The 57671-nt window shown below is 62.6% G+C and carries 51 protein-coding genes (2 of these 51 cut by a window edge); 24 read left to right on the top strand and 27 right to left on the bottom strand.

The annotated features are described in order from the left end of the window. Positions 1-1120 carry the 5' portion of a dicarboxylate/amino acid:cation symporter gene (locus tag RB548_RS25505; protein WP_331376551.1) on the bottom strand. It extends 209 nt beyond the left edge of the window, so only the first 1120 of its 1329 coding nucleotides appear in the window; the start codon lies at positions 1118-1120; its stop codon lies off the left edge, out of view. Positions 1121-1348: 228 nt separating this feature from the next. Between RB548_RS25505 and RB548_RS25500 the strand changes: the two genes are divergently transcribed. From RB548_RS25500 to RB548_RS25480, 5 genes are all read left to right on the top strand, one after another. Further along, positions 1349-3217: a sensor histidine kinase gene (locus tag RB548_RS25500; protein ID WP_331376550.1), complete on the top strand. Its 1869-nt coding sequence runs from the start codon at positions 1349-1351 to the stop codon at positions 3215-3217. Beyond that, positions 3214-4584 (top strand): sigma-54-dependent transcriptional regulator, encoded by a 1371-nt coding sequence (locus RB548_RS25495; protein WP_331376549.1) that lies wholly within the window; start codon positions 3214-3216, stop codon positions 4582-4584. The genes RB548_RS25500 and RB548_RS25495 overlap by 4 nt, the downstream gene beginning before the upstream one ends. A gap of 166 nt (positions 4585-4750) precedes the next feature. Further along, positions 4751-5692, top strand: coding sequence for an AraC family transcriptional regulator (locus RB548_RS25490; protein ID WP_331376548.1), 942 nt, complete (start codon positions 4751-4753; stop codon positions 5690-5692). A 333-nt stretch (positions 5693-6025) separates the two neighbouring features. Further along, a complete protein-coding gene (locus tag RB548_RS25485) occupies positions 6026-6484 on the top strand; it encodes a (2Fe-2S)-binding protein (protein WP_331376547.1) in 459 nt (152 codons plus the stop codon). A gap of 3 nt (positions 6485-6487) precedes the next feature. Next, positions 6488-8704 carry a xanthine dehydrogenase family protein molybdopterin-binding subunit gene (locus tag RB548_RS25480; protein WP_331376546.1) on the top strand — a complete coding sequence of 739 codons (2217 nt, stop codon included), beginning with the start codon at positions 6488-6490 and terminating at the stop codon, positions 8702-8704. 267 nt (positions 8705-8971) lie between these two features. On the opposite strand, the gene RB548_RS25475 is transcribed toward RB548_RS25480, so the two are convergent. Beyond that, positions 8972-9631 carry a methyltransferase family protein gene (locus RB548_RS25475; protein WP_331376545.1) on the bottom strand — a complete coding sequence of 220 codons (660 nt, stop codon included), beginning with the start codon at positions 9629-9631 and terminating at the stop codon, positions 8972-8974. A gap of 144 nt (positions 9632-9775) precedes the next feature. On the opposite strand from RB548_RS25475, the gene RB548_RS25470 reads away from it, so the two are divergent. Then, positions 9776-10530, top strand: a protein-coding gene (locus RB548_RS25470; RefSeq protein WP_331376544.1) for an IS5 family transposase whose coding sequence is annotated in 2 segments (ribosomal slippage) — positions 9776-10109 and positions 10109-10530 — 756 coding nt in all. Because the reading frame shifts where the segments join, the coding sequence is not laid out codon by codon here. Positions 10531-10615: 85 nt separating this feature from the next. Here the strand turns inward: RB548_RS25470 and RB548_RS25465 are convergent. Beyond that, positions 10616-11518: a hydrogen peroxide-inducible genes activator gene (locus tag RB548_RS25465; protein WP_331376543.1), complete on the bottom strand. Its 903-nt coding sequence runs from the start codon at positions 11516-11518 to the stop codon at positions 10616-10618. A gap of 282 nt (positions 11519-11800) precedes the next feature. Between RB548_RS25465 and katG the strand changes: the two genes are divergently transcribed. Both katG and RB548_RS25455 read left to right on the top strand, forming a co-directional pair. Beyond that, on the top strand, positions 11801-13981 hold the full coding sequence (gene katG / locus RB548_RS25460; RefSeq protein ID WP_331376542.1) for a catalase/peroxidase HPI: 2181 nt from the start codon (positions 11801-11803) through the stop codon (positions 13979-13981). A 260-nt stretch (positions 13982-14241) separates the two neighbouring features. Then, a complete protein-coding gene (locus tag RB548_RS25455) occupies positions 14242-14418 on the top strand; it encodes a hypothetical protein (protein WP_331376541.1) in 177 nt (58 codons plus the stop codon). A 154-nt stretch (positions 14419-14572) separates the two neighbouring features. Here the strand turns inward: RB548_RS25455 and RB548_RS25450 are convergent, their stop codons facing one another. Continuing rightward, entirely contained in the window at positions 14573-14974 is a 402-nt protein-coding gene (locus RB548_RS25450) for a hypothetical protein (RefSeq protein WP_331376540.1), read from the bottom strand. 69 nt (positions 14975-15043) lie between these two features. Between RB548_RS25450 and RB548_RS25445 the strand changes: the two genes are divergently transcribed. Further along, positions 15044-17104: an ATP-dependent helicase gene (locus tag RB548_RS25445; protein WP_331376539.1), complete on the top strand. Its 2061-nt coding sequence runs from the start codon at positions 15044-15046 to the stop codon at positions 17102-17104. 90 nt (positions 17105-17194) lie between these two features. Here RB548_RS25445 and RB548_RS25440 read toward each other — a convergent pair whose 3' ends face one another. Beyond that, positions 17195-17599, bottom strand: a complete 405-nt coding sequence (locus RB548_RS25440) for an EF-hand domain-containing protein (RefSeq protein ID WP_331376538.1) — start codon at positions 17597-17599, stop codon at positions 17195-17197. A gap of 361 nt (positions 17600-17960) precedes the next feature. Here RB548_RS25440 and nuoH point away from each other — a divergent pair, with 361 nt between their 5' ends. The 3 genes from nuoH to RB548_RS25425 all read left to right on the top strand — a co-directional run bounded on the left by nuoH (position 17961) and on the right by RB548_RS25425 (position 20219). Beyond that, positions 17961-18947 (top strand): NADH-quinone oxidoreductase subunit NuoH, encoded by a 987-nt coding sequence (nuoH, locus tag RB548_RS25435; protein WP_331376537.1) that lies wholly within the window; start codon positions 17961-17963, stop codon positions 18945-18947. Positions 18948-19064: 117 nt separating this feature from the next. Continuing rightward, the gene (locus RB548_RS25430) at positions 19065-19631 is read left to right on the top strand and encodes an NADH-quinone oxidoreductase subunit I (protein ID WP_331376536.1); all 567 of its coding nucleotides are present in this window, start codon (positions 19065-19067) and stop codon (positions 19629-19631) included. A 147-nt stretch (positions 19632-19778) separates the two neighbouring features. Continuing rightward, positions 19779-20219 (top strand): CBS domain-containing protein, encoded by a 441-nt coding sequence (locus tag RB548_RS25425; protein WP_331376535.1) that lies wholly within the window; start codon positions 19779-19781, stop codon positions 20217-20219. An 87-nt stretch (positions 20220-20306) separates the two neighbouring features. Here RB548_RS25425 and nuoG read toward each other — a convergent pair whose 3' ends face one another. The 14 genes from nuoG to RB548_RS25355 form a co-directional block, all read right to left on the bottom strand. Then, positions 20307-22877: an NADH-quinone oxidoreductase subunit NuoG gene (gene nuoG / locus RB548_RS25420; protein ID WP_331376534.1), complete on the bottom strand. Its 2571-nt coding sequence runs from the start codon at positions 22875-22877 to the stop codon at positions 20307-20309. A 21-nt stretch (positions 22878-22898) separates the two neighbouring features. Then, positions 22899-24164, bottom strand: coding sequence for an NADH-quinone oxidoreductase subunit NuoF (nuoF, locus tag RB548_RS25415; RefSeq protein ID WP_331376533.1), 1266 nt, complete (start codon positions 24162-24164; stop codon positions 22899-22901). A 4-nt stretch (positions 24165-24168) separates the two neighbouring features. Beyond that, on the bottom strand, positions 24169-24681 hold the full coding sequence (gene nuoE, locus RB548_RS25410) for an NADH-quinone oxidoreductase subunit NuoE (RefSeq protein ID WP_331376532.1): 513 nt from the start codon (positions 24679-24681) through the stop codon (positions 24169-24171). A gap of 14 nt (positions 24682-24695) precedes the next feature. Beyond that, positions 24696-25889, bottom strand: a complete 1194-nt coding sequence (gene nuoD / locus RB548_RS25405) for an NADH dehydrogenase (quinone) subunit D (RefSeq protein WP_408642490.1) — start codon at positions 25887-25889, stop codon at positions 24696-24698. A gap of 106 nt (positions 25890-25995) precedes the next feature. After that, complete coding sequence (locus tag RB548_RS25400; RefSeq protein ID WP_331376530.1) at positions 25996-26532, bottom strand: NADH-quinone oxidoreductase subunit C; 537 nt, start codon at positions 26530-26532, stop codon at positions 25996-25998. After that, a complete protein-coding gene (locus tag RB548_RS25395; protein WP_331376529.1) occupies positions 26529-27032 on the bottom strand; it encodes a NuoB/complex I 20 kDa subunit family protein in 504 nt (167 codons plus the stop codon). Before RB548_RS25395 ends, RB548_RS25400 begins: the two co-directional genes overlap by 4 nt. Beyond that, positions 27020-27385, bottom strand: coding sequence for an NADH-quinone oxidoreductase subunit A (locus RB548_RS25390; RefSeq protein ID WP_331376528.1), 366 nt, complete (start codon positions 27383-27385; stop codon positions 27020-27022). The genes RB548_RS25395 and RB548_RS25390 overlap by 13 nt, the downstream gene beginning before the upstream one ends. Positions 27386-27682: 297 nt before the next feature. Next, the gene (locus RB548_RS25385; protein WP_331376527.1) at positions 27683-29122 is read right to left on the bottom strand and encodes an NADH-quinone oxidoreductase subunit N; all 1440 of its coding nucleotides are present in this window, start codon (positions 29120-29122) and stop codon (positions 27683-27685) included. Further along, complete coding sequence (locus RB548_RS25380; RefSeq protein ID WP_331376526.1) at positions 29119-30594, bottom strand: NADH-quinone oxidoreductase subunit M; 1476 nt, start codon at positions 30592-30594, stop codon at positions 29119-29121. The genes RB548_RS25385 and RB548_RS25380 overlap by 4 nt, the downstream gene beginning before the upstream one ends. Positions 30595-30602: 8 nt before the next feature. After that, positions 30603-32378: a Na(+)/H(+) antiporter subunit D gene (locus tag RB548_RS25375; RefSeq protein ID WP_331376525.1), complete on the bottom strand. Its 1776-nt coding sequence runs from the start codon at positions 32376-32378 to the stop codon at positions 30603-30605. Then, complete coding sequence (locus RB548_RS25370) at positions 32371-32625, bottom strand: hypothetical protein (protein WP_331376524.1); 255 nt, start codon at positions 32623-32625, stop codon at positions 32371-32373. The genes RB548_RS25375 and RB548_RS25370 overlap by 8 nt, the downstream gene beginning before the upstream one ends. After that, on the bottom strand, positions 32622-34085 hold the full coding sequence (locus tag RB548_RS25365) for a monovalent cation/H+ antiporter subunit D family protein (RefSeq protein ID WP_331376523.1): 1464 nt from the start codon (positions 34083-34085) through the stop codon (positions 32622-32624). Before RB548_RS25365 ends, RB548_RS25370 begins: the two co-directional genes overlap by 4 nt. 4 nt (positions 34086-34089) lie before the next feature. Further along, entirely contained in the window at positions 34090-34392 is a 303-nt protein-coding gene (gene nuoK / locus RB548_RS25360) for an NADH-quinone oxidoreductase subunit NuoK (protein ID WP_331376522.1), read from the bottom strand. Then, a complete protein-coding gene (locus RB548_RS25355) occupies positions 34392-34892 on the bottom strand; it encodes an NADH-quinone oxidoreductase subunit J (RefSeq protein WP_331376521.1) in 501 nt (166 codons plus the stop codon). Before RB548_RS25355 ends, nuoK begins: the two co-directional genes overlap by 1 nt. A 562-nt stretch (positions 34893-35454) precedes the next feature. Here RB548_RS25355 and RB548_RS25350 point away from each other — a divergent pair. Then, positions 35455-37722, top strand: coding sequence for a PBP1A family penicillin-binding protein (locus tag RB548_RS25350; protein ID WP_331376520.1), 2268 nt, complete (start codon positions 35455-35457; stop codon positions 37720-37722). A 213-nt stretch (positions 37723-37935) separates the two neighbouring features. Here RB548_RS25350 and RB548_RS25345 read toward each other — a convergent pair whose 3' ends face one another. Next, a complete protein-coding gene (locus RB548_RS25345; RefSeq protein ID WP_331376519.1) occupies positions 37936-38151 on the bottom strand; it encodes a hypothetical protein in 216 nt (71 codons plus the stop codon). Positions 38152-38777: 626 nt separating this feature from the next. Between RB548_RS25345 and RB548_RS25340 the strand changes: the two genes are divergently transcribed. Then, positions 38778-39185 carry a DUF1236 domain-containing protein gene (locus RB548_RS25340; RefSeq protein WP_331376518.1) on the top strand — a complete coding sequence of 136 codons (408 nt, stop codon included), beginning with the start codon at positions 38778-38780 and terminating at the stop codon, positions 39183-39185. 94 nt (positions 39186-39279) lie between these two features. Here the strand turns inward: RB548_RS25340 and RB548_RS25335 are convergent, their stop codons facing one another. Beyond that, positions 39280-41223: a DUF5054 domain-containing protein gene (locus RB548_RS25335; protein WP_331376517.1), complete on the bottom strand. Its 1944-nt coding sequence runs from the start codon at positions 41221-41223 to the stop codon at positions 39280-39282. A 103-nt stretch (positions 41224-41326) separates the two neighbouring features. After that, complete coding sequence (locus tag RB548_RS25330) at positions 41327-42379, bottom strand: LacI family DNA-binding transcriptional regulator (protein ID WP_331376516.1); 1053 nt, start codon at positions 42377-42379, stop codon at positions 41327-41329. A 297-nt stretch (positions 42380-42676) separates the two neighbouring features. Here RB548_RS25330 and RB548_RS25325 point away from each other — a divergent pair, with 297 nt between their 5' ends. The 8 genes from RB548_RS25325 (at position 42677) to RB548_RS25290 (ending at position 51338) form a co-directional block, all read left to right on the top strand. Then, positions 42677-44029 carry an extracellular solute-binding protein gene (locus tag RB548_RS25325; protein WP_331376515.1) on the top strand — a complete coding sequence of 451 codons (1353 nt, stop codon included), beginning with the start codon at positions 42677-42679 and terminating at the stop codon, positions 44027-44029. Positions 44030-44125: 96 nt separating this feature from the next. Beyond that, positions 44126-45037, top strand: a complete 912-nt coding sequence (locus RB548_RS25320) for a carbohydrate ABC transporter permease (RefSeq protein WP_331376514.1) — start codon at positions 44126-44128, stop codon at positions 45035-45037. Continuing rightward, positions 45034-45864, top strand: a complete 831-nt coding sequence (locus RB548_RS25315; RefSeq protein ID WP_331376513.1) for a carbohydrate ABC transporter permease — start codon at positions 45034-45036, stop codon at positions 45862-45864. Before RB548_RS25320 ends, RB548_RS25315 begins: the two co-directional genes overlap by 4 nt. A 6-nt stretch (positions 45865-45870) precedes the next feature. Further along, complete coding sequence (locus RB548_RS25310; RefSeq protein WP_331376512.1) at positions 45871-46980, top strand: ABC transporter ATP-binding protein; 1110 nt, start codon at positions 45871-45873, stop codon at positions 46978-46980. 1 nt (position 46981) lies between these two features. Then, positions 46982-48391, top strand: coding sequence for a CehA/McbA family metallohydrolase (locus RB548_RS25305; RefSeq protein ID WP_331376511.1), 1410 nt, complete (start codon positions 46982-46984; stop codon positions 48389-48391). A gap of 10 nt (positions 48392-48401) precedes the next feature. Next, complete coding sequence (locus RB548_RS25300) at positions 48402-49253, top strand: sugar phosphate isomerase/epimerase family protein (protein WP_331376510.1); 852 nt, start codon at positions 48402-48404, stop codon at positions 49251-49253. Positions 49254-49265: 12 nt separating this feature from the next. Further along, on the top strand, positions 49266-50324 hold the full coding sequence (locus RB548_RS25295; RefSeq protein ID WP_331376509.1) for a Gfo/Idh/MocA family protein: 1059 nt from the start codon (positions 49266-49268) through the stop codon (positions 50322-50324). A 105-nt stretch (positions 50325-50429) separates the two neighbouring features. Beyond that, the gene (locus RB548_RS25290) at positions 50430-51338 is read left to right on the top strand and encodes an arginase family protein (protein ID WP_331376508.1); all 909 of its coding nucleotides are present in this window, start codon (positions 50430-50432) and stop codon (positions 51336-51338) included. A 323-nt stretch (positions 51339-51661) separates the two neighbouring features. Here the strand turns inward: RB548_RS25290 and RB548_RS25285 are convergent, their stop codons facing one another. From RB548_RS25285 to RB548_RS25270, 4 genes are all read right to left on the bottom strand, one after another. Continuing rightward, complete coding sequence (locus RB548_RS25285) at positions 51662-52537, bottom strand: LysR family transcriptional regulator (RefSeq protein ID WP_331376507.1); 876 nt, start codon at positions 52535-52537, stop codon at positions 51662-51664. A 486-nt stretch (positions 52538-53023) separates the two neighbouring features. Beyond that, entirely contained in the window at positions 53024-53998 is a 975-nt protein-coding gene (locus tag RB548_RS25280) for a DUF3618 domain-containing protein (RefSeq protein WP_331376506.1), read from the bottom strand. Then, the gene (locus RB548_RS25275; protein ID WP_331376505.1) at positions 53995-54414 is read right to left on the bottom strand and encodes a phage holin family protein; all 420 of its coding nucleotides are present in this window, start codon (positions 54412-54414) and stop codon (positions 53995-53997) included. The genes RB548_RS25280 and RB548_RS25275 overlap by 4 nt, the downstream gene beginning before the upstream one ends. Further along, positions 54407-55000, bottom strand: a complete 594-nt coding sequence (locus tag RB548_RS25270) for a nutrient deprivation-induced protein (protein WP_331376504.1) — start codon at positions 54998-55000, stop codon at positions 54407-54409. The genes RB548_RS25275 and RB548_RS25270 overlap by 8 nt, the downstream gene beginning before the upstream one ends. A 286-nt stretch (positions 55001-55286) precedes the next feature. Here RB548_RS25270 and RB548_RS25265 point away from each other — a divergent pair, with 286 nt between their 5' ends. Further along, entirely contained in the window at positions 55287-55715 is a 429-nt protein-coding gene (locus tag RB548_RS25265) for an FKBP-type peptidyl-prolyl cis-trans isomerase (RefSeq protein ID WP_331376503.1), read from the top strand. A gap of 118 nt (positions 55716-55833) precedes the next feature. Here the strand turns inward: RB548_RS25265 and RB548_RS25260 are convergent, their stop codons facing one another. Further along, on the bottom strand, positions 55834-56826 hold the full coding sequence (locus RB548_RS25260; protein WP_331376502.1) for a YihY/virulence factor BrkB family protein: 993 nt from the start codon (positions 56824-56826) through the stop codon (positions 55834-55836). A gap of 380 nt (positions 56827-57206) precedes the next feature. On the opposite strand from RB548_RS25260, the gene RB548_RS25255 reads away from it, so the two are divergent. After that, on the top strand, positions 57207-57671 hold the 5' portion of the coding sequence (locus tag RB548_RS25255; RefSeq protein WP_331376501.1) for a Tll0287-like domain-containing protein. 294 nt of this gene lie beyond the right edge of the window; the window shows 465 of its 759 coding nt (coding positions 1-465); the start codon lies at positions 57207-57209; its stop codon lies off the right edge, out of view.

The following is a 57671-nucleotide window of genomic DNA, read 5'->3' as shown; positions in this document are numbered from 1 at the left end:
CGGAGGGCACGACCGAGAGCGTCGCGGCAAGGGTGATGAAGCCCGCGCCGGTGATGCCGGCGGCCCCCTTCGAACTCAGCATGGCGACAAGCAGCAGCAGGATCTGGTCACCGAAGGAGAGCGGGATATCCGTCGCCTGCGCGATGAAGAGCGCGGCGAGCGTCATGTAGATGTTGGTGCCGTCGAGGTTGAAGGAATAGCCGGTCGGGATGACGAGGCCGACGACCGAGCGCTTGCAGCCTGCCTTCTCCATCTTGTTCATCAGGCCCGGCAGTGCCGCCTCCGACGAGGAGGTGCCGAGCACGAGCAGCAGCTCTTCCTTGATGTAGCGGATCAGCGCGACGATCGAGAAGCCGTTGTAGCGTGCGACCGCGCCAAGCACGATGAAGACGAAGAGGAAGGAGGTGAGATAGAAGGTGCCGATCAGCATGGCGAGGTTGGCGATCGACGCCACACCGTACTTGCCGATGGTGAAGGCCATCGCACCGAAGGCGCCGATCGGGGCGGCCTTCATCAGGATCGCCACCAGGCGGAAAATCGGCAGCGTCAACGCATGCAGGAAGTCGACCACCGGCTGGCCTTTTTCGCCGACCATGGCAAGCGCAATGCCGAACAGAACCGAGATGAACAGCACCTGCAGGATGTCGCCCTCGGCGAAAGCGCTGACCAGCGTCGTCGGAATGATGTTCATGAGAAAGCCGGTGACCGACTGCTCATGCGCCTTTTCGGTATAGGTGGTCACCGCCTTCATATCGAGCGAGGCCGGATCGATATGCATGCCGGAGCCAGGCTGGACCACATTCGCGACAATGAGACCGACGATGAGCGCGAGCGTCGAGAAGGTCAGGAAGTAAATCATCGCCTTGCCGGCGACGCGCCCGACCTTGGCGAGATCGGTCATGCCGGCAATGCCGGTCGCGACCGTCAGGAAGATGACCGGCGCGATGATCATCTTGACGAGCCTGATGAAGGCGTCGCCCAGCGGTTTGAGCTCGGTGCCGACATCCGGATAGAAATGCCCAAGCAGGATGCCCGCAGCGATCGCCGCGAGCACCTGGACATAGAGATGGCGGTAAAGGGGTGTCTTGCCGCGGACCTCCGCGGAATGTTCTGCGATCATGATAATCCTCCACGCGGGCCTAGTCCGGCAATGGGCCGGGCCTCCCAGGCCACTTTTCCGAAGAACGACAGCACCCGCTGTCATGCGGAAGAAATTGCAACAGCCGTGCCAGATTAGAGACGCGCAAACAACCCGTTGATTCTTAATCGCTTTAATTTTCAGCGCTCGATAATCTGTGCCGGAGTGGGCGGAAATCCGCACAGTTCAATTGGCACGCTGGGCGAAAAGATGCACAATATCGCCATGACCATTCCCCTCAAAAATGATCTCGGCGATCTTCAGCGTCGCGCCCGGCGGTCGTGGTCGATCTTCGCGCTCGTTGCGGTCGCGCTGCTTGCGTCCGGCTTTTTCGCCGCCGGCGAATATGGGCGGACGAATGCGCTCCGCACACTGACAGACCAGAGCCGCATCGACGCCAGCCTCAAGGCGTCGTTGTTGCGCGCCGTCGTCGAAAAACAACGCGCGCTGCCGCTGGTGCTCGCCGACGACACGGCGATCCGCCAGTCGCTTCTCGCGCCGGACGCGCCTGCGCTCGACCAGATCAACCGCAAGCTCGAGGCGCTTGCCGCAAGCGCCGGCGCAGCGGTCGTTTACCTGATTGGAAGGGATGGCGTCGCCGTCGCCGCCAGCAACTGGCGGGAGCCGACGAGCTTCGTCGGCAGCAATTATGGTTTTCGCGACTATTTCCGGCTGGCGATCCGCGACGGCCAGGCCGAGCATTTCGCCATGGGTACGGTCAGCAAGCGGCCGGGCCTCTACATTTCCCGCCGGATCGATGGGCCGGCAGGACCGATCGGCGTCATCGTCGCCAAGGTCGAGTTCGACGGTGTCGAAACGGACTGGGCGAGCGCGGGCAAGCCGACCTATGTCACCGATCGCCGTGGCATCGTCCTCATTACCAGCCTGCCGTCCTGGCGCTTCATGACGACCAAGCAGATTCCCGCGGAACGGCTGGCGTCGATCCGTGAAAGCCTGCAATTCGGCGACGCACCCCTGCTGCCGCTGCCCTTCAGCCAAATCGAGGTAGAGGCCGATGGTTCCTCCACCCTCAATGCCCTGCTCCCGGGCAGCCACGCCGAGACGTTCCTGCGCGTCGAAACGCTGGTGCCGTCGACAAACTGGCGCCTGGAGCAATTGTCTCCGCTTGCCACGGCGCTGTCGGCAGGCGCACGCGAAGCAAGGCTGCAGATGCTCGCGATCCTGGTGCCGGTCCTCGCGCTCGCGGCCTTGCTCGTGCGCCGGCGCCAGATGGTCGCCTTTCGTTCGGCGGCCGAACGCGCGGCCCGTAACGAGCTCGAGGCGCGCGTCGAGGAGCGGACGCGTGACCTCACCATGGCCCGCGATCGCCTCGAGACGGAAATCGCCGACCATCGGCAGACGACCGAAAAGCTGCAGGCCGTTCAACAGGACCTCGTGCAGGCCAACCGGCTGGCGATCCTCGGGCAGGTCGCCGCCGGCGTCGCGCATGAAATCAACCAGCCCGTCGCGACGATCCGCGCCTATGCGGACAATGCGCGCATTTTCCTCGATCGCGGCCAAAGCGCGCCCGCCACAAAAAACCTCACCAGCATCGCCGAGCTTACCGAGCGCGTCGGGACAATCACCGACGAGTTGCGCCGGTTTGCCCGCAAGGGAAACTTCGTCGCCGAGCCGACCGAGATGTGGGAGGTGATCGAAGGGGCGATGCTCCTGCTTCGCAGCCGCTTTGCCGGCCGCATGGATACGATCAGGATCTCTTTTCCTCCGAACGGCCTCAAAGCCATGGGCAATCGAATCCGCCTGGAACAGGTGCTGATCAACCTTCTCCAGAACGCGCTGGAAGCCCTCGGTGACGCAGAGAACGGCGAGATCAGGGTGCGCTGTGCCGAAACCGAGCGCGGTATCGAACTGACGGTTGCCGACAACGGTCCGGGCATTCCGGAGGATGTTCGCGATGAACTCTTCACGCCCTTCAACACGTCTAAGAAAGACGGGCTCGGCCTTGGACTGGCGATCTCCAAGGAGATCGTCGCCGACTATGGCGGCGATATCGCGGTCGAGACGAGCGCGTCCGGAACGACATTCACAGTTCATTTGAAAAAGGCTCAAGCGCGATGAGCGATGCCGCTTCCGTTTTCCTGATCGACGACGACCGCGACCTGCGCAAGGCGATGCAGCAGACCCTTGAGCTCGCCGGTTTTGCGGTCTCGCCCTTCGCCAGCGCGCTCGAAGCGCTTGAAGTCCTAAGCCCCGAATTCGACGGGGTTGTCATCAGCGACATCCGCATGCCGGGCCTCGATGGGCTCGCCTTCTTCCAGAAGGTGGCCGCCCTCGATCCGGATCTTCCCGTCATTCTGGTCACCGGACATGGCGACATCCCGATGGCCGTGCAGGCCATGCAGGACGGGGTCTACGATTTCATTGCCAAGCCCTTTGCTGCCGATCGGCTCGTCCAGAGCGCACGGCGCGCCGAGGAGAAGCGCCGCCTGGTGATGGAAAACCGCGCGCTGCGCCGCGTGGCGGAAGCCGCCTCCGACAGCCTGCCGCTGATCGGCCAGACGCCGGTGATGGAACGGCTGCGGCAGACGCTGAAGCACATTGCCGACACCGACGTCGACGTTCTGGTCGCCGGCGAGACCGGCAGCGGCAAGGAAGTGGTTGCCACTCTGCTGCACCAGTGGAGCCGGCGCAGGAACGGCAATTTCGTCGCGCTCAACTGCGGCGCGCTGCCGGAAACGGTGATCGAGAGCGAGCTCTTCGGCCACGAACCGGGCGCCTTCACCGGAGCCGTGAAAAAGAGGATCGGCCGGATCGAGCATGCAAGCGGCGGCACGCTGTTTCTCGACGAGATCGAGGCAATGCCGCCGGCAACCCAGGTCAAGATGCTGCGCGTGCTCGAAGCGCGCGAGATCACCCCGCTCGGCACCAACGCGACGCGCCCGGTCGACATCCGGGTCGTCGCCGCCGCCAAGGTCGACCTCGGCGATCCGGCGGAACGCGGCGACTTTCGTGAGGACCTCTACTACCGGCTGAATGTCGTGACGCTTTCGATCCCGCCGCTGCGCGAACGGCGCGAGGATATCCCGCTGCTCTTCTCGCATTTCCTGACCCGGGCGGCGGAACGTTTTCAGCGCGACGTTCCCGCGGTTTCTCCGGCTGTGCAGCACCACCTGATGTCGCATTCCTGGCCTGGCAACGTGCGCGAGCTGTCGCATTTCGCCGAACGTGTGGCGCTTGGCGTTGAAGGAAACCTCGGCAAGCCGCTCCCCCCGGCGGCGGAGGCCGGGGCCTCGCTCCCGGAACGGCTGGAGCGCTACGAGGCCGAGATCCTGAAAGAAGCCCTGACGGCGCATCGCGGCGACGTCAAGGAAACGCTGGAAGCGCTCGGCATTCCGCGCAAGACCTTCTACGACAAGCTGCAACGCCATGGCATCAACCGGGCCGACTATGTCGAGCGGCCCGCCCCGGCGAACAACCGAGACTGACGTGGGTTGGTCGCCAAGCCGGCGGCCGGAAGCGATACGGCCGTGACGCTTGCCTAATCGTGTCGAGATCAAAATATTGTGATAAGATTAGCGGTCGACAACCAATGAAGATACGGCCCAATAAGGACACGGCCCAATGAGAATACGGCGATCGAGTGAGGCAACCATGCACAAACGCGACCTGCGTGAGGAAACGGCGCCCCTTCGCGCCCAGATTCTCGACAGGCTCTCGCAACTGCCGTGGGATGGGGTTCGCTACAGCCACTCAATCCCGGGGCTTTCCCTCTACCGCATCACCGAGCCAGCCGGCCCGTTTTCCAGTGTCTCGGAGCCCAGCCTGTCGCTGATCCTCAAGGGAAGCAAGCGCGTCAAGGTCGGCAACGAAACGCTCCTCTACGACGAGTCCTGCTTCTTCGTGACCGCCATCGGCCTGCCCATGACCGGCCAGATCTGCGAGGCGAGCAAGGGCGAACCCTATGTGGCCGCCACCCTGCGCCTTGATCTTGAGAAACTCCGCCGGATCATCACCGATTACGACATACAGCCGACGGACATGCCCGAGCGCGACCTCGGCGTCGTCGTCGGCGCCGCGACACCGGAACTGTTCGACGCCCTGTTGCGGCTGATTTCACTCATAAACTCGCCGGAGGACATCCCCTTCCTGGCCAACCATGTTCAAAACGAGATCCTCTATCGGCTGCTTACCGGCGAGCAAGGGGCGCGGCTTCGGCGCTTCGCACTCACCGGCACCAACAGCAACCGCGTGGCAAAGGCGGTGGCATGGCTGAAGGAAAATTATGCCCGGCCGTTGCGCATCGAAGACTTGGCGGAAGTCGCGAACATGGGCGTATCGACGCTCCATCACCATTTCCGCGCTATGACCGCAATGAGCCCGTTGCAGTTCCAGAAGCATCTGCGGCTGCACCACGCCCGGGAACTGATGCTTTCGCAGTCGCTCGATGCGGCAACGGCCGCCGCGCGCGTCGGATACGAGAGCCCGACGCAGTTCAGCCGGGAGTATCGACGCGCGTTCGGCCACCCACCAATGAGAGACATCAGGGAAATCCTGAACTCCAGCGAACCGAGCAGGCGCGACTCGATCGACTAGAGCATCCCGCTTTCAAGCGGAATCACTGAAAGCGGATAAGATGCTCTAGAATCAAAGTGCTAGAGCGTCCTTTGTGCGTTCACTTGAACGCACGGCGCTCTAGAAAACGGCGCGGCGCGGCGCCTAAATCGATTGTCCAGACGCGACACGGCGGCCTCACCCATGATCACAATTGCGTCAGGTCGAGAGTATTAGGCAATAATCCGACAGGATCGACCCTACCGCCTCGGGGGATCGTCTCCTAAGCTTTGGCCGCAGCCTGGCGAATGGCTGCGGCGCGGAAAGCGGCATGTCCGAAATGCCGGGGACCGCGCCTAACGCGAGGAGACCATCATGGCAATTGTGACGATCAACGGCGTCGAACATTCGGTCGAGGCCGAGGCGGATATGCCGCTTCTTTGGGTGATCCGCGATCTTGTGGGACTGACAGGTACGAAGTTCGGCTGCGGCATGGCGCAATGCGGTGCCTGCACCGTCTATGTCGACGGTGCGCCGGTCCGGTCCTGCCAGACGCCCATCGGCGACATCGAAGGCGCCGAGATAACCACCATCGAAGGGCTCAAGGGCAAGGTCGCGGAAGCGGTCCAGGCCGTCTGGGCCGATCTCGACGTCCCTCAGTGCGGCTACTGTCAGTCGGGACAGATCATGTCGGCGACAGATCTTCTGACCAGCAATCCGAAGCCCAGCGACGAGGACATCGACGCTGCGATGGCGGGCAATCTCTGTCGTTGCGCCACCTATCATCGAATTCGTGCCGGCATCCATGAAGCCGCAAAGCGCCTGGAGGGCTGAGCCATGATCCCGAGACTGATGCAATCGGTTACCCTCCCCGCAGCAGGGGTCCACGCGTCGCGGCGGCAGTTCCTCATCGGCGCGCTCGCTGCCGGCACCGGTGTCGCCGTCGGCTTCCACCTCCTGCGTGCATCGCCAGCGGCGGCAAGCGAGACGACGTCGGCAGACGGCGCGCACTCCTTTTCCCCCTATCTGACAATCGACGGGGACGGAAAGGTGACCGTACTCTCGTCGCAGTTCGAGATGGGGCAAGGCTCCTATAACGGCATTGCCACGCTGGTAGCGGAAGAGCTCGACGCCGACTGGTCGACGATCGAGGTGAAGGGAGCCGCCGGCAATATCAAGGCCTACGGCAATCTCGCCTTCGGCGGCGCAATACAGGCAACCGGCGGCTCGACCTCCATGGCGTCCTCCTGGGAGCGCTATCGCAAGGCAGGTGCCGCGGCCCGCGCGATGCTTGTCGCTGCAGCGGCCTCCGAGTGGGGCGTCGATGCGGCGGAAATCACCGTCGAGAACGGCATTCTTGCCCATCCCTCCGGCAAGAGCAGCGGCTTCGGCGCCTTTGCCGCCAAGGCGGCGGCCGTGCCGGTGCCCGGCGACGTCAAGCTCAAGCAGCCTGGCGACTGGAAGCTGATCGGAAATGCTGGCTTGAAGCGCTTCGACAGCGCCCGCAAGGCGAACGGGACGGAGCAATATACGATCGACGTCAAGCTGCCCGGCATGCTGACGGCCGTGATGATCCACCCGCCCCTCTTCGGCGCGAAGGCGAAGTCCTTCGACGCCTCTGCCGCCCGCGCCGTCAAGGGCGTGGTCGACGTCGTCGAAACCCCGCGCGGCATCGCCGTGATCGGCGAACACATGTGGGCGGCGATCAAGGGACGCGAAGCCGTCAAGGTGGAATGGGACGACGCGGTGGCGGAAAAGCGCGGCACGAAGGAGTTCATGTCCACGTACCGCGATCTCGCGAAGAAAGCGCCGGCTGCAGTTGCCCGCAAGGACGGCGACGCCGACGCCGCCTTTGCGCAGGCTGCGAAGGTCATCGAAGCGAGTTTCGAGTTCCCCTACCTGGCGCACGCCGCCATGGAACCGCTCAACGCCGTCGCGCGCATGAATGAGGACGGCACGCTCGAGGTCTGGGGCGGGCACCAGTTCCCGGACGTCTACCAGAAGCTTGCCGGGGAGATCGCCGGAATTGCTCCCGAGAAGGTCCTCCTTAACGTCATGAAGTCGGGCGGCAGCTTTGGCAGGCGGGCCGTGTTCGACGGCGATGTCGTCGTCGAGGCCGTGCATGCGGCCAAAGCCATCGGCTTCCGCGCGCCCGTAAAGGTGCAGTGGACGCGGGAGGACGACATGCGCGCGGGCCGCTATCGCCCCGCCTATGTGCACACACTCAAGGCGGGCATCGACGCGGAAGGAAAGCTGGTCGCCTGGAACAATCACATCGTCGGCCAGTCCATCATGGCGAAGACGGCATTCGAGGGAATGGTCAAGAACGGCGTCGATCCGACATCGGTGGAAGGGGCGAACAACCTCCCCTATGCCATACCGAACCAGATGGTCGGCCTCACGACCACCGATGTCGGCGTCCCGGTCCTGTGGTGGCGCTCGGTCGGCTCGACGCACACCGCCTTTGCGGCCGAAACCTTCCTGGACGAGGTTGCCGAGGCGGCGGGACGCGACCCGGTGGAGTTCCGTCTGTCCCTGCTCGAGCCGCAGTCGCGCCACGCGACCGTGCTCAAGCTGGCGGCGGAAAAGGCGGAATGGCAGAAGCCGTTGCCCGAAGGCCGCTTCCGAGGCGTCGCCCTCGCAGAGAGCTTCGGCTCTGTGGTGGCACAGATCGCCGAGGTCTCGACTGACGGGAATGGCCAGATCAAGGTCGAACGCGTGGTCGCTGCGGTTGATTGCGGCCTGGCGATCAACCCGGACCAGGTCCGCGCGCAGGTGGAGGGCGGCATCGGCTTCGGGCTCGGCGCCATACTGGGCGAGGAAATCACGCTGACGGACGGCAAGGTCGATCAGGGCAATTTCGACATGTATACGCCGCTCAGGATCGACGCCATGCCAAAAGTCGAAGTCCACATCGTGCCCTCGGCCAATCCTCCCTCCGGCATCGGCGAACCGGGCGTTCCGCCGATCGGCCCGGCCGTTGCCAATGCCGCCTACAAGGCGCTCGGCAAGCGGATCCGCATCATGCCGTTCTCGAAATCGCTCAACGCATAGTCTCTTGTGCCCGGCCGCCACCCCTGGCCGGGCATTCGACCTAGAGCATCCTGCTTTCAGGCGAATCACGGAAAGCAGAAAAGATGCTCTAGGGTCAGGACCTATTAATCTGGCATCAACTGCCAAGAGCCATCGCTTTCGGAATAGGCCACGCGTCGATTGCAGACATCGGAACCAAAACGTGAGCCCAAGGGACCACGGCAAAAATTAGCTGCATTGGCAGGCCGCGACGACCTTCGAAGCAGGCTTCCTAAGGAGGTTTGGCTCTCACCAAATACCCGGGAGAAGCCGCCATCGGACCCGCGCGGCGTAATCCGAATAGCCCGCAAGCTCCGCGCGAAGAATTCGGTCCTCCGTGATGGTGCGGTAGAGCAGAAACGGCAGGCTAAAGAGCACAACGAGCGCAGCCGCAAGCCACGATCCGAGCGCGGGTCCGCTCGCCCCTATGATCAGGAATCCAGCGGTGTAACCAGGGTGGCGGACGAAGGCATAAGGCCCCGTGCTGACGACGTGCTGGCCGCGGTCGGTCTGGATGCGAATGACTGAGGAGAAAAACCGGTTCACACGCATAGCCCATAGTGCAAGGGCGTAGCCGGCCGCGACCGTGAACAGGCAAACGCCCTGAAGCCAATCGGGCACGTTGTCGCTCCAATGGAAACGGCCACGGTCAAGCCCGGCAACGATCCAATGCATGAACAGAACGAGCGAGAAGACCCTCAGCGAGAGCGGCGGCTTCTTGCCACCCGGCCGCATGCGTTCGCGCAGGAGCTCCGGATCGAGCGCCGCGAACGAAACGATCATGACGATCGCGAAGATTGCGAGATAGGCCCAAAAGCCGGGGACAGCGATCGTGCCGGCCGCTGCGAACAATGCGGCAGCCGCGGCGACCACAAACAAACCTGCCTTGAAGTAAGCCGAGACGGGCATCGCTACCTACCACCCCAAAGGAGGAGCGAAATGCGGTGTCCAGTTTACCCCGATCCCTGGCTTGGGCCAACAGGGGACGGTGGCATTTGCCACTTGCGGCGTCATCGACGGATTGATTCAATGGTTGCGCAAGGAGGCGCTGCCATGAGTGATTTGATGCTGTTGTCTGAGGCGCAGATGCGCCGCATTAAGCCATACTTTCCATTGTCGCACGGTATTCCGCGAGTGGACGACCGCCGGATCATCAGTGGTATTGTCTTCGTTATTCGGAACGGATTGCGCTGGCGCGACGCGCCTAAAGAATATGGTCCCCACAAGACGATTTATAATCGCTTCATCCGATGGAGCAGGCTTGGTGTGTTCAGTCGAATCTTAGCCGAACTCGCAGCCAGACGCGGCAAGCCGGAACAATTGATGATCGATGCTACCCATTTGAAAGCACATCGGACGGCAGCCAGCCTGTTAAAAAAGGGGATGTTCCTAGACGTATCGGGCGGACCAAAGGTGGTTTGAATTCGAAACTACACGCGGTGTGCGATGGCCAGGGCCGACCTTTGATCATGTTGCTAAGCGAAGGCCAGATGAGCGATTTCAGAGGGGCCGCCCTTATGCTCAAAGCCTTGCCCAAGGCCAAAGCAATGCTTGCAGACAAGGGATACGACGCCGATTGGTTTCGAAATGCGCTGGCTGATCGCAGAATCACCGCCTGCATTCCGTCAAAGGCCAACAGAAAGGTCCCAATCCCGCATGATGTTGTGTTCTACAAGCAACGTCACAAGATCGAAAACATGTTCGGAAAACTCAAAGACTGGCGTCGTATTCACACTCGATATGACCGCTGCGCCCACACCTTTTTCTCAAGCATATGCATAGCAGCGGCGGTGATCTTCTGGCTCTGATTAGTGAGTCCTGACCCTAGATTCAAAGTTCCAGAGCGTCCTTTGCGCGTTCACTGAACGCGCGGCTCTCTGGCACGCGAAAAAGTCAGGTTGCGCAGCGCGCTTGTGCTGCCTGACGAACGACCTCGGCAATCTGCCGGAGTTGCTTGGCCAAGGGGCTTGTCTTGCGCCAGATCATGCCGATCGTGCGCGACGGCTGGGGGCTCTCGAAGCGAGCAACAGACACGGACGCCGAGCGCGTTTCCACCGGCACGGCCATTTCCGGGATCAGAGTGACACCGATGCCGGCGCCGACCATTTGGACCAGCGTGGATAGAGAGCTACCGTCCAGCAATTCCCGCGGCAACGCCGAACGCATGTTGCAGAACGACAGGGCCTGATCGCGAAAGCAATGCCCCTCTTCCAGCAGAAGCAGCCGCATTTCACGCAAGGTTTCGCGACTGGGCACCGGCCTTCCCTCGTCCTCATCGGGCCGAACCAGCACGAAATTCTCCTCGAACAGCGCAACCTCGGTCAAGGACGGTTCGGAAATCGGCAGCGCCACGATGGCCGTGTCAAGCCGGCCCTCCAAAAGGTCCTGAACCAGCTTCGACGTCACGGTCTCGCGAACGTTGATATCGAGCCCGTCATACATGCGGGTGAGATTACCTATGATCTGTGGCAGCAGGTAGGGGGCGACCGTCGGGATGACGCCGATCCGCAGCCGTCCCGCCAGCCGGTCCTGCGAGGCACGCGCCAGGTCTCCAAGTTCATCGACGGAACGCAGGATGTCGCGGACGCGCAGGGCAAGCACTTCTCCGAAGCTGCTGAGCCGCACCTGACGCGCGCCTCTTTCGAACAGCTCCGTGCCCAGCGCTTCCTCCAGTTCCTTGATCTGCACCGACAATGCGGGCTGAGAGATCGCGCAAGCATCCGCCGCGCGCCCGAAATGGCCGTATCGTGCCAATGCCTCGAAATAGCGAAGCTGCTTGAGTGTGAAATTGATCATAACCGCACCTTATCGCAGCGATCAGGAAATCCAACTTAAATTAATGAAACCCTTTTGGTACATTGCTTAAGCTGCAAAGCGAACAGCCAACGTCTCGCCTCGAATTCCGACGGCGGGAGGGTCACCGATGTCCTGACTGACCGTTGGCACTCAAGGCTGTTTTGCTCGGAGGGTCTTTCCCAAGAGAACCTCGAGCAAAGGGACATTCCATGTGTCCGGCGCACCCGCGCTGGCCATGAAACCGGACCAGCACAATTCGTGTAATTACAATGGGAGACCGAAATGGACGCAAAAGCCGAAAAAACGGGCCGCTGCCCTGTCGTGCACGGCACGTCGAACCGCGACTGGTGGCCCAACCAGTTGAACCTGAAAATTCTCCACCAGAATTCGTCGCTCACCAATCCCATGGGCGAGGCGTTCAACTACGCCGAGGAGTTCAAGAAGCTCGACCTGAATGCCGTCAAACAGGATCTCTACGCGCTGATGACGGACAGCCAAGACTGGTGGCCGGCCGACTTCGGCCATTACGGCGGGCTTCTCATCCGCATGGCCTGGCATAGCGCGGGCACCTATCGCACCGGCGATGGTCGCGGCGGCGCATCCTCCGGCACGCAGCGCTTTGCGCCGCTCAACAGCTGGCCGGACAATGCCAATCTCGACAAGGCGCGCCGGCTGCTCTGGCCGATCAAGCAGAAATACGGCAACAGCATCTCCTGGGCCGACCTGATGATCCTCGCCGGAAACTGTGCGCTGGAATCGATGGGCTTCAAGACCTTCGGCTTCGGCGGCGGCCGTGCCGATGTCTGGGAGCCGGAGGAAGACATCTATTGGGGCATGGAGACCGAATGGCTCGGCGACAAGCGCTACACGGGTGACCGCGAGCTCGAGAACCCCCTTGCCGCTGTGCAGATGGGTCTGATCTATGTCAATCCGGAAGGACCGAACGGCAACCCCGATCCGATCGCGGCCGCGCGGGACATCCGCGAGACGTTCTCGCGCATGGCCATGAACGACGAGGAGACCGTCGCCCTCATCGCCGGCGGCCACACCTTCGGCAAGACCCACGGCGCGGGCGATGCCGCGCTCGTCGGCCCGGAACCCGAGGGTGCCGGCATCGAGGAGCAGGGCCTCGGCTGGAAGAGCGGTTACGGCAGCGGCAAGGGCGGCGATACCATCACCAGCGGCCTTGAAGTCACCTGGACGTCGACGCCGACGAAGTGGAGCAACAACTTCTTCTGGAACCTGTTCGGCTATGAGTGGGAGCTGACCAAGAGCCCGGCCGGCGCGCATCAGTGGAAACCGAAAAATGGTGCGGGCGCAAATTCCATACCGGATGCGCACGACCCGTCGAAGCGTCATGCGCCGTCCATGCTGACCACCGACCTTGCGCTCAGGGTCGACCCTGCCTACGAGAAGATCGCAAGACGCTTCTATGAGAATCCGGATCAGTTCGCAGACGCCTTTGCCCGGGCGTGGTTCAAGCTGACGCACCGCGACATGGGTCCGAAGGTCCGTTACCTCGGCCCGGAGGTCCCGGCAGAGGAACTGATCTGGCAGGATCCGGTCCCGGCCGTTGATCACCCCCTGGTCGACGCGGCGGACATTGCCGGCCTCAAGGCCAAGATCCTCGCGTCGGGCCTCTCCGTCTCCGACCTTGTCTCGACGGCCTGGGCATCGGCTTCGACCTTCCGTGGCTCCGACAAGCGTGGCGGGGCAAACGGCGCGCGCATCCGCCTTGAGCCCCAGAAGGACTGGGAGGTCAACCAACCCGCCCAGCTCGCGAAGGTTCTGGATACCCTTGAAGGCATCCAGAAGGCCTTCAACGAGGCGCAGTCCGGCGGCAAGAAGGTCTCGCTCGCCGACCTGATCGTTCTCGGCGGCGCCGCCGCGATCGAGGAGGCCGCAAAGGCCGCCGGGCACGATGTGGACGTGCCCTTCGAACCGGGCCGCACGGATGCATCGCAGGAGCAGACCGATGTGGACTCCTTTGCCGTTCTCGAGCCGATCGCCGACGGCTTCCGCAACTACCAGAAGGCCCGATACGCCGTTTCGGCGGAGGAGCTTCTGGTCGACAAGGCGCAACTCCTGACGCTGACCGCGCCCGAAATGACGGTTCTCGTCGGCGGATTGCGCGTATTGAACGCGAATGTCGGACAATCCCAGCACGGCGTCTTCACCAAGCGCCCCGGGGCGCTCACCAACGACTTCTTCGTGAACCTGCTCGATATGGGCACGGAGTGGAAGGCGTCCACGGAAGCCCAGGACGTGTACGAGGGACGCGACCGCAAGAGCGGCGAAGTGAAGTGGACGGGCACCCGCGTCGACCTCGTCTTCGGTTCGAACTCCGTGCTTCGTGCGGTCGCGGAAGTCTACGCGCAGCAGGACTCGCAGAAGAAGTTCGTGCGCGACTTCGTGGCGGCCTGGAACAAGGTGATGAACGCCGATCGCTTCGACCTTGTCTGATCCTGGCCGAATCCGCCGTCCCGCGTAGGGGTCGGCACGCAAACAAAAAAGGTCCCGGCAATTCGCCGGGACCATGATTCGTGGTTGGGCCGCTCCGGGCGGCCATCAAACCCGCTGAGGGTTTCAAACCACAGCTCACTGAATGGGCATTCCCAGCTGCCCGGCTCGCCATCGCGGAACGCTCACACGAGACATTTATGCGGAGGTTGACAAGACTGTGCTTGAATGAGAACATAACATGAACATTCGGGGAGTTTACCATGACCCATGCCGAAGAAGTCATAAACCGCGCCATGGCCGCCGTCGCCGCCTCTCGCGTCCGGCGAGAGCGCGAAGAGGAACGGCGCAGACAGATCTTTGGGCGGATCCAACTCACTCCGCCCCTGCCTCAACTGAAGCGCGGCGGTGCGCAGCTTTCGCTCAATCTGGACAGTTAAGCGCATGTATGACGATGAGGCATCGACGGGGAATCGACCTGGCACCGCGCGGAGATACCGCGGAATCCGCCTCGACCCTGGAGACGCTGCCCGAATGGTATGTGCTCGTTGCCAGGTGCGGGAAATGTCGGCATCAGGCGCCGATTGATCGTCGTCAGGTTGCCAGAACGCGCGGTGGCAGCACATCCTTGATGGCCATTGCAGGCATGCTGAAATGCCGGCAATGCGGAAACGCCGAGGGAAATGAGCTGCTGCTCGGCAGGCTCCCGCGCGATTGACGTCGGGAATTGCAATGTGCGCACACATCTTCGTTGCCCGCCCAATGTGGTGAGGGGAAACCGGCTTGGCGATCGCCTGCCGCACGTTTGCCGCAACTCAGGGTGTTACAGCGGCCTTTGCGCGTCATAAAAGCCGCGCGGGCGCTGTAGAAATGTTCATTTGCTGGGGGCTTTTGCCACTGTTGTCGTTTTTCAGCTTGACCGCGCCCACTGCACGTTTCCTTAAATCGGAGCCGATTCAAGGACAATAAATGCAGCCATTCAAAGTGCTGCAGCATCCTTTTCGCGCCTGAGACGCGCGACGCCGCGGGTGCTGAACCGGATGCGGAACGAACATGGCAGGGCGAATGAGCGCAGCTTACCTTGAAAAACTGAACGACAGGCAGCGCAGCGCCGTGGAACACGGTATCGGACCGGACCGCGACATTGTCGGTGGACCCTTGCTGATTATCGCCGGAGCGGGATCGGGGAAGACCAACACGCTCGCTCACCGGGTCGCTCACCTGATCGTCAATGGAGCAGATCCCCGCCGCATCCTGCTCATGACCTTTTCGCGCAGGGCCGCGGCTGAAATGTCACGCCGCGTCGAGCGCATTTGTGCCCAGGTGCTCGGTGCCGGTTCCGGCGTGATGACGGACGCGCTTGCCTGGGCCGGCACGTTTCATGGCATCGGGGCGCGGCTGCTCAGGATCTACGCCGAGCAGATCGGCCTGAACGTCGATTTCACCATCCACGACCGCGAGGACAGCGCCGACCTGATCAACCTCGTCCGGCACGAGCTCGGTTTCTCGAAGACCGAAAGCAGGTTTCCGACGAAGGGCACATGCCTGGCGATCTATTCGCGAGCGGTGAATTCGCAGACGTCGCTGAACGACGTGCTCCGGAACTGGTATCCCTGGGTTTCTGGCTGGGAGACCCAGTTGAAGGCGCTGTTCGCCGGATATGTCGAAGCCAAGCAGGCGCAGAACGTTCTCGATTACGACGACCTGCTTCTCTATTGGGCGCAGATGGTGACCGACCCGACACTCGCCGCCGACATCGGCGGCCGGTTCGACCACGTGCTTGTCGACGAATACCAGGACACCAACAGGTTGCAGTCTTCCGTCCTGATGGCGCTGAAGCCCGGCGGGCGCGGCCTGACGGTCGTCGGCGACGACGCACAGTCCATTTATTCCTTTCGGGCCGCGACCGTTCGCAACATCCTCGACTTTCCGAAGGAGTTCTCCCCGCCCGCGGACGTCGTCACGCTCGATCAGAACTACCGTTCGACGCAAACGATCCTCGCGGCCGCCAATGGCGTCATCGAGCTGGCCCGCGAGCGGTTCACCAAGAATCTCTGGACCGACAGACAGTCGGCGGAGCGTCCGAAGCTGCTGACGGTCAAGGATGAGAACGATCAGGCGAACTATATCGTCGAGCAGGTCCTCGCCAACCGTGAGACCGGAATGCGCTTGAAGCAGCAGGCCGTCCTGTTTCGCACCTCGAACCACAGCGGTCCTCTCGAGGTGGAACTCACCCGCCGCAACATCCCCTTCGTGAAGTTCGGCGGCCTGAAGTTCCTCGACTCGGCCCACGTGAAGGACATGCTCGCGGTGCTGCGTTTCGCACAGAACCCACGTGACCGCGTCGCCGGATTTAGGCTGCTTCAGATGCTCCCCGGAATCGGGCCGCAAACCGCCGGCAAGATCCTGGACGCGATCGCGGCCGACCCCGAGCCGCTGATGACCCTCGGCGAGGTCCCTTCCCCGCCCAAAAGCGGGGACGATTGGGCGCGTCTCGTAGAACTGCTGCAGGGTCTCCGCAGGTCCGGGTGGCCCGCAGAACTCGCCATGGTGCGCACCTGGTACGAGCCGCATCTCGATCGCATTCACGAGGACGGCGAGACACGGAAGGCCGATCTTCTGCAACTTGAGCAGATCGCTTCCGGTTATCCGAGCCGCGAACGTTTCCTGACGGAACTGACGCTCGATCCACCGGATGCGACCAGCGACCAGGCGGGTGTGCCGCTGCTCGACGAGGACTATCTGATCCTGTCGACCATCCATTCGGCCAAAGGGCAGGAGTGGCGCGCCGTCTTCATGCTCAATGTGGTCGACGGCTGCATTCCGTCTGACCTCGGAACGGGGACGACCCATGATCTCGAAGAGGAACGTCGACTGCTCTACGTCGGCATGACGCGGGCCAAGGACAGCCTGACCCTGGTGGTCCCGCAGCGCTTCTTTACCGCCGGCCAGCACGCCCAGGGCGATCGCCATGTCTATGCGAGCCGGACGCGGTTCATTCCCGCGACGCTCCTGCAGTTCTTCGAGACGGCAACCTGGCCCGTGGCCAGCCCGACGAGCGCCGAGCGTACCGCTCTGCAGATCCGGATTGACGTCGCCGCGCGCATGCGCGGCATGTGGCAATAGGGGCGGGAATCGATGGCGTTCATGATTTTGGGTCGATTCGGCCCAAAATCATTATCCGCTTTCAGTGATTCCACTTGAAAGCGGGATGCTCTAGGGCCGCATGAATGCCTGGACCTCTTCGGTGGAAACCTTCCCGTCCTTGTTGGCGTCCACCTTGTCGAAGATTCGCTTGTGGATGGCCGACACCTCCTCGAAAGAGAGGCTGCCGTCCCCGTCCGCATCAGCGATGGCGAACATTATCTTCATCATGTGCCCGCGCATGGCCATCATCGGCATGCGGCCCATCATGCCCCTGCCCATCATACCTTGGCCCATCATGTCCTGGCCCATCATGTCCCGCTCGCGAGGCCGATCGCCGTCCCGCATCATGCCTTCGGGCGGCGGATCACGGCGGGGCTCTTCGCCCTCGGTTGTTTGCGCGCTGGCGCCAGCACTCACGCCAAGCGCGATAAGACCGGCAACAGCAGCCGAACGCAGCAATACAGTCGGTATCATGGACTCCTCCTTCCCGTCAGGGACTGTCAGAACCGTTCGAAGCCATCGGCGTTCGTCGCCGATGGCTGTTATTATACCCTAGATCGGCGACAGGCTCGCGACCTTGCACCTGATCAAATTGTCGGGAAAAACTGCCTATGGGAGCGTTGGCCTCGGACGCTACCGCATGTTTCCTTACGCGCGGCGCTGTAGTGACGCGGGACCCGACATGCCGCAGGCGGTCGCGGCAGAACTGTGACGCCATTGTGTGTCGTGCGCCGCCGTTGTACCGTGCAGATAGACAAGCGCGCAGATTGCCAGTGGATGGCCGGCGTCAAAGTCCGGCCACGCGTTTCAACCCGTTGGATAAGCAGCCGCGGACATGGAACTTATCGTCGCCCTTGGCCTGATCGTTTTCAAGGTCGCGTTGCTGATCGCAATGCTGCTGCTCCTGCCCTTGCCGCTGACCTGGCTGGAACGCAAGATCGCCGGGCACATGCAGCAGCGGATGGGGCCGATGCGCGTGGGGTGGCACGGGCTGCTGCAACCGGTGGCGGACGGCATCAAGCTCCTGACCAAGGAGGACCATATCCCGGCCGAAGCCGACCGCTTCCTGTTCAAGCTGGCGCCGATCCTGGCGCTCGCGCCGCCCTTTGTGGTGTTCGTCGCGATCCCCTTCGGCGAGAGCGTCTCGGTGCTCGGCAACGAGATCTCCCTCTACGTTTCCAACCTGAACGTCGCGCTCCTTTTCGTCTTCGCGGTGATCGGGCTCGAGGTCTATGGCGTCATCTTCGGCGGTTGGGCCGCAAACAGCAAATATGCGGTGCTGGGCAGCCTCAGGACCTGCGCGCAGATGATCAGCTACGAGATCCCGATGGGGTTCGCCGTCATCGGCGTGGTCATGCTGGCGCAATCCATGAGCCTCTTGGACATCGTCCGGGCCCAAGCCGATGTCTGGTACATCGTCTACCAACCGGTCGGATTCTTCGTGTTCTTCGTCGCGGGACTTGCTGAAGCGCAGCGCATTCCCTTCGATCTGGCAGAAGCGGAAGGCGATCTGGGGGCCGGCTTCCATACCGAATACAGCGGCATCCGCTTCGCATTCTTCATGATCAGCGAATACGTCATCATGCTGCTCGTGTCGGTCCTCTCGGTGATCCTGTTCTTCGGCGGCTGGAACGGCGTGCTGATCCCCCTGCCGCCGCTCCTCTGGTTCGTGCTCAAGGTGGCGTTCTTCGTCTATCTGTTCATGTGGTTTCGCTTCACCTTCCCGCGCTATCGCTACGACCAGCTGATGGCGATCGGGTGGAAAGTCTTGCTTCCTCTGTCGATGGCGAACATAATTATTACAGCTATTGTATTCTCCTAGGGGCCGGGAGTGGCTCCCTGCAGCATCCTCAGTCGCAGACCAAGGTCGCTGTAGCACTTTAAAGGGCCGCATATTTCCTCCTTGGTCGATCCAGGAGACAGCGGCAGCGGGGCGGCGATGTCGCGCGCATGGGACAGAACTGGAACATGGATCGGCTGGGCGTTCTTCTCCGATCTGTCGAGCGCCCTGGCGCTGACCCTCGGCTACATGTTCTCCAGAACCGTGACCATGCAGTACCCGGACAAGGAGAAATGGCTGCCCTATTCCCGTTATCGCGGGCATCACTTCCTCAAGCGTGACGAAGAGGGCGAGATCAAGTGCGTGGCCTGCGAACTCTGCGCGCGGATCTGTCCCTGCGACTGCATCGAAGTCGTTCCCTACGAGGACGACAAGGGCAACCGACGCCCCGCCAAATTCGAGATCGACACGGCCCGGTGCCTGTTCTGCGGATTGTGCGAGGACGCCTGCCCGGCAGATGCAATCGCCCTTGGCCAACAATATGAATTCTCGAGTTTTTCCTCGCGCGACCTGGTGATCGGGCGCGACGATCTGCTCGCCAAACCCGGTAAGGCGGCGACCGGTGGCGGCGTGGTTGCCGCCCGCCTTGACACGAAGAAGGACGTTCTGGTGGAGGCGAGCGAGCCGCAGGGCTACAACTGGTGGCGGAATATCCGGCGGACGTGAACGCCCGTCAGTTGTCAACCCCGGGGCGAGCGCATGATTCCTTAAATCGCAGGCGATTTACGGGTAAAATCATGCGCCAATTCAAAGTGCTACAGCGACCCTTGTGCCTTTGAAAAGACGCACGGCGCTGCAGGGCAGGAGGCTCAAATGTTTGTCGGCGAAATCGTGAAGAACAAGGGGGTCGGGGTCATCGCGGTCACGCCCGCCCACACCATGGTGGAAGTGCTGCGGCTGTTTCGCGAAAGCAATATCGGCTTCGTGGTCGTCAGCGGTTCGCCCGGAGAATACCTGGGTACGCTGTCGGAACGGGATTGTTGCAATGCGGTGGCCGAACACGGGGCCGAGGCGGCGACGATGCGGGTTGCAGACATCATGAACCGCAGCGTGGCGACCTGTTCGACACAGGATTTGCTGCCCTACGTGATGGCGATGATGACCCAACGGCGTACGCGCCATGTGCTGGTCTTGGAGGCAGACGTCGTTGTCGGCGTGGTCAGCATCGGCGACGTGGTCAAGCACAGGCTCGACGAAGCGTTGCGCACGGAGCAGGACCTGCACGATTACATTTGCGGGACCCACTACCACTGACGAAAAATCGAAATCGATTGTAGATGCCCCGGGCAGCTCGAGGATGCTACTCCGCACAATACCCGGCCGGTCGTCACAACGATCCAATCAAATCCGATCTCGCTCAAAAGCAGAGCCGGTGGACGCGGCGCTCTCGAAGACCGGCGCGGCCTCGCGCACCTCCACCGGACATGGATATTCGCCCCGCCGCATCAGGCTGTTGAGGCGCAGCGCCCTGTAGTTTTCGGGAACGAACACGAGGCCGCTTGGGAAGCGCCGGTTGACCTTGAGCTTCGCCGTCAGTACGCCCTGAGCGGATCGCACCACCACTTGATCCTGATCCGAAAGGCCAAGCGCGGCGGCATCCTCAGCGCTCATTTCGACGTAGGGGTCATCCGCAACGCTATTCAGGATTTCCGACCGTTCGGAAAGATATCCGTTGTGGAACAGGCAGTTGCCGGTCACCAGCACGAGCCGGTCCGTAGATTTCGGGGCAGGCGGCGCCGGGAAGAACCTGACAGCCGCGGGTAGTGCCGCCGCCTTGGTGAAGGCACCGTCGGCGCCGAACCCGTCCTGCGTCAACCCCTGATAGGCTGGAACGAGCCGGGCGATCTCGTGGAAAATCTCGGCCGGCGTCGATGGCAGCAGCGGTTCTTTGCGAAGCGCCGCGACGAAGTCGAAGATCGCCAGATTGCCCCGCGCCTCGAAGGCCGGTTCGCGGAATTTGCGAACGCTCTGGACGCGGCCCTCGTTGTTGGTGAAGGTGCCGGCCTCCTCGCCGAAACCCGCTGCCGGCAGGACGACCTCCGCCAGGCCTGCCGTCTCCGTGAGGAAAGTGTCCTGCACGATCAGGAGATCGGCGCCGCCGAGTGCGTGGGTCACGAAATCGCGGTCGGGGTAGGCGATCAGCGGGTCGGTTCCGGCGATATAGAGCACGCCCATCCGCCCGTCGACGCAGAGGTCCAGCATGGCGTCGAGACCGGCGCCCGGTTCAGACGGGATCCCGGCGCCCCAGGCCCGTTCGAGAGTTGTGCGCGCCGCATCGCCGGCGACCGCGCTGTGCCCCGGCAGCGCCGCCGGCAGAACCCCCATGTCCCAGGCGCCCATCTGGTTGGCGCGGTCGAAGAGAAACTGCATCGCCGGACCCTTGCCGAGCAGGTGGAGAACCTGCAGCAGGTTGTTGAGTTGCTGCAGCGTCGCGCGCGCTTCGGGCGATCTGAGGAGCTCGATGCTGACGAGCACGGTGACACTGCGGCTCTCCTTGAGTGCCGAGGCCAGGCGATCCGGCTCTTCCCGTTTGGTGGCCGCGCTTTCCTCGCCGATATCGGCAGGAACGTCGCCCGGCAAGGCGTCCGCAGCCATAAGCGCTGCCACCATCGCCGCAAGGCTTGCCGCCTCTCCGCCCGGCCGCACCCGAACCACCGCGCGGGCATCGGCCTCCAGACGGGATGGCCGTGCCGAGAGCATGAGCAAGTGGGTCTGCCGCCGTCGCGCGGCATCCCTGAGCAGGTATTCGGTAACCGGGTTTTCTTCCGTCACGTTCCCGCCGATCACGAGCACGCAGTCGTTGCCGATCACCTCTTGCAGCGGCGCGCGGGTATAGAAGCCCGCTATAAGCGGTCCGAGCGCATCGAGAGGCGTAGACCAGCGCGACGAACAGTCGATGTTGTTGGTGCGGAACACCGTCCGTATCAGCTTCTGGAACTGATAGAGCACCTCGTTGGGCAGGCGCGCAGACGCAAGCCCGCCCGCGGCCTTGCCCTCGACAGCCGAGAGCCGCCGGCTGAGGTAATCCCCGGCCTCAGCCCAGGAAACCGGAGTGAGCGCGCCGTCACGACGGATCATCGGTCGCTTGATCCGGTCTCGGCTCTCAATGAAGTCGAGGCCGAAGCGCCCACGCACGCAGAGCGTTTCTCGGTTGACCCCGTGCTCCCAGTCGGAGCGGACCCGCATGAACTCGCCCTTGCGCGCGCCGACGGTCAGTTGGCAGCCGGTGCCGCAATGCGGACAAATGGTGTCGGTCTCGTTAAGATCCCAGGGCCGGGCCTTATAGCGATAGGGGAAGCTCATCAGCGCGCCGACCGGGCAGACCTCGACGCAGTTGCCGCACTGGTCGCAGCTTGCAAGGCTGCCCTCGAAACCGGTGACGGCAGTATCCATCCCCTTTTCGACCGTTCCCAAAGCGACCGCGCCGACGACCTCTTCACACATCCTGACGCAGCGTTGGCACTGGATGCAGCGGTTGACGTTCATGATGATGACCGGGCTCAGACGGATGTCCTTCGAGTGGAACACGCGTTTGGGATCGCGAAACTCGCTTCTGCGGGGTCCGTATGCCATTACCATGTCCTGCAGCTCGCACTCTCCGCCCTTGTCGCAGATCGGGCAGTCGAGCGGGTGGTTGGCGAGCAGCATGTCGAGCATGGAAGAGCGCGTTTCCTCGATCAGGGGCGTGTTGGTCCTGACCACCATGCCGTCGGTGACCACGGTCGCGCAGGACGGTTGCAACCGCCTGAGCCCTTCGATCTCAACCAGGCACATGCGGCACGAGGCAAGTGCCGGCAGCCGTTTCCAGTAGCAGAAGGTCGGGATGTCGATGCCCAAACGCTCGGCGGCTTGCAGCACCGTGGAGCCGGCCTCAACTTGCAGCGTTTGTCCGTCGATCGTGATACTGACCATATTTCCTCGCAGCCCGCGCCTTCAGTGGAACGGGCACCTCCCTTCCTCGATGTGGGCGACGAACTCATCGCGAAAATGCTTCAACGCAGCCCGTAATCCCATCGCCGCGCCGTCACCCAAGGCACAGAACGTATTGCCGAAAATGCCCTTGCAGAGCATGTCGAGCTGCTCGAGGTCGCCGGGCGCGCCCTCCCCGGCCTCGATCCGGCGCAGGACCTTCACGGCCCAGTTCAGACCCTCCCGGCATGGCGTGCACTTGCCACAGGACTCATGGTGGAAGAATTCGACGATCCGGGTCGCGACCTTGACCATGCAGGTGGAATCGTCGACCACGATTACGCCGGCCGAACCGAGCATCGAGCCGACGGCGGCGAGCGAATCGAAATCCATCCCCACCTCCAGCCCGCCCTCCGGAATGACCGGCGCCGAAACGCCGCCCGGGATCACCGCCTTGATCTTGCGTCCCGGCAGCGGGCCACCTGCATGCTCCTCGACCAGTTCCTTGAGCGGTATGCCCATCGGCAGCTCGTAGAGGCCGGGTTTCTTCACCTGCCCGCTGACACAGTAGAGCTTCGGGCCGGGGCTCTTGTCCGGGCCGATGCCGCGGAACCAGGCAGCGCCCCGCGTCACGATATGCGGAACGCAGGCGAGCGTCTCGACATTGTTGATCACCGTGGGGCTGGCGTAGAGCCCGGCCACGGCCGGAAACGGCGGTTTCAATCGCGGCTGCGCGCGCTTGCCCTCGAGCGACTCGAGCATCGCGGTCTCCTCGCCGCAGATATAGGCGCCGGCGCCACAGTGGATGTGGACGGTGAAGTTGAAATCCGTGCCCAGAATGCGCCTTCCCAGATATCCCTTTTCGTGAGCCTCGGCGATCGCCTGCTCCAGGCGACGGATTGCCGTCACATATTCTCCGCGAATGTAGACATAGGCGGTTTCGGCCCCGATCGCGTAGGCGCTGACCGCCAGCCCCTCGATGAGCTGGTGGGGGTCGCGCTCCATGATGATCCGGTCCTTGAAGGTACCAGGCTCGCCCTCGTCGGCGTTGCAGCACAGATATTTCGGCTTGTCGGCCCCCTTCGGCACGAAGCTCCATTTCATGCCGGTCGGGAATCCCGCGCCGCCGCGACCGCGCAGGCTGGATTGTTTGACGAGCTCGACGACTTCGTCAGGCTTGTACTCGCTGAGCACCTTCCTGAGCGCCTGATAGCCGCCGCCAGCCTCATAGGCCGACAGCAAATGACTATCCGGCCTGTCGATATTCTTGAGAAGAACCGGCTCGAACATGGCGCTACTCTCCCGGCGACGGCTGAGAAGCGTGCTCGACGGCCGCCACCCGCCCCGCCGCAGCCCGAAGACTTTCCAAAAGGGCGTCCAGCCGCGCGACATCAAGATTGCCGTGGTAATCGTCGCCGACCTGCATCACCGGGGCCAACTCGCAGGCGCCGAGGCATTCGACGGTCGAAAGGGTGAAGAGCCCGTCCGCCGTGGTGTCGCCCTTCCTGATGCCGAGCGCCGCCTCCATATGCTTCAGGAGGTTCTCCGATCCGCACAGCATGCAGGAGACATTGTCGCAGAGTTGCAGATGGAACCTGCCGACCGGCTCGGTGTGGAAGAGCGTGTAAAAGGTCGCCAGCTCGTAGACCCAGATCCGCTCGACGCCGAGGATGTCGGCGACCTCCTCCAGCACGGGACCGGGCAGATGGCCATGCTCCTTCTGTGCGATCACAAGCGCCGGCATGATCGCCGAGCGCTGGTCCGGATACGCCGCCGCCGCCTGTTCGATTTTTTCGCGCATGCTCATCGCGTCCAAATCTCCTACTTGTCCACCTCCGCCATCACCGGGTCGAGGCTGCCCAGCACCGCGATCATGTCCGCCAGGTAGCGGGCGTTGCTGACGCCGAAGAGCGCCTGAAGATTGACGAACGAGGGCGCCCGCACCTTCATGCGGAAGGGTTTGGGCGACCCGTCGCTGATGATGTAGAAGCCGAGCTCGCCCTTTGGCGCCTCGATCGCCGAATAGACCTCGCCGGCCGGCACGTTGAAGCCATAGGCCGACAGGTCGAAATGCTGGATCAGCGCCTCCATCGAACAGTGCACCCGTTCCTTGTCCACCGGGAAGGCGATCGTCGGCATGTCGATCTGGAACGGCCCCTCGGGCATCTGGGCGAGACATTGCTCGATGATGCGGATGCTTTCACGCATCTCGTCGACCCGACACCGCCAGCGCGCGTAGCAATCGCCCTCGTCGCGGGTGATGACGTTGAAATCGAGGCGGTCGTAGATTTCGTAAGGCTCGTCGCGCCGAATGTCCCAGTCGACACCGGAAGCACGCAGGTTCGGACCGCTTAGGCCCAGGTCGATCGCGTCCTCGCCGGAGATCACGCCGATGCCTTCCGTGCGATTGAGGAACACCCGGTTATCTTCGAGCAATCGCTCATAATCGCGGATCCGGCTCGGGAAGATGTCGCAGAACTCCCTGATCTTCGGAAGGAAGCCGTCGGGCAGGTCTTCGCGCACCCCGCCAACCCTGCAGAAGGAAGTGTGCATGCGCGCGCCGGTGATCATTTCCAGGAGGTCCATGATCATTTCGCGTTCGCGCATGACGTAAAGCAGCGCGGTCATGGCGCCGAGGTCCATCGGCAGCGCGCCGGTGATCAGGAGATGGCCGGAGATCCGCGCCAGTTCGGCCATCAGCACGCGGATATATTGCGCGCGGATCGGCGCTTCGATCCCCAGGAGCTTTTCCACCGCCAGCGCGAAGGCGAGGTTGTTCGAGGGCGGACAGAGATAGTCGAGCCGGTCTGTCAGCGGGAAGATCTGGGTGTAGGTAAAACTCTCCGCCAGTTTCTCGGTGCCGCGGTGGAGATAGCCGATATGCGGATCCACGCGCTCGACATACTCGCCATCCAGCTCGAGGACGAGTCGCAGCACCCCGTGGGTGCTCGGATGCTGCGGGCCGAGATTGAGAAGCACTTCCTTGGTATTGAGCGCTTCGCCTTGCGGCCTCATGAGCTCGGTGACTTCGGTCATCTCAGGTCTCCGGTGCGGTGCGGCCTCCTTTGAATCAGTCGAGCGCGATGGGCGGAAAACCGCCCACACTTTTCTTCATCCCGCTCTAGGGAATGTCCTTGGTGGCAAGGTCCGGCTGCGTCGGCGGCGGGCCTTCGGCGCCAAACGGGTTCAGCTTGTCCTTGTAGCCCCGGAGCGGAAAGTCCTTGCGCTGCGGGAAGCCCTCGAACCCTTCCCACATATAGATCCGGCGCAGGTCGGGATGCCCCGTAAACCGGATGCCGTACATGTCCCAGGCCTCGCGCTCGTGCCAGTTGGCGGTGCGCCAAACGCCGGTGACCGAGGGAACCTCAGGGGGATCGCCAAGTCGGCACTTGATGCGGATCCGCCATTTGTTCGGCAGCGAATAGAGGTGGTAGACGGCCTCGTAGCGCGGCGTTTCAGGATAGTGATCGACCCCGCAGATATCCGAAAGGAAATTGAATTTGAGCGCCGGATCTTCTTTCAGAAACCGACAGAAATCGACGATCTTCTCAGGAGGAACAGCAAAGGCATCAATGCCGTGCGAGGTGCCGAGGTCCTCGATTTCTCCCCCGAAGCGCTCCGTGATCGGAGCGCGGTTGAGAGACGGTTCCAAACTCATGACGCTACAACCCTACCCAGAGGCGTTCCCGTCAACGCGCGGGACTTCTTGATCTTTTCTTGCAACAGGAGGAAGCCGTGCATCAGCGCCTCGGGCCGCGGTGGGCAGCCCGGCACATGCACGTCGACCGGAACGAAGGTTTCCGACCCCTGAACCACGGCGTAGGTGTTGTAGACCCCGCCCGAAATAGCGCAGGTGCCCATGGCGATCACCCAGCGCGGTTCCGGCATCTGGTCGTAGAGCCGCCTGACGACCGGCGCGAATTTCCGCGTCACGGTGCCGGCGATGATCATCACGTCGGACTGGCGCGGCGAAGGCCGGAACACCACGCCGAACCGGTCGAGATCATAGCGGGCGCAACCGGCCGAGATCATCTCGATGGCGCAGCAGGCAATGCCGAAGGTCTCCGGCCACAATGCCGACCGCCGGCTCCAGCTGACGATGCTGTCGGCGGTGGTGAACAGCACGCTGTCGCGGATCGCGTTTCCTACTCCTCCCATTCAAGCGCTCCCTTTAGCCAGGCGTAGGCGAAACCTACGAGAAGCAGCACGATGAAAACGAACATCTCGACAAAACCGACCAGCCCGATCTCTTTCAGCACGACGGCCCAGGGAAAGAGGAACATCGTCTCGACGTCGAAGACGACCAGCAGGATGGCGAGGATATAGAACTGCACCCGGAAGCGGCCTCCCGCGGCCTCGCCCGCAGGGTCCATGCCGCATTCATAGGGCATGTTCTTTGCCGGATAGGGGTTGGAGGGGCGCAGCAGCGAGGAAACAAAAAGCGTCACCCCCGCCACCAGAACAATTCCGGCGACCATGAGAAGAACCGGCAGGAATTCCATTGCCGTCATATCATCACGCCCCGCTCAACCAACGAGGGCTTTGCTCAGTCGCGATATGGGGCCGGTGATGTCGTCGCCCCGAAAGCGACCTGGGCAGTCCTCCGAAGAGTCTATTCCGTCGGGCGGATCATTGCAAATCCAATCGATTCTAAACATTTAGCGCGGGATGCGGGCGGAAAACCGCGCACTTTTCCGCATCCCGTTCTAGAGCGCCGTGCGTTCAAGTGAACGCACAAAGGACGCTCTAGCACTTTGATTCTAGAGCATCTTATCCGCTTTCAGTGATTCCACTGAAAGCGGGATGCTCTAGCCGCCAGCCGCCGACTGTTGCGCAAACCCAAGGAACCACGCCGGAAATAGCCCGATACCGATGGTGCCGAGGGCGGTGAAGGCGAGCGTGGCGCGCACCATGGGTGTCAGCGCCGGGTCGAACACCCTCTCCGGCTCGCGCATGTAGATCACCATGACGATGCGGATGTAAAAGTAGGCGGCAACGGCGCTCAAGAGCACGGCGATCACCGCCAGCACGACGAACCCGCGCTCCACGAGTGCGACCAGCACGTAGAACTTGGCGAAGAAGCCGGCCGTCGGCGGAATGCCCGCAAGCGAGAAGAGATAGATGAGCATCAGAAGCGCGAGCCCCGGATGCGACTTGGCGAACCCCGCATAGTCGTTAATGACCTCGCCTGAGAAATCGCCGTTTCGCATCATGATGACGGCGCCGAAAATGCCGAGATTCATGAAAGCATAGATCAACAGGTAGAGCATCACGCTGGCGACCCCGTCCTGGCCGCCTGCCACCACGCCGAAAATGGCGAAGCCGGCATGGGCGATGCTGGAATAGGCGAGCAGCCGCTTGAAATTATCCTGCACCAGCGCCACGAAACTGCCGAGCGCCATCGTTACCACGGCGATGACCGCGACGATGATCCAGACGTCCGAAGCGGCGACCAGAGGGTTGAGGAAGACCCTGAGGATCACCGCGAACCCCGCCGCCTTTGGCCCCACCGACATGAAGGCGGTGATGGTCGTCGGCGCGCCTTCATAGACGTCCGGCACCCACATATGGAACGGCACCGCGCCAACCTTGAAGACCAGCCCGGCAACAATGAAGACCACCGCCAGAAGCAATCCGGGATCGAGCGGATTGCCGGTCACCGCCTGCGCCATCGCATTGAGTTGCGTCGTGCCGGTCAGCCCATAGATCAGCGAGACCCCATACAGGAAAATCCCGGTCGAGACCGCGCCAAGGATCACGTATTTCAACGCCGCTTCGTTCGAGCGTCGCTCGCGCCGCAGGAAGCCGGTCAGCACGTAGGTGCAGAGCACCATCAGTTCGAGCCCCACATAGATCGACAGAAGATCCGTCGCCGAGGCCATGATCATCATTCCGAAAAGCGCGAAGAGCAGCAGGACATAGTATTCGCTGCTCGCGATCCCTTCGATATCGGCATATTTTCGCGACAGGAGGAATGTCAGGATGGTGGCCAGGTAGAACACGAGCTTGAAAAAGACTGCGAAGCGGTCGGCGATGAACATGCCGGAGTAGGCCGGCCGCACCTCGCTCGCCAGCAGGAGCGTCGCCAGGGCTGCGATCAGCACGACCGCGACGGACGCCGAGACAAGGAAATGTTCCTGCCCCTTGCGCACAAGCTGACCCAGGATCAGGAGGACGCAGGCCCCGGTTACCACGACGATTTCGGGCAGGCTTGCTATGATCGATTGGAAGAGCGCGGCGTCGGTCATTGGCCGCTCCCCTCGCCATGCACCTCTGCCAGCAGATGTTTCACCGAGACGTCGATGATATCGAGGAAGGGTTTTGGATAGAGCCCGACCCAGAGCACGAAGACGGCGAGCGGCAAGATCGCCACCATCTCGCGGGCGTTCACGTCGCGGATCTTGAACCGGGCGCTGACGCTGGCCGGACCGAGCGCCACTCTCCGATACATGCCAAGCAGATAGGCCGCGCCGAGCGTTGCGCCCAAGACGGCGGCCGCGCCGACGGCGAGGTTGGCCGCAAACCCGCCCGACAGCACCAGCAGCTCACCTACGAACGAATTCGTTCCTGGCAGCGCCATCGACGACAGCGTGAACAGCGCAAGAAACACGGCATAGACCGGCGCCACCTTCATCAGCCCGCCATAGTCGGCGATGCTGCGGGTATGGGTCCGCTCGTAGATCAGGCCGACGAACAGAAACAGCGCGCCCGTCGTCACGCCGTGATTGAACATCTGCAGGATGCCCCCCTCGAGCCCCCGGAGGTTTAACGCAAAAATTCCCATCGTCACGAAGCCCATGTGGCTGATGCTCGAATAGGCCACCAGCTTCTTCAGGTCATCCTGCGCGAGCGCAAGCAGCCCGCCGTAGACGATGGCGAGCGCCGACAGCGCCAGCATCAGCGGCGAAAAATACACCGACGCCTCCGGCAGCATCGGCAGCGAGAAGCGCAGGAAACCGTAGGCGCCCATCTTCAGGAGCACGCCGGCAAGGATGATGCTGCCCGCTGTCGGCGCCTGCACATGGGCGTCCGGGAGCCACGTATGGACCGGGACCATCGGCACCTTGACGGCAAAGGCGATCAGGAAGGCGAAGAACAGCCAGGCCTGGACCGGGAACGGCAAGTCCCGCGCCGTCAAAGCGAGGATGTCGAAGGTCTCGCCGCCATGAAAATAGAGCGCGATGACGCCGATGAGGAACAGGAGACTGCCCGCCAGCGTGTAAAGGAAAAACTTGAAAGCCGCATAGACGCGGCCCTCGCCGCCCCAGACGCCGATGATCAGGTACATGGGGATCAGCATCGCCTCCCAGCACACATAGAACAGGAACAGGTCGAGCGCCGAGAACACGCCCAACATCAGCGCCTGCATGGCGAGCAGGCTGACCATGAACGCCTTCACCTTGCGCTCGATCGCAACCCAGGAGGCGAGCACCGAGACCGCGCCGAGCAGCGCGGTCAGGAAAACGAAGAGCGCGCTGATCCCGTCGACGCCGAGCGCATAGGTGATCCCGAGCGCGGGCACCCACGGAACCGTCTCGGTGAATTGCATCTCGTGGGTCGTCGTGTCGAAGCCGGCCAGCAGCGCGATCGAGAGGGCGAGGTCGAGGATCGTGACGACGAGCGCTGTCCAGCGCACCGCGTCATCGCTGCGGAGAAACATCAGAACCGCCGCCCCGGCGGCTGGTGTGAATAGGATGAGACTGAGCAGCGGAAATCCCATCGCACCCCCTATCGCCACACCACGGCGAAAACGACGATAGCCGCGATCACGCCGGCGATCATGGCCAGCGCGTAGTGAGTCACGACGCCGGTCTGCAGCCGCCTCAGCGCCCCGCCGCCGGTAAGGATCGAACGGGCAACGCCGTTGACGACACCATCCACACCATTAAGGTCGAGCCGCAGGCCCGCCCGCGCCGAACCGTGCAGGAAGGGCAGCACCGCCGTCTCCGACACATCGCTCACCGCCTTCTCGTAGCGCGCCAGCGGCTTTTCGGCGAGCCACATGAAGCCTCGCGCGCCCTTGCGGTAGAACCAATCCGTATCGAGGCTGATTGTGTTCTCGGGATCGAGCGCTCGCAGGAAGATGACGAAGCCCAATGCAGTAAACATCAGGATTCCGAGGCTCTCGGTCACATGGGCACCCGTATAGGGCTCGAAGTCGACCGGATAGGGCAGGAGCGCGTAAAGCGGTCCGGGGAACACCCCGATCGCAATGCAGAGCGCTGCCGCCATGCCCATCGCAACGAGCATGTTGCGGGGTGGCTCCCGCGCCTCCAGCTTCCGGTCCGTGCCGAAAAACATGTAATAGGGCAGCTTGAGCCCGGTATGCAGGAACGTCCCCGACGAGGCCATCGTGAGTGCCAGCATCACCAGCGCACGATGATCGTGACCCGCAGCCGCCACCACCATCGACTTGGTGACGAAGCCCGAGAAAAATGGAAACGCCGAGATCGCGAAGGCGCCGACCATGTAGAGCGCCACGGTCAGCGGCATGGTCCTGTAGAGCCCGCCGAGTTCGGTGAGCTTGCGCCGGCCGGTGACGTGGATCACCGCGCCGGCCCCCATGAACAGGAGCCCCTTGTAGAGGATATGAGCGAAGGCATGGCTGGTGGCTCCGTTCACCGCCATCTCGGTCCCGATGCCGACGCCTGCCACCATGTAGCCCACCTGGCTGACGATGTGATAGGCAAGCAGCCGCCGAGAGTCGTTCTCGAGCACCGCGTAGACGACACCGTAAAGCGCCATCACCGTGCCCAGCCAGACCAGAAGCTCTGTCCCCGGAAAGGCTCGCGCCAGCACATAGACGGCGGTCTTGGTGGTAAACGCGCTCATGAACACCGCTCCGGTGACGGTCGCTTCCGGATAGGTGTCGGTGAGCCAGGCGTTGAGCGGCGGTACGGCGGCATTCAGCAGGAAACCGGCAAGGATTAGATAAGCACCGGCGCCCATCCCCCCATCCATCGGCCCCCCCTCGATCGGCCCAAAGAGCAGCGATCCGGCAGCGGCCCCATGGACAAGGATGCCTCCGAGCAGGGCGACGCCGCCGGTGACGTGGACCATGAGATAGCGGAATGCGGCGCGTGTCGCTTTCTCGCCGCCCTGGGCGAAAACCAGATAGGCCGAGGCGAACGCCATGCCCTCCCAGAAGAGGTAGAGGGTCAGGTAATCGCCGGCGAACACCACGCCGAGCGCGCTGCCGACATAGACGAACGCCGCCACGTGTTGGCCGGCGCGCGTGAGATGCAGCGCGTAAACCACGCCGATCAGGGCCATGATGGTGAAAACGGTGGCAAAGACGATGCTGAGCCTGTCGACCTTCGCAATCAGGATCCCCTGCCCGATGAACGTCGCCGCGCCGTAGCTGCCCGGCGGCATGGCGAGCACGGCGAAGATCGCCAGGAGCGGGATCAGCACCAGATAGACCCTGCGGATTGTCCCCTTCAGGAACGGGATCGGCACAGCGCCAAGAATGAACAGGAGGGCGGGATGGACGAAGTCAGTCATAATAGTCCTCGCGCCGCATGAGCCCGCCCTGATGGCCGAGAAACTTGGAAACGAAAATCAGAAGCACGCAGGAGCCGAAGCCGTAGACCGCCGACCAGCCAGGCAGGCGCTCCCAGAGGTATTCGGCATGCTCGCGAGAGACCAGAAAGTCGGCGACGACGATCAGAACGAGCACCAGATAGAACAGCCGGCGGCGGCGTATCGCGTGTCTCTCGTCGCCAAAGAAATCGACGATGCGCTCGATCATCTGATCACTCCCTCCGCCAATACGAGGAAATAGCCGGGGAAGACGCCCATCAGCACCGACAGGATTGCGGTCGCAACCAGCGGAATCGTCACCAGCGGAATCTCGCGAACCTTCGCCGGGCCCTCTGGCGCCTCCGCCCCGAAAAAGGCGACATAGCTGACCGGGAGGAAATAGGCGGCATTCAGCACCGAACTCGCCAGCAGCACGATCAGGAACGCGACCTCCCCCGCCTGAACCGAGCCGAGCGTCAGATACCACTTGCTGACGAAGCCCGCGGTCGGCGGCACGCCGATCATGCTGAGCGAGGCGACGAAGAACGCACCCATCGTCCAGGGCAGCCTGCGGCCGATACCGGCCATGTCGCTGATGTTGCGCTTGCCGGACGCGCAATAGATCGACCCGGCGCAGAAGAAGAGCGTGATCTTGGAGAAGGCGTGCGCCGCGATGTGGATGATTCCGCCGACCATCGCGACCGGCGACAACAGCACCGCGCCCAGCACCACGTAGGAGAGCTGGCTGACCGTCGAATAGGCGAGCCGCGCCTTGAGGTCATCCCGCGTCAGCGCGTAGACGGATGCCATCAGGATCGTGAACGAGACCAGATAGGCCGTGGCGATGCCCAGTCCCAGCCCGCCCACCAGCCCCACGCCGAAGACATGGAACACCACCCTCAGCACACAGAAGACGCCCATCTTGACCACGGCCACTGCATGCAGGAGCGCGCTGACCGGCGTCGGCGCGACCATCGCGGCAGGCAGCCAGGCATGCATCGGCATCACCGCGGCCTTGGCGAAGCCGAAGAGATAGCAGAAATAGACGACCGTCAGCAGAGCCGCCGGGGCACTGGCGCCCGCGAGCAGTCCGCCGGGCAAGAAGTCGAGCGACCCGGCGATGTGGTAGGTCAGCGCCAAGGCGGCGAGAAGCACGCTTTTCGAAGCCCCCATCAGATAGACGAGGTACTTGCGGCTGCCCTTCCACCCCTCTTCGTCCTCGTGGTGGTAGACGAGCGGATAGGTGACGAGGCTCAGCACCTCGTAGAAGATCACCAGCGTGAACAGATTGGCGGCAAAGGCACCCCCGACGGCCGCCGCGAGGCTCATGGCGAAGCAGGCGAAGAACCGGGTCTGCGCGTGCTCATGCAAGTGCCGCATGTAGCCGATGGAATAGACCGCCGCCACGATCCACAAGAGCGACGAGACGGTGGCAAACACCATGCCGAGCGCATCGACGCGGAAAGCGAAATCGATCCCCGGCAGGATCTCGAAGAGACGCAGTTCGACGGTTCCGCCCGCGAGCACCTTCGGCGCCATCGAGGCGACGATCGCGAACATGACGATCGCGGCCAGCGGCGAGACGAGATCGCGGAGTTTTTCGCGCTTGTTCAGCAGGAGAACCGAAAGGGCCGCCAGCCCGGCAACGGCGACGGCAAGCAGCGGCCGGATCGAGATCACCGGTTCCAAGCCGCTATCCTTTCATCACGGTCACGTCGTCGACCTTGAGGGTGGCCTTGTTCCTCACGAGGGCGACCAGGATGCCAAGGGCGACGGCTACCTCCGCAGCGGTAGTTGCGATGACGAAGATCGCGAAGATCTGCCCGCGGAAATCTGCGTAGTAACGCCCGAAAGCGATGAAGTTGATGTTGACCGAGTTGAGCAACAACTCCAGCGACATCAGGACGACCAGAATATTGCGCCTGAGCAGTACGCCCGCCGCCCCGATCACGAACAGGGCAACTCCGAGCAAAATATACCACGAGAGCGGAACCATCACCCCGGCTCCTTCCGCGCCAGTACGATCGCGCCGACAAGGGCGGCCAGCAGGATGACGGAGGCGGCTTCGAACGGCAGGAGATAGTCGGCGAAAAGGGTGGTGCTGAGCTCTCTCACCTCATCGCCGCCACGGATGGCGACAGGTTCCGCCATCGAAAAGCGGTCGCTCCAGAGCACCAGTACAAGCATCTCGACGCCGAGCAGGACGAGCAGCACGAGAGCCGGCAGGTTGCCGCCCGGCAAGAACCGCTGCAATACCGCTTCGCGCACATCGATCATCATGATCACGAACAGGAACAGGACCATGATCGCGCCGACATAGACGAAGATCTGGATGACCGCGAGCAATGGCGCCCCGAGCAGGACGAAGATTGCCGAGACCTGCAGGAAACACGCCATCAGGGCCAATGCGCTGTGAACGGGATTGCGCGCCAGGACCACAGTCAGGGCCGTGATCACGGACACCGCAGCGAACAGAAGAAAGAACCCCTGAGCCATTGACGCCGACCCCTCCCACGCGAACTGTCACTCGGCGCGAGGCGGCCGGACTGCGATAGCTCCGCACTTCGGGTGCATTCACAAATTGTGCCCTAGTATAGGATTTTTCACAAGATTATTGACATCGGCCGAGCAAACCAGGGCAGTCCGGACCTGGCACAGGCACCGTGCCTCGAACGGGCGCTCGACCCCACCAACCGGCACCCTGCGAACAGATGGATCATACCTCTTTTCGAAGGCCGCCTCTGGAAGCCGGCTCTCGGTTCATGCCGTCCGGCCAGCAGATAGCGCAGGGGCAGCGTCGAGAAAGCCGCCGTCGACCTGACGGCATCACTCGTCTGGCTCTTCGCAATTTCTGCCATAGAGCTCCAATAGAGTATCATCGCATCCCGTCAGCGGCGCAGCAGTGGTCATTCTTGCACCTGTCGTTGGCAACCTCTTGCCCGGCCAATGCGTTCCGCGCGACAAGCAAGGCGATCCGAACCGAAGCGAGGATATCGGAAGGGTCGCGTCGCGCGCCTCATGACGGCGTTGGCGCAGTCGTTTGGAAAAGAGTTCACGCATGGCGGACAACAACGCCGCTCCGGGTGGAGGCGCGGAAAACCAGGGGCCAGAGTCATCCGGGCCCAGCATCGAAGCGGCAGGAAGCTCCGATGGCGCAGCGTTTGCGCGCACGGGCAGAGCGCTTGCAGAAATCGGCCGGGCGTTGCTGAGACTTGGACAGGCCGTGCGTCACGATGCGGCTGGCGCGACCTCCCAGCTCGCTGAAAAGCTTGATGGCAACAGGCGCCGGCAGCGACTGCGAGAGACGGAGGTCCCGGACGCAAGGCAGAACGCTGCCGGCTTGGCTGGAGCCCTTTGGACAGGCCTCCGGCGCCGGCGTTCGTTGGACGTATCTGCTCGCCCAGCGGGTGCGCGCAGCAGGCGCGTAGGCTTGGCGCGCGGCGCGGCGATTGCGAGCGCAGTATTGCTTGCCTCGCTGATCGTCCTTTTCTCGTGGGCGTTGAGGGGCGTGCCGTGGGACGAGATTGCCGATGGTTCATTGAAGCCGGTGGTGGTGCTTGAAACGTCTGCCGGCAAGCCGCTGGTGACCCAAGGGCCGCTTCAGGGCCCCTATGCGGCCCGAGAAGATTTCCCGCCGCATCTCATCGATGCCGTGCTCACCAGGGAGGATCGGCGTTTCTATGGGCACTTCGGCATCGATCTGAGGGGCATTCTTCGTGCGCTTTACACGAATGTCGGTGCAGGCGAAGTCGTGCAAGGCGGCAGCACGATCACGCAGCAACTGGTCAAGATCCTCTATCTGGAGCGAGACCGCACCTGGAAGCGGAAGATCCAGGAAGCAGTCATCGCCTTTTGGCTGGAGCGCAAACTCGGCAAGGACGAGATCCTCACGCGATACCTGAACAACATCTATCTTGGTGCCGGCGCGACGGGCGTCCCGGCCGCCGCCCGCATTTACTTCGACAAGGACGTACGGGAACTCAATGTCAGTGAATCAGCGATGCTTGCGGGCATTATCCGTGCGCCCTCGCAGCTCAATCCCATAAGCAACCCGGACGGCGCGCGCCGGCAGGCGGAACTCGTGCTCGATGCCATGATCACGAGCGGCAAGGTAACCGCGGAGCAGGCCAAGACCGCGACTGCGGAACTGCGTCCGGTAAAGCCTGCAACACGGTCCGGCAGCTGGTTTGCGGACTGGGTGATGCAGGAGGCGCGCGAGCTTGCGGGCCCCTATCGGGGCACGATCAAGGTCAGAACGACGATGGTGCCGCGGCTGCAAGCGATCGCCGAAAAGGTGGTTGCCGAGGCACTCGAGCAGGCAGGCAAAGACGCGGGCGTGCAGCAGGCCGCCTTGGTGGCGATGACCCCGGAGGGCGCTGTGGTCGCCATGGTCGGCGGGCGTGATTATTCGAAAAGCACGTTTAACCGCGCAGTCTCGGCGATGCGCCAACCGGGCTCTGCCTTCAAGCTCTTTGTCTACTATGCCGCCCTGAAGGCCGGCCTCACTCCTTTCGACTGGGTTGAAGATGCGCCGATGGAGATCGACGGCTGGTCTCCGGAAAACTACGACCGCGGCTATCGCGGGCAAGTCAGTATAGCAGAGGCGTTCGCGCGATCGCTGAACGCCGCGACGGTGGCCCTGGCGATGGAGGTTGGGATCGACAAGGTTATCGCCGCCGCTCGCGAATTGGGGATCGACGCCAAACTTGCTGAAACGCCGAGCCTGGCCCTCGGCTCATCGGAGGTGAACCTGCTTGATCTTACCGGCGCCTACGCCTCCGTCCGGGCGGGCGCGGCCCCGGTCGAGCCGTGGGGCATAGTATCCTTCCGAGCCGATGGCGAGCCCCGCGCGTTCCGCCTGGGCGCTCCCAAGCACCCCACCACCGATCTCCGCCAATATCAGCCGGATCTGGTCGGTTTGTTGCGGCTGGTCGTCGAACGAGGCACCGGCCGGGAGGCCGATCTCGGGATGTTTGCAGCGGGCAAGACGGGCACCAGCCAGAACCATCGCGATGCCTGGTTCATCGGCTTTAACGAACGGCTGGTCGTTGGAGTTTGGGTCGGTAATGACGACGAGACGCCCATGAACGAGGTGACAGGCGGCAAGCTGCCGGCGCAAATCTGGCGGAACTTCATGAGCGCAGCATCGGCCGCGGGCGACGAAAGTGCGCCCAGCGAGTCCGATACGACGATGAGTTCCGCAGATGACGGCGGGGCGCCTGCGTCCTGCAATGTTCACGCCTGCGCACGCGCCTATCGCTCGTTCCGGCCGTACGACTGCACGTTTCAGCCTTACACGGGGCCTCGTCGGATTTGCGAAAAATAACCCGCCCGCAACCTCGCAACCGGCTGCCGGAAACAAGTCAAGGCCTCGAAATCGGGGACCAAACGACGGTCCTTCCGTCGTTACCGCTGGATGGCTGGATCGATGCCGGGATTAGAGCAATTCCAGGAAAAGTGTGTAACGGTTTTCCGTCCGGAATTGCGTAATTTCAAAGAGTTAGACTATTTCAGTGTTTCAAAGAAACAATGAAATAGTCTAGGACTTCCGCCTGGCGATGGCTTGCATGTCTTCCAGTTTGAGATCATCGATCGCCGATAGAGCCTCCTCGGTGGACCAGCCGGCGCGCATGGCCGCGGCAACGAGCTTGGCCTCCGCTTCCTGTTCGAGGTGCAGATAAAGCAACTCCAATGCCTCGCGGGCGGTCACGATGTGCTCGTCGGGAGTGACAATGGAGTGAGGCTGCTGTGACATCGCACTTCCTCCCTTGTTGTTGTCGTCCCTGTTATTGTCCCTATTAATGCAATTAATGCAATGCAGGGGCGGCTGGCGGCTCCTCGTCCGCCGCGGAATTGTCGCCCCCCGTCAAAAAGGAATAGGGCGCTCAACCCATTGAGGGGAGCGCCCTATTCGACCCGGAGATGTTTTACGGCCAGACCAACCGTCGGCTCGAAAACGCCTCGATACGGGCAGTGTGCGATAGATGGGTCTTGACCAGCTGGTTTCAAGGCCCGATCGACCAAAATTGCTTCCCAAACCCCTAGCCCGCATACTTCCTTGCAGGTCGAGACGGTCCCGCTGATGCCTCTTCCCGGGAGCCGGCCTTGGGATCCGGCCCAAATGAGATTCAAAAGGGGTTCCGGCAATGTCGTATCGCCGTTTCCTTCACCCAGATGATCGTCAAACCACGCGATACAGGCGGTGTGTTATGTAATGTTGTAAAAAATTCGCATCGAATCACGCGAACGGCAGAATATATCTGTGCGACATTTTTAAAATATAGTTTTCACGTTTTATTTTAGTCTTTAACATTTCACAAATACGCGGAACAAAGCCACATGCCCGGCGTTTTATCCTCCACAGAAGAAGGAGGATTAATCATGAGTGCTAAAATTCTTCTGGTGCCCGCCCTTGCTGCCGGACTCATGGCAGCACCTGCGTTGGCATATGACCATAATGACGGCGCCGTGACCGGTGCCGCAGGCGGCGCCGTGACCGGTGCGATCGTCGGAGGCCCGGTAGGCGCCGCTGTCGGCGGCGCGGTTGGCCTCATCGCCGGTGCCGTCATCGCGCCTCCGCCGCAGCAGGTGGTTACTTATGTGCAGCGACAGCCGATGCCGGCGAATACGGTCGTTGTTCGAGAGCGTATCGCAGTCGGCCGGCCGCTTCCACGGACCGTTGCTCTGACGCCGATCCCCGAGAATCCGACCTATGCCTACGCGGTCGTGAACAATCAGCGCGTCATCGTTGATCCGAGGACCTATACGGTAGTGCAGGTTATTCAGTAGGCCACCGACGCTCCCCGCTCTTTCAACAGCGGGGAGCGCCTTCGTTTCCGTCCTCCCACACTGATCCGCAGCATGTTCCGGCGTGCGCCGCCTTTCAACTGTCAATGCGAATTTGGAAGCGGCTCATGAAATCACCCTCCCACCACATCGGGAAATTGGTGCCCCATTTGTTGTTGTGGAGATTGAACGCGAGCCCTGTCTGATAGGCCGGCGGCCTGTCGGGGAACTCCATGAAGGGCTGTCCGGACGGTCCCATGAGCGGCGAGTCGAGCGGTTCGATCGTCATATGCCCGCCGCCGACAAAGGCTGCCCGCGCAGCGAAGATCGCTTGTAACGCTCCGCCACCCCGCCGCACCGTGCGCGCCGCCTTCTGCCAGAGCCCGGTCTTCAAAAATTCCCAGCCGACGGCCCCCTTCGGAACAATGTCGATGAACCCCGCTTCCGGCATCCGGTTGGCGGGCTTGCCGCGCAGCACCACCGCGAGTTCCACGCCGTCACCCATCGGCTGCACGACATAATCCACCCGGGCGGGGGCGCCGAGTTGTTCCTGAGCCGCGCCGGAAAACCGGCAGGCGACCACAAGCCGACTGCCATCTCTTGCGACGCCGATCAATTGCGGCCTGAAGGAAGCCGACCGCGCCGTCTGCGCCTGGTCGAGCCCCGGCTTGCCATGATCGAGGATCGCCCATTCCGGCCGATCGGTGAGGTAGCTGTCCATGAACCGGGCCAGATCGGCGGCGTCATAGCCCTCATAACGGTAGCCGAACAGCCGTCCGTCTCCTTCGAGCCGCCAGTTGCCCACAGCAAGCGCCAGGATGTCACCGGTCTCGCGGTCGAGCTCCACCTCCATGTCGCCCATCGCGACCTTGCCCGTCGGCGCCAACGGCTGGACGTCGATCGCAGCCGGCACCTCAGTCTGTTTGAGTGCCTCCTCCGCTCGCCTGCGGTCGTCCGCCGAAAGCGCCTCGACCGCCTGGCCGACATAGGTCCGCTGCTCGCCCCAGGAAGCTTCGGTGTAGCGGAAGCGGTAGTCGCCTTCCCTGATCGCCTCGAAGGTCGGCCGGTCCCAGGCCGTTTCGTCGCGCAGAAACGTCTTGATATCGACACCGCAGGTATGCTCGGCCACCAGCGTCAGCTTGCGCCCGAAGTCGCACCGCGCCGGCGAGAGCCCCTCCACCTCGAAGGAGTCATAGAGCCGCTGCAAGGCCCGGAACTGCGCGATCTTTGTGGGATCGCTGGCGCTGCCGTGGATCCAGCTGTCGCCGAGCTCCACGTCCACCACCGGGAAGCGCTCGCGGTGCTCCCACAGGAATGCGCCATAGTCCTCAAGGGTGCCTGCGCGGATCTCTGCGCCCGGATGCCGGTGGCTCATTTCCCGCAGCACTTCCACCACCTGATGAATCTGCTGCGGCCCGATATTGTCGCTGGTGTGGGCAAAGCCCAGGCCCTCGGAAAGCCCTTCGGGCAGGTGCGTTGCGCCGTAGCTCTGCTGGTACATGACGACGATCTCCTCGCCGCCCGGGGCTTGCCATCGAAAGATTTCGGGAACGTCAGGAGGAGGACAGGCGGTGTTGACGCCGATGTGCAGGAACTTCAGTCCCGCCTCAGCCATCAAAGGCACAATTCCGCGCGTATGGCCGGGCACGTCCGTCATTTTTGCAGCGATCGTCTGCCGACCGAAGCGGCGGTCGAGCTCGGCCGCATAGGAAAGCCCGGCCCGGAAGAGAGCGGGACTCATGAGCTCCGAATGGGTGGTGAACGGCAAGCCGTGCCAACGGATCACCCCCTTCTCGATCGCCCTTTCAAGCCGCGCCACCTCCTCGGCCGAACGCGTATTGAGGTGGTCCCAGATGAGCCAGGCGCCGGTCGTCCAGATGAACTTCGGGTTTTGCGGGTCCTCGGCGTAAAAATGCTCGCCCGTCGCGATCGCCTGCGGGATGAAGCGCTCGTGATAGAGCCGCCGCACGTTTTCCGCATGGTCGGTGAAGCCGATATCGAGATGGGTCTTGAAGACCAGGTGGATGCGTCGAGCGGTCAATGCACTGCCTTTGTGCTTGGAGTGTGTAACGGCTTTCCGTCCGGAATTGCGTAGATTCAAAGGGTTAGATCATTTCACTGTTTCAATGGAACTGTGAAATGACCTAACCCACGGTGCCGCGCACCACGAGCCGCGTGCGCACGGTTTCGGAAAGGGCTGACGCCGCCGGATCCTTCAGGCGACGCAGGATCAATCGGACGAGTGCGCGCGTGCGCGCCTCGAGATCCACCTTCACGGTCGTCAGGTTGTAGCTGCGCCAGTGCGACTGCGAGATGTCGTCGAAGCCGACCACCTTCACGTCCTCCGGCACGCGCCGCTTCAATTCGTAGCGCAGCGCGTCGAGCGCGCCGAAGGCGCTCTCGTCGTTGGCGGCGAAGACGGCGTCCGCCCCTTCGCCAAGGCGGAAGAGATCTAGCGTGCCGGCATGGCCCGTGTCGTAGCTGAAATCGCCGGGGATGATGATCGGCGGGTTCAGGCCCCGCCGCGCCATCAGCACTTCCAACGTCCGGCGACGGGCCTGCTCGGCAAGTGAATCACGCTTGCCGGACAGATAGGCGATGCGCCGGCAGCCGTAGCCGGCAAGAAGCGCCACCGCCTGCTCCATGCCCTCCCACTGGTCGACATCGATCCGGTCATAGAGCGCCTCCGGCTCGCGCGTGCGCAATCCACCCGCCGGTTCTTCGTCCATCAGGTAGTTGATGTAGATCGGCACTGCGCGGTCGAGGAAGCGGGCAAGGATGGGCGGGCGGACGTTCTCCGTGAAGGCGATCACAGAGTCCGGATTGAAGCCGCGCATGTAGGCGAGCAGCGTCTCGTCCATGCTGAAATCCGTGCGCGTCTTGAAGAGCAGCGTGGCGAAGCCTTCAGCCTGGAGGGCAGTGGTGAGCGCGTCGATCTCCTGGCTTTCCCAGGGACTGCAGACGTCGGGCACGATCATGCCAACGAGGTGGGTGCGCCGGGTCACGAGCGCGCGCGCTGCGCGATCGGGAACATAGCCCAGTTCCTCGGCGATCCTCAGGATGCTTGCCCGCTTTTCCGGCTTCAGCGGCGCGTCCGGATTGAAGGCGCGCGAAACGGCGGCCCGAGAGACCTTGGCCGCCTCGGCCACCGTTTCCGCCGTGATGCGCTGCGGCGTCTCGTTGAGTTTGTTGGTCAAGCGATCGACCTGATTTTCTCGCAAACTGAAAACGTGTTCATCCATCTATCCTTTCGCACGCGGCTCGGTCGGTCAAGTCCCACACGGGCGATTCCGCAAAATGTCCCACGTTCTCAGCGCTTTCGGCGCGATACTCCCGCCGCGTGCGCGCCGGCAAGTGATTTCGGCTCGCCTCGGGTTGACGCCAAAATGAAAACGTGTTCACTTTTCAACACGAGGGACGACGGCACTTGTCGGGCGGCCTTTCGTGGGCCGCGGGAGCCGGCCCGAACCAATCGCGAAGGGAGGAAAATCGCGATGCGCATTCACCTGCATGCATTCTGGCTGAGTCTCGCAGCGGCGACGACGTTCGCCTCACCGACAATCTCCGCCGACCTTTCGATCACCTGCCGCTGCGTCGAGGGTGGCGTGAACTCCGAACTCGCCGCTTGGGTCAAGAAAAGCGTCATTCCCGGCTTTACCAAGATGAAAGGTGACGGGGTCAAGGTCACCCTGACCGAATTCGCCGGTTCCGACGAGCAGCTGACCCAGCAGCTCGCCCTCGATTTTTCCACCGGCGCCGGACCGGACGTCGCCGGCTTCGACGGCTTCCTGATCCCGAGTTTCGTCGAGGGCGGGCTTTTGAAGCCGCTCGACGAACTGGCCGGCGATGCCGTGACGAAATGGGACGGCTGGAGCCATATTACCGAGGGGTCCAAGGCGCTGATGTCCTATCAGGGCAAAGCCTACGGCCTTTCGCTCGGCACCGATGTGCGCGTGATCTTCGTGCGCGCCGATCTCTTGAAGGAGGCCGGCATCGACCCCGCAAGCTGGCAGCCCAAGTCGTGGGCGGATCTGCTCGACACCGCCCGCAAGCTCAAGGCCAAGAAGCCCGACTCCTTCCCGCTGCAGATCAACGCCGGCGTGCCGATGGGCGAGGCGACCACCATGCAGGGCTACTGGATGGCGCTGCTCGGCACGGGCGAAGAGGTCACCGACGACAAGGGCCGCTACATCGTTTCGAGCCAGGGCATTCTCGACACACTCAATCTCTACAAGACCGTTTATGTGGACGAGAAGCTCGGCGACCAGCGGGCCCAACTGTTGGGCGACGGGCGCAACCGCACGTTTGCGAACTTCCGCGATGGCAAGACCGCGTTGCTTCTCGAAAGCGACTGGTTCTATCGCTCGGTCACCGCATCCGACTCCGAATTTGCCGTCGAAAATCGCGATGAGGTGATGACCTGGGCAAAGATGCCTGCCAAGGAGCCCGGCAAGGGCATCCGCGGCCAGGACTTCGTGACGATCTCCGGCGGCACGGGTTTCGTCCTCAATCCCAATTCCGATGAAAAGGAATTGGCCTGGGAACTGCTCGCCTTCATGAACAGCAAGGAACAGCTCGCCGAGTTCCAGAAATACGAACCGCGCATCCGTATTCGCGACGACGTGGAAATCGCCGAAGCGCCCTTCCTTGCCGAAACCTCGCAGGCGCTGCTGCCGCTCACCACCGCGCGGCCAAACGACGCCAAATACAATGCCGTTTCGGCCGAGGTCCAGCGCATGACCGAGGCGGTCGTCTCAGGCGAACTGTCGCCGGAACAGGCCATGAGCCGCTATCGCGAGGCCGTGATCCGGATCGTGGGCGAGGAAAACACCGTAAGCCTGCTCTAACGGACTGCGGCCGCCCGCATCTCACAGGCAGATGACAATCCTCCGCGCATATGGGGTCGGCAGGAGACACCCATATGCGCGGAAGCAGGAGGTCGGATGAAATCCTTTTCCCTTCTATCCCGCGGCACCGGGGTCGCCTTCCTCGCCCCGGCGGGACTTCTGATCGGCGCTTTCGTCATCGCGCCGTTCTTCTGGGTCATCTTTGTTTCCTTCACCAACCGCTCGCTGCTGGGCCGCACGGCGGTGGATCCGGATTTCGTGGGGCTGGCCAATTACTTCTCGCTCTTTGACGCGGCGACCTTCTTCACGCGCGGCGAATTCGGCTCCTCGCTGATCCTTACCATTGAGTTCGTTCTGCTGTCGGCGGTCGTGGGCCAGGCCGCACTCGGGATGCTGCTAGCATGGCTGCTGCAGTCGGTGCCGAAATCGCTGAAGCACCTGACCGAGACCGTGGCGATCGGTGCCTGGATCCTTCCCGAGGTGGTGATCGCCTTCGCATGGTTCGCCTTTCTCGACTACGAGAACGGTACGCTCAACATGATCATGGAAGCGTTGGGCTTCCCGCCGGGTGACTGGCTCCTGTCCTTTCCCTTCTGGGCGATCGTCGTCTTCAACACCTGGCGCGGCACCGCCTTTTCCATGATGTTGTTCAACTCCGCCTTCTCCTCCATTCCGCCAAGCTATTTCCAGGCGGCGGATGTGGCCGGGGCTTCGAGCTGGCAGAAATTCCGCGATATCGGCCTGCCGCTCATCCGTGGCCATGTGGTGACGGATCTGATCCTCATCACCATGTGGAGTTTCAATGTCTTCACGCCGTTCCTGCTGACGAGTGGCGGGCCGTCCTATCGCACCGAGATCCTGCCGATCTACACTTACCGCATCGCCTTCCGCGATTTCGATTTCGGCAAGGGTGCGGCGGTCGGCGTGGTCGTCATGCTGATCAATCTCGTTTTCGCCCTCTTCTATCTCTGGGTGATGCGCCGCCGCGCCAAGGGAGTGGCTGCATGACTCGTTACCTCGGCCTCTACTTCACCCGCATCGGCTTTTCGGCGGCGACGGCGCTGATCGGGGTCTTCTTCGCCCTGCCCCTCGTCTGGTTCATCTTCGCGCCGTTCAACCCGCGCGCCGAGTTGGGCCTTTCCATTCCGGACCCGTTCTCGCTCGCCAATTTCGAGACGGTGTTTGAGAACGGCTTCGCGATGCGGGGCCTCTGGAACTCCCTCGTCCAGAGCGCCGGTGGCGTCATCCTCGTGGGTGCTGGCGCCACGCTTGCTTCCTATGCGCTGTCACGCTCACCGATCCCCGGCAAGAGCGTCATCACCTACATCCTGCTGCTGTTTTCCTCCGTCGTATCGGGGTCGGCGGCGATGGTACCGATCTTCCTCATCATCAACGGTATCGGCCTCATCGATACACAGATCGCAGTGATCCTCGTCTTCGCCGGCGGGCTTTTGCCGACCGCCATGTTCATCCTGCGCGATTTCATCGACAGCATCCCGAAGAGCTACGAGGAGAGCGCCATGGTCGCCGGAGCCTCGCCCGTCCAGGCCTTCTTCGACGTCGCGCTGCCGGTCATCCGCCCGGGCATCGTGGTTGTCGTCGTATGGGCGTTCGTGAGCATCTGGGGAAGCTTCCTCATCCCCTTCATCCTGCTGCGCTCCAGCGAAAAGATGCCCGCTTCGGTGGCGATCTATTCCTTCTATTCGGAGGCGGGAACCCCGATCGTCACGCTGCTCGCCGCCTATTCCCTGCTCTATTCGCTTCCCGTCATCATTCTCTACCTGTTCGTAAGCTGGAAGTTCGGTTTCCGGTTCTTCGGCGGTATCAAGGCTTAAGGTTCCATGGCTTCCATACGCTTCAAAAGCATCGGCAAGAAATTCGGCGAGTTCGTCGCCGTCTCGGATCTCAACCTCGAAATGCACGACGGCGAATTTGTATGCCTGCTCGGCCCTTCCGGCTGCGGCAAGACGACGACCCTGCGCATGATCGCCGGGCTGGAGACGCCGACCTCCGGCCAACTGCTGATCGGCGACCGCGACGTCACCTTCCTGCATCCGAAGGACCGCAAGATCTCCATGGTGTTCCAGGATTATGCGCTCTACCCGCACATGAACCTCGCCGACAACATCGCCTATCCGCTGAAGGTGCGCGGCGAAGCCGAACCCAAGCGCCATGCACGGGCCCGCGAAGTGGCGGATGTGCTGAAGATCGGCCACCTCATGGAACGCATGCCCTCGCAGATCTCCGGCGGCCAGCAGCAGCGTACCTCGCTTGCGCGCGCGCTGGTCTATCCGTCCGAGGTCTATCTTTTCGACGAGCCCCTCTCCAATCTCGACGCGAAGCTCAGGCTGGAGGCGCGCGGCTTCCTCAACCATCTGCAGCGCGACATGGGCATGACGGCGGTCTACGTCACTCACGACCAGGCCGAAGCCATGGCGCTTGCCACCCGGGTCGCGGTGATGGACGCTGGCAAGGTGGTGCAATACGCGCCGCCGATGGAGGTCTACCGCCGGCCCGCCACTACCTTCGTCGCCAATTTCGTCGGCAGCCCGCCGATGAACCTGTTGCCCGTGGAGGCGATGATCGCCGACGGCGCGCTCCACCTGAAAGCGGATCGGGTTTCCGTCGCGCCGTTGCCGATCTCACGCGCGGTTGCCGCAGTGTTGAAAGACAACAGCAAGCTGACCCTCGGTGTTCGCCCCGAACATCTGTCGATCGCGCGCGGCGGAGAAGCAAACACTGTCTCCGGCCAGCTTTTCGCCAACGAGAATATGGGGCCGGAGAAGCTGGTTACGCTTGAGCGGGACGATGCGGCGCGCTTTACCGCCCGCATCTTCACCGACGACGTGATCGCGCTCGAAGCGAGCGTGACGCTCGGTTTTTCCTCCGAACACATCCATCTCTTCGATCCGGCCGGAGCCCGGCTCCCGACAGATGGGGAACCGGTCTGACATGCTGAAATGCAATCTGCATCTGACACCGGTCGACAAGGCGCGCTCGCCCTATTTCTACGTGCCTTTCGACGTGCCCGCGGGCACGACGCGCCTCGACGTGACGATGCGCTACGAGGGGGCGGGCGACTGCATCATCGATCTCGGCTGCGCCGATCCGCGGTTTGGCGATTTCCCGAGCGAACAAGGCTTCCGCGGCTGGAGCGGCGGCGCGCGCGACCGCTTCTTCGTGGCAACCGACGACGCCACGCCGGGCTATGTCCATGGCGAGATGCCCGCCGGTACCTGGCGCGTGATACTGGGGCTCTACCGGGTTCCCGAGCACGGGGTAGATGTCGAGTTGGCCTTCGCATTCGACGACGCGCCGCGCTTGCACATGTCGCAACCGCAACGCCCGCGCCCCGTTCGCGAAGGTGCCGGCTGGTACAGGGGCGACTTGCACTGCCACACCTTCCACTCGGATGCCAAAGGCAGCCCGGAACTCTTGCACGCCGCGGCGAAACAGGCAGGGCTCGATTTTCTCGCCGTGGCCGACCACAACACCATAACCCAGCGACGCTATTTCCATGCCCACTCTTCGCCGGAGCTCGTCTTCGTGCGTGCCATGGAAGTGACCACGGCCGACGGCCACGCCAACGTCTTCGGCGTCAACGACTGGATCGACTTCCGCATGACCAGGCGCGAGGACGCGCACAAGCTGTCTGGGATCGTGCACGAGAAGGGCGGATTGCTCTCGATAAACCACGACAAGCCGACCATCCCCTGGGATTACGACTTGCCACAGATCGACTGCATGGAGGTCTGGCAGCAGGCCTGGTTTGCCCGCAACTGGATATCGCTGCGGCGCTATCAGGAACGGCTGGCATCGGGCCGTAAGCTGTCGGCCATCGGCGGCAGCGACTATCACCAGCCGGCCCGCTTGCAGCCGGAGGGGCCGTTCGCGCTCGCCCGTCCGACAACGGTTCTGTGGCTGCCGGAACTCTCGGAGGATGCCGTGCTCGCAGCGATGAAGGCGGGGCACGGCTACGTCACCGAAAGCCCTCGCGGCCCGCACCTCGCGCTGACGGTCGACGCCGCTCCGATGGGATGGACTGTTCATTCAATCGTTTCTGGCGGCCGCGCCGAGGCGCATGTCATGGGCGCGGCCGGCGATTTCCTGGCCTGGTACGACGCCAGCGGCGAGATCGCGCGCATGCCGATCGACGGGGTTGACCAGAAGCTCACGCTCGAGGCCGCCCCGCAAAAATTCCTGCGCTGCGAAATCCTGGCCCATGCCAGCCATGCCGCACTCGTCGAGGAGTTTCGCGCGGCAGTGGGTGATGGCCCCCTTCCCTGGGGCCTGACCGAAGCGGAGCTCGAGGCCGAGCCGCTGCGCCGCGCAATTTCCAATCCCGTCTATTTCGCGCCGTAGGAGGGCTCGAATGCTCCTGTCCAACGCCCCGTGTTCCTGGGGCATCTTCTATCCCGACAGTCCGCGCGTACGCGCCCTGCAATATCTCGATGAGGTCGCCGCGGCCGGCTACCGGGGCACCGAGCTCGGCCCCTACGGTTTCCTGCCCACCGATGCTGCAGCGCTGCAGGACGCGCTGGCCGGCCGGGGTCTTGAACTCGTCGGCACGGTGCACGTGCATACCTTCTCGGATACTCTGAGCGGCCCGCAGCTGCTTGCGGATGCGGAGAGGATCGGCACGCTGCTTCATGCCCTCGGCGCCCGCACCTTTACGCTCATGGACGAGGGCAACGTCTATCCGCCGCATGCGGTCGGCCGACTGGACGACGCGCAGTGGCGGGCGATGACAGACATGCTGCGGGACGCGAAGGCGCTGCTCCTCGAAAGATTCAACATCACCCTCGCCTTCCATCCGCATGTTGCAACGGCGGTGGAGTTCGAAGAGCAGATCGACCGCCTGCTCCAGGATACGGAAATCGAGCTCTGCTTCGATACGGGTCATCACGCCTTCTGGAATCAGGACCCGCTCGCCTACATGGGCAAGGTCTGGGAGCGCATCGGCTCAATGCACCTGAAGAATGTCGACGCCGGCGTCCGCCGCCGCATGCTCGCCGGAGACCTGACCGTGCGCGATGCCTTCGAGGCGGGCGCCATGTGTCCTCTTCCGGACGGCGTTGTCGATATCGCAGCGGTGGTGCGGATGCTCAGGGAGCGCCGCTTCGCCGGTCCCGTGGTCGTCGAACAGGACTATTTCGAGGTCATGAGCGAGAGCCCCGCCGAGCTCGCAAGGCGCAACGCCGAATTCCTGAAACCACTTATCTAGGAGCAGCCGCCGATGCAGATTTCTGTCGGCCTGATCGGTCTGGGCGAGGTCGCCCAGCTCATGCATCTTCCCCTCCTCGCGGATCATCCCGGCTTCCGGATCACCGGCGTCTGCGACGTCTCGCCGATGCTCGTCGAGGCGATGGGCGCGCGCTACGGTGCTTCTCTTCGCACCACCCGCGTCGAGGAAATGCTCGCGGCAGCGGATATCGATACCGTGTTCATCCTCGCGCCGGACTACCTGCATTCGGAGCTTCTCGCCAAGGCGATCGAAGCGAACAAGCACGTCTTCATCGAAAAGCCGGTCTGCCTCACGCGACGCGAGCTGCTGCCGCTCATCGAGCGCAACAGAAACAATCCGAAGACCATCTTCGTCGGCTACATGCGCCGCTACGCCCGGCCGTTTCTGGAACTCAAGAAGCGCATGCCTCCCGCGGAAGAGATCCGCCATGTGCGCATCCGCGACCTGATCCGCGAGTCGCGCTTCTTCGTCGACCAGACGCGGCATATCGTGCGTGCCATGGACGTTTCAGCGGCCACCATTGCCGAAGGCCGCGCGAGGACGCAGGCTCTTCTCAGGGAAGTGATGGGCGCGGATCGTCCTGATAATGCGGTGCGCGCCTATCAGGTCTTGAGCGGGTTGTCCTCGCACAGCTTTTCCGCCATGCGTGAGCTCCTGGGCCCGCCGAAGGGCGTGGCGGCGGCGCGGCAATCGGGCGGGGAGTCGCTGGTGGCCCTCTTCGACTACGGTCACTTCACCGCGGTCTACGAGGCGGTGATCCACGACGTCGCCCGCTTCGATTCCGGCATCGAGGTGCTGACCCAGAACCGGCAGTACAAGATCAACTACGACACACCCTATATCCGCAACCTGCCGACCCGGCTCGAAATCACCAGCTCCACCGACACAGAAACCGGCACGGAGGTCATCGGGCCATTCTACGAGGATGCCTTCCGGGTGGAACTCGGCGCCTTCCACGACTGCGTGACGCAAGGGACACGCCCAAAGACCGACCTCGAGGATTCACTCGCCGACCTTGACCTCTTCGCCGAGGTCGGGCGGCATTTCTGAGACCGTCCGCCCCCAGCGCTGACCACTTCAATGTTCGACCATGATGCCCTGCCGCCTTTGAATTGCCGCAGGCAGCTGGTCAATTTTCAGCTGGAGGAGTGGCTCATGACGGCCAGCGAGCCTCGGGCAAGGGAAATCCCGCGTTACGCAATCATTGAGGCCCCCTCGGTGCTCGGTCTCTTCCCGCGGGGTGTGGAAACGCTGCCCGATGCCCTGCTTGGCGCGGGGCTATCGGATCGACTGGGTGCGCGCCGCGCCGGCCGCGTTGTGCCGCCCGCCTATGACGAGCGGCGCGATCCGGCGACCATGCTCCTGAACCCGAAAGGCCTTACGCAATATGCAAGCGTGCTTGCCGATGCCATTGAGCTCGTTCTCGGACAGGGAGAGTTCCCGGTCGTACTCGGCGGGGACTGCTCGATCCTGCTTGGCTGCAGTTTGGCGACCCGTAGAAGAGGCAGATCCGGCCTTCTCTTCCTCGACGGACACGCAGATTTCTATCAACCCGATGCGGAGCCTGCCGGCGAGGCGGCGTCGATGGAACTCGCGCTGGTGACGGGGCATGGGCCGGAGATCGTCACTAACCTCGAGGGCCGCATTCCCCTGGTGCGGGAGGAGGACGTTTTCGTATTGGCGCGGCGCGATGGGGAAGAAGCCGAGCGCCAGGGCAGCCAGCGGATCGAAGACACCGCCATCGGCATGATCGATTTGGCTGCGGTTCGCAAAATCGGCTTGGAGGCGAGCACAACGCGTGCGCTTCAGCGGCTCGCTTCGACCGATGTCGATGGTTTCTGGATTCATCTCGATGCCGACGTGCTGGACGACGCGATCATGCCGGCGGTGGACTATCGCATGCCGGGCGGATTGCAGTGGCATGAATTGACGACGATCCTCAAAGCCGCGCTTGCCACGGGACGGGCACGCGGGATCGACATCACCATCTTCAATCCAAGACTGGACAGGGACGGGTCGATCACACGACGCTTTGTCGATGCCTTGGGAAAGGGATTGACCTGAACGTGAAGGCTACTGCATGTTTCCTTAAATCGTGGCGATCTAATGGTAAAAACATGCAGCAATTCAAAGTGTTACAGCGTCCTTTGCGCGCCTGACAAGACGCGCGGCGCTACTGCATGTTTCCTTAAATCCTAGCCGATTTAAGGACAAAAACATGCAGCAATTCAAAGTGCTACAGCGTCCTTTGCGCGTCTGACAAGACGCGCGGCGCTACTGCATGTTTCCTTAAATCCTAGCCGATTTAAGGACAAAAACATGCAGCAATTCAAAGTGCTACAGCGTCCTTTGCGCGTCTGACAAGACGCGCGGCGCTGTAGTGCCATTCACAGCGGATCGCGCCCATTCGATCCTGAAAAAAGCGAGGCATTCGCTGCGAGCAGCGCCGAAAGCCGGTCTGCGACCGTGCGCACGGCTTCCCGACCCCGCTCGTCGCCATGCAGCACGATCCATAGATCATGGCCGAGTTCATCGATCACCCGCCCCGCCCGGACGAAGCCTGGATCGCTATCGCCGATGAAACATGGCATGACCCCGATGCCCGCTCCCGCCTTCACCAGATCGAACATCATCCGCGGTGAGTTCACCCAGTTCGTGATGTACCGGCCCGGCTGTTCGAATGCCCACCGCTTCCACGGCTGGTTGGCGACGTCCGTACCCAGCGAGACCCAGTTGCAATGGCGCCGGTGGTCGAAACCTTGGGCGCAGTAGGGCGCGTAGGCGACGGCGACGGAACGCCGGACGGCGACGTTGCCCAACTGCGGCCGCTCCGCGGCGAGCCCAATGTCAACCTCGCGGTGCGTCAGGTCGATCGCGGCCTCAGTTGTCTTGAAGCAAACGCGAAAAGCATCGTGCGGCGTCCAGAGGTGCCGAAGGCCTATTGCCGTGAAGCATGACAACGTGTTGTCCGAGAGAAGCCGTACGATCGGCATCGAATGCACCGTCTCGTGCCAATCGACGATGTCCTGCGCCGCCTGGTGCATCGCCCTCACGCGGTCCAGCAATATCTGCCCGTCCGGTGCGAGCTCGTATCCCGTCCGCGCCCTGACGAACAGCGCTCGTCCCGTGGCACGTTCCAGCGCCAGCATCCGTCGCCCGATGGTCGGCGCGCTGATTCCGGTCTTCTCGGCAGCACCCGCAAGCCCGCCTTGCTCGGCGACGTGCAAAAAGAGACGGAGATCTTCCCAGTTTTCGACTTTCATCCCACTTCGACTTTCATCCATGAAAGATGGCTTTCGTTTGTGCCTCTACAGTTGCACTGCCTCGCGAACCACCTTCCGGGCAACGCTACTGCATGTTTCCTTAAATCGTACCCGATTTAAGGACAAAAACATGTAGCAATTCAAAGTGCTACAGCGTCCTTTGCGCGTCTGATAAGACGCGCGGCGCTGTAGATGCCGGGAGCAACGAGATGCTACTTCAATGGACGATCCTATATAGGGAACTGGTAGGCCAACAGCGCAAAAAGAGAGGCGACGCCTTTGCCGATCCACTCGACAGCGCCGAATGGGAGGGGTTCGGCTGGCTGGTGAAATGGATCGAGACGTCTGCGGCGCGTCGGTCGCAGGCAGGTAATCGCGAGAGCCCGCCCGGCGCGGCGAGGCGTGCGAAACACCCTCCTCTGCCCCGCGGTCAACTGGCCAACCGAGCGATCGGCAATTGCAGCGCTCTGAAGTGAACGCAGAACGTCATTCCCGGGACGACTCGCGCAGCCGCTCCCTGGCGGCGTCGTGCGCTTCAAGCATGGCATCGCTGGTCTTTTCCAGGATCTCCTGCCCTGTCGCGATCGCATCCCCGACTGCCGCAGTCGTCCTCGCCGAGAGATTGCTGCGCACGTCGTCAGCGGCCTTACCGATCGCCTCGTCCTCGGCCTCGGTGTGGGGCAGCGCGGCCCCAATTGCCGCGCCGACCGCGAAGGCCAAGGCGCCGCCGACCAGCGGCTGGTCGCGGAAATGCTTGAGGATAGCCGCATTGAGATGTGCGCCCTCCTCTTGCAGCGATCGGCCGGTATCTTGCGCACGGCCTGCGAGGGACTTGCCGGTGTCCGCAAGGGAGCCGGACAGGCGACCGGCCGTGGCACTCATCTGCCGCCATGTGCTCGATGCCCAACCGGACGCCTCGTCAAACAAGGCACCGGCCTCGTTGCGTATGTCTTCGATCTGCTTCCCCGTTGCGTCGGCAAAGCCGCGAAAGACGTTGCCGCTTGGGTCGACGAAGTGGCCCGCCCGACGATCGGCCGTGTCCGTCAAGGCCCTGAAGCGACTGCCGCTTTCATCCGTGAAGTGGCTATAGCGCTCGCCGAAGCTTGCCTCTACAGGTCCGACGCGCCTTATGGAACCCGTCACGGTCGCGAGCGGATAGTCGTCCGCACCGTCATCGTCATCCTTCAATCCCGGCGCGCGGGATCCCGGATTGGCGAGCAGCCAGGCGAGGCTTACCCCCATTAAGGCAACGGGGATCGGATTTGCCTTGAGCGCGACACCGAGATTGCTGAGATATTCGGCTCCGCCGCTCGTCCTGGCATATTCGAGCATTTCATCCATCAGCTGTCCCGGGGACATGCGTTCCTGGATGGCGTGGAGCTTTTCTTCAATTCGTTGGCGATCAGCCTCGATCTCTCGTTGCAGCTCGGCAGACGAATGTGTGTGGAGAGATTCGTTCATCGCACTTGCTCCTTAAACACGTCCACGTCGCGCTGCAGGGAGGCTGTCGTCCTGTCGAGTTTGAGGCTGCTGCCTTTCATCGTCGACAGGCCGCGCGAAATCATTGCCCAGGAGAGCAACCCCACGACGACGCCGACGATGGCCGCCGATAGTGCTTCGGCGTTCGGTTCGGTCATGCCTCGCGTCACGAAAAACGCCGCCAGTCCCTGGACCACCGCGCTCAACAGCACGCCAATGGCGCCGATCGCGAAGATGAGGCCGACAAGAAGCGTCTCGAGGCCGCCTGTCGCCCGGTTCAACGTCTCGGACGCCTCGGTCTTTGCCAGATCGATTTCCTTGCGGAAAAGCCCGGATATATCCGTCACCAAACCGGTCATCAGTTCCGATAAGGGGCGGTCGTCCCGATGGCTAGCCATTGTATTGATCCTCCTCAAAATTCCACCCGCCTTCACTTGGCCGACCACTTGCTGGGTCTGGTGCGGAGGACGGTTGGGAAACGGTTCGGCGAGGGCGGCGTTGAGCCGAGGCGGTCAGAAATCGACTGGCGGTCAGGCCCGCAATCGCTGCGATCCCGAGAAACGCGAGCGGCTGCCTGCGGCCGAAGTCTTCAGCCATCCCCGCAACTTCGCCGAGGTCGCGACCCTCGATGTCGCGTGCGAAGCCGCGGAGCGACGTGCCGATTTGCTGCGCGTAGCGGCCAAGCGCCTGTTGATCCGACTGCTGAAGCTCGGAGCCGACTTTCTCAATGGCCATTGCGACGCCGCTCAACTGGCGTGCTGCGACGTTCTTCTCGTGCTCGGCGGCGCGGCTTGCAGCTTCCCGGGCTTGCTCGGCCTGCTCATCGGCGAACTCCCGGACGTCGTTCAGATCCTCACGCACGGCCTGTTGCAGGTTGCGATCTGTTTCGCCACCGGTTTGTGCACCGTAGCCGTCGTCGACACCTTGCGAGGCAGGCACCCGCAATGGATCGCCGGAGGTCCGGCCGCTTGGTTCATTGTTCATCTTGGCTCCTCCCGTCGCCTATCGCGATCGATCACGTATTTGCAATCAAACGAGCCACTTGCAGCCTTGTTCCCTGGCGGTTCCAATTGCGAAGCTATTGCCGGTATTGCTGCTGCCGTTGCCATTTGGCCGGGAAGGCATGCGCATCGATCCGCGGTTTACATTCGCTGTCAGCGCCCTAGGTCTCGCATGTACCGATGCCGGCAGAGACCGGCATGTCGCGCCGCGGTCGGCCCCTTCGCCAAGTGACCGCAATCATCACTCCAACATCCATCGAGAGGCAGATATGACCGAAGTCAAAAACGGCGATGTCGTTCGCATTCACTACACTGCCAAGCTGGCAGACGGCACTGCAGTCGAATCCTCCCAGGGTCGGGAGCCGCTCGAAGTCCAGGTGGGCGCAGGCCAGATCATTCCCGGGCTCGACCGCGAGATCAGCGGTATGACCATCGGCGAGACGAACACGGTAGCCATTCCCGCCGAGGAGGCTTACGGCCCGCATGATGAGGCCCAGGTGCAGACGGTGCCGCGTTCCGTGGTTCCCGATGGGGTCGAGATCGGGACCAGGCTCCAGGCAACCACCGCGGATGGCCGTCAGTTGGCGTTCACCGTTACCAGCGTCGATGACGACCAGGTGACGGTGGACTCCAACCATCCGCTCGCCGGGCAGGATCTCGTTTTCGACGTCACCGTCGTGGAAGTCGTCGACGGTTAGGTGGCGCTGCTGTCGAGGCCGGTCAGATAAAGCGACCGTGGGAGGAAGACCGGCATCGATGCCTCCTGTACGCGGCCAGGGCACCCCTGTCGCGGCCGAAGGTCAGCCGCCATGGCCGTCAATCGACGGCTTTCCCGATCGTGTCGGCCACGCTGGCGCCGCGTTGGCCCATCGGCAGTGGTTTTCCTGTCGTGGAGTCCACCGCCGTCTGGTGTTCGAGTTCGGCATTAAGGAGCGCACCCACGATGAGGATGATCACCGAGATCCAGACCCACATCATGAGGCCGGCAAGGGCGCCGAGGGCGCCATAGGTGGCGTTGTAGTTGGCGAAGTGTTCCAGATAGAAGGAAAAGATCCAGGAGGCAGCGAGCCATAGCAATGTGCTGAATACCGCGCCCCAGTTCAGCCATCTGAGTTTCGCGCGTTCCCGGCTCGGCCCAAATCGATAAATCAGGACCGTGCCGATCGTGGCAAGCAGCAGAATAGCCGGCCACCTGGCCGCCTTGGTCAAAACCTCCACCCAACGATCGAGCCACAAATAGGCAAGCACGGCCGGAACGACGCCGATCGCCACGATCAGCGCCACTGCAAACAGCAGCGCTGCAAAGGTGAATCCAAGACACAGGAGGGTTCTCGACAGAATGCCTCTCTTTTCTCTTTCTCCATATGCGACATTCATCGCGTCGAAGAGCGCTGCCATGCCATTGGCGGCGCTCCACAAGGAAACGAGCAGGCTCACCAAGAAGCTGAGGCCGAGCGTCGACGCCTTCTGCGTTGTCAGGGTCTGCAACTGATCCGCGATCAGGTCGTAGGATCCGGGCGGCAGCAACGCTTCCAGGACGCCCATGTGCGTGCCGATTGCAGATGGATCCGCGACGAGCCCGTAGATCGAAACCAGGCCAGCCAGCGCAGGAAACAGTGCCAGCAGAAGATAAAAACTCACCCCGGCCGCGATCAGAACGATCCGCTCCTCGGCGATTTCGGATACCACTCGCCAGAAGACGTCCCGCAGCCCCTTCGCAGGTATTTCCCTCGGCGTGGCGGCATCCCGCCCCCTCCCCGGCTCCGCGGCCGCCAGCCTTTCGGCAAGATCGATTTCGTTCGCACCCATGGATCGTCCGCTGATTAATGAGAGGGACTTCCTCTCGCTACACGCATAAGCAACTCCGGAGAAAATGGCTTGTTCCGATACTTCGGCCGCCGGCATGATTTGAGCCAGCGCATCGCCCGCTGGCTCAAATCATGCAGGATACGAGGTCGCATTAAGGGCTCCCCCAAAACCGGTGCCTCATAGCCCCGTTTAAACAGGTCTGCCCGCGAGCCCTGTCCCACGTCAACGGCTCGTCTTCTGACGCTGCTGAACGCCTGCCCGCCGGCGCATTCTCGGGGCAGCCAGGGAACGATTGCCAAGCCGTGTTCCAAAGGAGACTCCTTCCACCGGTCCTGCTGTGGTATCTTTCATATTTGCGCTTCCTCTCGGGGGGAAAGAACATGGAAGCCCTTGTAGCTTTGGCGCGAAACTGCATTTTCACCGTATTGTGCGGTTGCATGCTCCTGTCGCCTTCGGTGGCGGCCGAAGAGGCCGCTGATGTGGCGACCGGCGAGCGGCTCGCCGAATTGTTGAGGGCGGCCCGAAGCGTCCTTTCGAATTATCAGTCGCTCATCAATGATCCGACCGTCGGCGACAAACATCTCGATGGCGCGCGCTTCACGGCAGAGGCGACTGCTCTCTATGCCAAACGCACCGGCCATCCGTTGATCACCGATGGTCTGGCCGAGCGCGACCGCAAACTGCTGCAGGCGCAGGTCGAGGCCATGCGCGAGGTCGTCGACGAAGAGCAGGACGACATCAACCGCCCCGGAATCGGGTTCAAGGGTTTTGTGCCGGCTGTTTTCGCGCGCCTGATGAACGAGAAATTCGCCGCCAAGGTCGGAAACGAGGCGCTCGTCCGCGTG

The sequence above is a fragment of the Sinorhizobium chiapasense genome (assembly GCF_036488675.1).
GTDB classification, from domain to species: domain Bacteria; phylum Pseudomonadota; class Alphaproteobacteria; order Rhizobiales; family Rhizobiaceae; genus Sinorhizobium; species Sinorhizobium chiapasense.
The sequence above is the reverse complement of the archived record's forward strand: the minus strand, read 5'-3'. Positions and strand labels throughout refer to the sequence as shown.

What these genes read in the sequence shown, in the direction of transcription:
- RB548_RS25500 (WP_331376550.1), top strand. Translation starts at nt 1,349, where the DNA reads ATGCACAATATCGCCATGACCATTCCCCTCAAAAATGATCTCGGCGAT.
- RB548_RS25495 (WP_331376549.1), top strand. Translation starts at nt 3,214, where the DNA reads ATGAGCGATGCCGCTTCCGTTTTCCTGATCGACGACGACCGCGACCTG.
- RB548_RS25490 (WP_331376548.1), top strand. Translation starts at nt 4,751, where the DNA reads ATGCACAAACGCGACCTGCGTGAGGAAACGGCGCCCCTTCGCGCCCAG.
- RB548_RS25485 (WP_331376547.1), top strand. Translation starts at nt 6,026, where the DNA reads ATGGCAATTGTGACGATCAACGGCGTCGAACATTCGGTCGAGGCCGAG.
- RB548_RS25480 (WP_331376546.1), top strand. Translation starts at nt 6,488, where the DNA reads ATGATCCCGAGACTGATGCAATCGGTTACCCTCCCCGCAGCAGGGGTC.
- RB548_RS25475 (WP_331376545.1), bottom strand. Translation starts at nt 9,631, where the DNA reads ATGCCCGTCTCGGCTTACTTCAAGGCAGGTTTGTTTGTGGTCGCCGCG.
- RB548_RS25465 (WP_331376543.1), bottom strand. Translation starts at nt 11,518, where the DNA reads ATGATCAATTTCACACTCAAGCAGCTTCGCTATTTCGAGGCATTGGCA.
- katG (WP_331376542.1), top strand. Translation starts at nt 11,801, where the DNA reads ATGGACGCAAAAGCCGAAAAAACGGGCCGCTGCCCTGTCGTGCACGGC.
- RB548_RS25455 (WP_331376541.1), top strand. Translation starts at nt 14,242, where the DNA reads ATGACCCATGCCGAAGAAGTCATAAACCGCGCCATGGCCGCCGTCGCC.
- RB548_RS25450 (WP_331376540.1), bottom strand. Translation starts at nt 14,974, where the DNA reads ATGCTGCAGCACTTTGAATGGCTGCATTTATTGTCCTTGAATCGGCTC.
- RB548_RS25445 (WP_331376539.1), top strand. Translation starts at nt 15,044, where the DNA reads ATGAGCGCAGCTTACCTTGAAAAACTGAACGACAGGCAGCGCAGCGCC.
- RB548_RS25440 (WP_331376538.1), bottom strand. Translation starts at nt 17,599, where the DNA reads ATGATACCGACTGTATTGCTGCGTTCGGCTGCTGTTGCCGGTCTTATC.
- nuoH (WP_331376537.1), top strand. Translation starts at nt 17,961, where the DNA reads ATGGAACTTATCGTCGCCCTTGGCCTGATCGTTTTCAAGGTCGCGTTG.
- RB548_RS25430 (WP_331376536.1), top strand. Translation starts at nt 19,065, where the DNA reads ATGTCGCGCGCATGGGACAGAACTGGAACATGGATCGGCTGGGCGTTC.
- RB548_RS25425 (WP_331376535.1), top strand. Translation starts at nt 19,779, where the DNA reads ATGTTTGTCGGCGAAATCGTGAAGAACAAGGGGGTCGGGGTCATCGCG.
- nuoG (WP_331376534.1), bottom strand. Translation starts at nt 22,877, where the DNA reads ATGGTCAGTATCACGATCGACGGACAAACGCTGCAAGTTGAGGCCGGC.
- nuoF (WP_331376533.1), bottom strand. Translation starts at nt 24,164, where the DNA reads ATGTTCGAGCCGGTTCTTCTCAAGAATATCGACAGGCCGGATAGTCAT.
- nuoE (WP_331376532.1), bottom strand. Translation starts at nt 24,681, where the DNA reads ATGAGCATGCGCGAAAAAATCGAACAGGCGGCGGCGGCGTATCCGGAC.
- nuoD (WP_408642490.1), bottom strand. Translation starts at nt 25,889, where the DNA reads ATGAGGCCGCAAGGCGAAGCGCTCAATACCAAGGAAGTGCTTCTCAAT.
- RB548_RS25400 (WP_331376530.1), bottom strand. Translation starts at nt 26,532, where the DNA reads ATGAGTTTGGAACCGTCTCTCAACCGCGCTCCGATCACGGAGCGCTTC.
- RB548_RS25395 (WP_331376529.1), bottom strand. Translation starts at nt 27,032, where the DNA reads ATGGGAGGAGTAGGAAACGCGATCCGCGACAGCGTGCTGTTCACCACC.
- RB548_RS25390 (WP_331376528.1), bottom strand. Translation starts at nt 27,385, where the DNA reads ATGACGGCAATGGAATTCCTGCCGGTTCTTCTCATGGTCGCCGGAATT.
- RB548_RS25385 (WP_331376527.1), bottom strand. Translation starts at nt 29,122, where the DNA reads ATGACCGACGCCGCGCTCTTCCAATCGATCATAGCAAGCCTGCCCGAA.
- RB548_RS25380 (WP_331376526.1), bottom strand. Translation starts at nt 30,594, where the DNA reads ATGGGATTTCCGCTGCTCAGTCTCATCCTATTCACACCAGCCGCCGGG.
- RB548_RS25375 (WP_331376525.1), bottom strand. Translation starts at nt 32,378, where the DNA reads ATGACTGACTTCGTCCATCCCGCCCTCCTGTTCATTCTTGGCGCTGTG.
- RB548_RS25370 (WP_331376524.1), bottom strand. Translation starts at nt 32,625, where the DNA reads ATGATCGAGCGCATCGTCGATTTCTTTGGCGACGAGAGACACGCGATA.
- nuoK (WP_331376522.1), bottom strand. Translation starts at nt 34,392, where the DNA reads ATGGTTCCGCTCTCGTGGTATATTTTGCTCGGAGTTGCCCTGTTCGTG.
- RB548_RS25355 (WP_331376521.1), bottom strand. Translation starts at nt 34,892, where the DNA reads ATGGCTCAGGGGTTCTTTCTTCTGTTCGCTGCGGTGTCCGTGATCACG.
- RB548_RS25350 (WP_331376520.1), top strand. Translation starts at nt 35,455, where the DNA reads ATGGCGGACAACAACGCCGCTCCGGGTGGAGGCGCGGAAAACCAGGGG.
- RB548_RS25345 (WP_331376519.1), bottom strand. Translation starts at nt 38,151, where the DNA reads ATGTCACAGCAGCCTCACTCCATTGTCACTCCCGACGAGCACATCGTG.
- RB548_RS25340 (WP_331376518.1), top strand. Translation starts at nt 38,778, where the DNA reads ATGAGTGCTAAAATTCTTCTGGTGCCCGCCCTTGCTGCCGGACTCATG.
- RB548_RS25325 (WP_331376515.1), top strand. Translation starts at nt 42,677, where the DNA reads ATGCGCATTCACCTGCATGCATTCTGGCTGAGTCTCGCAGCGGCGACG.
- RB548_RS25320 (WP_331376514.1), top strand. Translation starts at nt 44,126, where the DNA reads ATGAAATCCTTTTCCCTTCTATCCCGCGGCACCGGGGTCGCCTTCCTC.
- RB548_RS25315 (WP_331376513.1), top strand. Translation starts at nt 45,034, where the DNA reads ATGACTCGTTACCTCGGCCTCTACTTCACCCGCATCGGCTTTTCGGCG.
- RB548_RS25310 (WP_331376512.1), top strand. Translation starts at nt 45,871, where the DNA reads ATGGCTTCCATACGCTTCAAAAGCATCGGCAAGAAATTCGGCGAGTTC.
- RB548_RS25305 (WP_331376511.1), top strand. Translation starts at nt 46,982, where the DNA reads ATGCTGAAATGCAATCTGCATCTGACACCGGTCGACAAGGCGCGCTCG.
- RB548_RS25300 (WP_331376510.1), top strand. Translation starts at nt 48,402, where the DNA reads ATGCTCCTGTCCAACGCCCCGTGTTCCTGGGGCATCTTCTATCCCGAC.
- RB548_RS25295 (WP_331376509.1), top strand. Translation starts at nt 49,266, where the DNA reads ATGCAGATTTCTGTCGGCCTGATCGGTCTGGGCGAGGTCGCCCAGCTC.
- RB548_RS25290 (WP_331376508.1), top strand. Translation starts at nt 50,430, where the DNA reads ATGACGGCCAGCGAGCCTCGGGCAAGGGAAATCCCGCGTTACGCAATC.
- RB548_RS25285 (WP_331376507.1), bottom strand. Translation starts at nt 52,537, where the DNA reads ATGAAAGTCGAAAACTGGGAAGATCTCCGTCTCTTTTTGCACGTCGCC.
- RB548_RS25280 (WP_331376506.1), bottom strand. Translation starts at nt 53,998, where the DNA reads ATGAACGAATCTCTCCACACACATTCGTCTGCCGAGCTGCAACGAGAG.
- RB548_RS25275 (WP_331376505.1), bottom strand. Translation starts at nt 54,414, where the DNA reads ATGGCTAGCCATCGGGACGACCGCCCCTTATCGGAACTGATGACCGGT.
- RB548_RS25270 (WP_331376504.1), bottom strand. Translation starts at nt 55,000, where the DNA reads ATGAACAATGAACCAAGCGGCCGGACCTCCGGCGATCCATTGCGGGTG.
- RB548_RS25265 (WP_331376503.1), top strand. Translation starts at nt 55,287, where the DNA reads ATGACCGAAGTCAAAAACGGCGATGTCGTTCGCATTCACTACACTGCC.
- RB548_RS25260 (WP_331376502.1), bottom strand. Translation starts at nt 56,826, where the DNA reads ATGGGTGCGAACGAAATCGATCTTGCCGAAAGGCTGGCGGCCGCGGAG.